Annotated in this window: 49 protein-coding genes (1 of these 49 running past the window's edge); 30 read left to right on the forward strand and 19 right to left on the reverse strand. The window is 69.3% G+C overall.

Features of this window, described 5'->3' with window-relative positions:
- Positions 1-510 carry the 5' portion of an AfsR/SARP family transcriptional regulator gene (locus tag ACLJOK_RS06335; protein ID WP_410816770.1) on the reverse strand. 2,319 nt of this gene lie to the left of the window's left edge, so only the first 510 of its 2,829 coding nucleotides appear in the window; the start codon lies at positions 508-510; the stop codon falls past the left edge of the window.
- A 184-nt stretch (positions 511-694) separates the two neighbouring features.
- Between ACLJOK_RS06335 and wrbA the strand changes: the two genes are divergently transcribed.
- Complete coding sequence (gene wrbA, locus ACLJOK_RS06340; protein WP_238680773.1) at positions 695-1,303, forward strand: NAD(P)H:quinone oxidoreductase; 609 nt, start codon at positions 695-697, stop codon at positions 1,301-1,303.
- Positions 1,304-1,394: 91 nt separating this feature from the next.
- Here wrbA and ACLJOK_RS06345 read toward each other — a convergent pair whose 3' ends face one another.
- The gene (locus tag ACLJOK_RS06345; protein WP_410816772.1) at positions 1,395-1,997 is read right to left on the reverse strand and encodes a class I SAM-dependent DNA methyltransferase; all 603 of its coding nucleotides are present in this window, start codon (positions 1,995-1,997) and stop codon (positions 1,395-1,397) included.
- Positions 1,998-2,050: 53 nt separating this feature from the next.
- On the opposite strand from ACLJOK_RS06345, the gene ACLJOK_RS06350 reads away from it, so the two are divergent.
- From ACLJOK_RS06350 to ACLJOK_RS06370, 5 genes are all read left to right on the forward strand, one after another.
- Entirely contained in the window at positions 2,051-2,833 is a 783-nt protein-coding gene (locus ACLJOK_RS06350; protein ID WP_410816774.1) for a hypothetical protein, read from the forward strand.
- A 76-nt stretch (positions 2,834-2,909) separates the two neighbouring features.
- Positions 2,910-3,746 (forward strand): alpha/beta fold hydrolase, encoded by an 837-nt coding sequence (locus ACLJOK_RS06355; RefSeq protein WP_410816776.1) that lies wholly within the window; start codon positions 2,910-2,912, stop codon positions 3,744-3,746.
- On the forward strand, positions 3,739-4,329 hold the full coding sequence (locus ACLJOK_RS06360) for a TetR/AcrR family transcriptional regulator (protein WP_410816778.1): 591 nt from the start codon (positions 3,739-3,741) through the stop codon (positions 4,327-4,329). The genes ACLJOK_RS06355 and ACLJOK_RS06360 overlap by 8 nt, the downstream gene beginning before the upstream one ends.
- A gap of 97 nt (positions 4,330-4,426) precedes the next feature.
- Positions 4,427-5,314: a helix-turn-helix transcriptional regulator gene (locus ACLJOK_RS06365; RefSeq protein WP_410816780.1), complete on the forward strand. Its 888-nt coding sequence runs from the start codon at positions 4,427-4,429 to the stop codon at positions 5,312-5,314.
- Positions 5,315-5,471: 157 nt separating this feature from the next.
- Positions 5,472-6,419: a hypothetical protein gene (locus ACLJOK_RS06370; RefSeq protein ID WP_410816782.1), complete on the forward strand. Its 948-nt coding sequence runs from the start codon at positions 5,472-5,474 to the stop codon at positions 6,417-6,419.
- 137 nt (positions 6,420-6,556) lie between these two features.
- Here the strand turns inward: ACLJOK_RS06370 and ACLJOK_RS06375 are convergent, their stop codons facing one another.
- Positions 6,557-6,958, reverse strand: coding sequence for a hypothetical protein (locus ACLJOK_RS06375; RefSeq protein ID WP_410816784.1), 402 nt, complete (start codon positions 6,956-6,958; stop codon positions 6,557-6,559).
- Positions 6,955-7,383 (reverse strand): hypothetical protein, encoded by a 429-nt coding sequence (locus ACLJOK_RS06380; RefSeq protein WP_410816786.1) that lies wholly within the window; start codon positions 7,381-7,383, stop codon positions 6,955-6,957. The genes ACLJOK_RS06375 and ACLJOK_RS06380 overlap by 4 nt, the downstream gene beginning before the upstream one ends.
- Positions 7,384-7,463: 80 nt before the next feature.
- Between ACLJOK_RS06380 and ACLJOK_RS06385 the strand changes: the two genes are divergently transcribed.
- A complete protein-coding gene (locus tag ACLJOK_RS06385; RefSeq protein WP_410816788.1) occupies positions 7,464-8,081 on the forward strand; it encodes a TetR/AcrR family transcriptional regulator in 618 nt (205 codons plus the stop codon).
- Between the two features lie 34 nt (positions 8,082-8,115).
- The gene (locus tag ACLJOK_RS06390; protein WP_410816790.1) at positions 8,116-8,430 is read left to right on the forward strand and encodes a chorismate mutase; all 315 of its coding nucleotides are present in this window, start codon (positions 8,116-8,118) and stop codon (positions 8,428-8,430) included.
- 19 nt (positions 8,431-8,449) lie between these two features.
- On the opposite strand, the gene ACLJOK_RS06395 is transcribed toward ACLJOK_RS06390, so the two are convergent.
- Positions 8,450-9,241 (reverse strand): IclR family transcriptional regulator, encoded by a 792-nt coding sequence (locus tag ACLJOK_RS06395; protein ID WP_410816792.1) that lies wholly within the window; start codon positions 9,239-9,241, stop codon positions 8,450-8,452.
- A gap of 162 nt (positions 9,242-9,403) precedes the next feature.
- On the opposite strand from ACLJOK_RS06395, the gene ACLJOK_RS06400 reads away from it, so the two are divergent.
- The 7 genes from ACLJOK_RS06400 to ACLJOK_RS06430 all read left to right on the forward strand — a co-directional run bounded on the left by ACLJOK_RS06400 (position 9,404) and on the right by ACLJOK_RS06430 (position 17,690).
- Positions 9,404-10,651, forward strand: a complete 1,248-nt coding sequence (locus tag ACLJOK_RS06400; protein WP_410816794.1) for an ABC transporter substrate-binding protein — start codon at positions 9,404-9,406, stop codon at positions 10,649-10,651.
- A gap of 76 nt (positions 10,652-10,727) precedes the next feature.
- The gene (locus ACLJOK_RS06405) at positions 10,728-11,681 is read left to right on the forward strand and encodes a carbohydrate ABC transporter permease (protein WP_410816796.1); all 954 of its coding nucleotides are present in this window, start codon (positions 10,728-10,730) and stop codon (positions 11,679-11,681) included.
- A complete protein-coding gene (locus tag ACLJOK_RS06410) occupies positions 11,678-12,508 on the forward strand; it encodes a carbohydrate ABC transporter permease (protein WP_410816798.1) in 831 nt (276 codons plus the stop codon). The genes ACLJOK_RS06405 and ACLJOK_RS06410 overlap by 4 nt, the downstream gene beginning before the upstream one ends.
- Positions 12,509-12,516: 8 nt before the next feature.
- Entirely contained in the window at positions 12,517-13,698 is a 1,182-nt protein-coding gene (locus ACLJOK_RS06415) for a mandelate racemase/muconate lactonizing enzyme family protein (RefSeq protein WP_410816800.1), read from the forward strand.
- Entirely contained in the window at positions 13,695-14,903 is a 1,209-nt protein-coding gene (locus ACLJOK_RS06420) for a fumarylacetoacetate hydrolase family protein (RefSeq protein WP_410816802.1), read from the forward strand. Before ACLJOK_RS06415 ends, ACLJOK_RS06420 begins: the two co-directional genes overlap by 4 nt.
- On the forward strand, positions 14,900-16,417 hold the full coding sequence (locus tag ACLJOK_RS06425; protein WP_410816804.1) for an aldehyde dehydrogenase family protein: 1,518 nt from the start codon (positions 14,900-14,902) through the stop codon (positions 16,415-16,417). Before ACLJOK_RS06420 ends, ACLJOK_RS06425 begins: the two co-directional genes overlap by 4 nt.
- Before the next feature lie 520 nt (positions 16,418-16,937).
- On the forward strand, positions 16,938-17,690 hold the full coding sequence (locus ACLJOK_RS06430; RefSeq protein ID WP_410816806.1) for an RNA-guided endonuclease InsQ/TnpB family protein: 753 nt from the start codon (positions 16,938-16,940) through the stop codon (positions 17,688-17,690).
- A gap of 109 nt (positions 17,691-17,799) precedes the next feature.
- Here ACLJOK_RS06430 and ACLJOK_RS06435 read toward each other — a convergent pair whose 3' ends face one another.
- Positions 17,800-19,323 carry an alpha-N-arabinofuranosidase gene (locus ACLJOK_RS06435; protein ID WP_410816807.1) on the reverse strand — a complete coding sequence of 508 codons (1,524 nt, stop codon included), beginning with the start codon at positions 19,321-19,323 and terminating at the stop codon, positions 17,800-17,802.
- A gap of 285 nt (positions 19,324-19,608) precedes the next feature.
- Between ACLJOK_RS06435 and ACLJOK_RS06440 the strand changes: the two genes are divergently transcribed.
- From ACLJOK_RS06440 to ACLJOK_RS06480, 9 genes are all read left to right on the forward strand, one after another.
- Entirely contained in the window at positions 19,609-21,981 is a 2,373-nt protein-coding gene (locus ACLJOK_RS06440; RefSeq protein WP_410816808.1) for a glycoside hydrolase family 3 N-terminal domain-containing protein, read from the forward strand.
- Between the two features lie 288 nt (positions 21,982-22,269).
- The gene (locus ACLJOK_RS06445) at positions 22,270-23,292 is read left to right on the forward strand and encodes a LacI family DNA-binding transcriptional regulator (protein WP_410816809.1); all 1,023 of its coding nucleotides are present in this window, start codon (positions 22,270-22,272) and stop codon (positions 23,290-23,292) included.
- Between the two features lie 172 nt (positions 23,293-23,464).
- Positions 23,465-25,648: an alpha/beta hydrolase gene (locus ACLJOK_RS06450; protein ID WP_410816810.1), complete on the forward strand. Its 2,184-nt coding sequence runs from the start codon at positions 23,465-23,467 to the stop codon at positions 25,646-25,648.
- A gap of 104 nt (positions 25,649-25,752) precedes the next feature.
- On the forward strand, positions 25,753-27,093 hold the full coding sequence (locus ACLJOK_RS06455; RefSeq protein WP_410816812.1) for an ABC transporter substrate-binding protein: 1,341 nt from the start codon (positions 25,753-25,755) through the stop codon (positions 27,091-27,093).
- Positions 27,094-27,169: 76 nt separating this feature from the next.
- Positions 27,170-28,111, forward strand: coding sequence for a carbohydrate ABC transporter permease (locus tag ACLJOK_RS06460; RefSeq protein WP_410816814.1), 942 nt, complete (start codon positions 27,170-27,172; stop codon positions 28,109-28,111).
- Entirely contained in the window at positions 28,111-28,995 is an 885-nt protein-coding gene (locus ACLJOK_RS06465; RefSeq protein ID WP_410816815.1) for a carbohydrate ABC transporter permease, read from the forward strand. The genes ACLJOK_RS06460 and ACLJOK_RS06465 overlap by 1 nt, the downstream gene beginning before the upstream one ends.
- An 87-nt stretch (positions 28,996-29,082) precedes the next feature.
- Positions 29,083-30,810, forward strand: coding sequence for an IlvD/Edd family dehydratase (locus tag ACLJOK_RS06470; protein WP_410816816.1), 1,728 nt, complete (start codon positions 29,083-29,085; stop codon positions 30,808-30,810).
- Between the two features lie 112 nt (positions 30,811-30,922).
- Entirely contained in the window at positions 30,923-31,933 is a 1,011-nt protein-coding gene (locus tag ACLJOK_RS06475; protein WP_410819276.1) for a LacI family DNA-binding transcriptional regulator, read from the forward strand.
- A gap of 105 nt (positions 31,934-32,038) precedes the next feature.
- Positions 32,039-33,331: a phosphodiester glycosidase family protein gene (locus ACLJOK_RS06480; RefSeq protein WP_410816818.1), complete on the forward strand. Its 1,293-nt coding sequence runs from the start codon at positions 32,039-32,041 to the stop codon at positions 33,329-33,331.
- A gap of 151 nt (positions 33,332-33,482) precedes the next feature.
- Here ACLJOK_RS06480 and ACLJOK_RS06485 read toward each other — a convergent pair whose 3' ends face one another.
- The 5 genes from ACLJOK_RS06485 to ACLJOK_RS06505 are packed head-to-tail and all read right to left on the reverse strand — an operon-like array spanning position 33,483 to position 39,301.
- Positions 33,483-35,003 (reverse strand): bifunctional 3-(3-hydroxy-phenyl)propionate/3-hydroxycinnamic acid hydroxylase, encoded by a 1,521-nt coding sequence (locus ACLJOK_RS06485; RefSeq protein WP_410816820.1) that lies wholly within the window; start codon positions 35,001-35,003, stop codon positions 33,483-33,485.
- Positions 35,000-35,356, reverse strand: a complete 357-nt coding sequence (locus ACLJOK_RS06490) for a DoxX family protein (RefSeq protein WP_410816822.1) — start codon at positions 35,354-35,356, stop codon at positions 35,000-35,002. The genes ACLJOK_RS06485 and ACLJOK_RS06490 overlap by 4 nt, the downstream gene beginning before the upstream one ends.
- The gene (locus ACLJOK_RS06495; RefSeq protein ID WP_410816824.1) at positions 35,353-37,236 is read right to left on the reverse strand and encodes an acyl-CoA synthetase; all 1,884 of its coding nucleotides are present in this window, start codon (positions 37,234-37,236) and stop codon (positions 35,353-35,355) included. Before ACLJOK_RS06495 ends, ACLJOK_RS06490 begins: the two co-directional genes overlap by 4 nt.
- Complete coding sequence (locus tag ACLJOK_RS06500; protein ID WP_410816826.1) at positions 37,233-38,171, reverse strand: fumarylacetoacetate hydrolase family protein; 939 nt, start codon at positions 38,169-38,171, stop codon at positions 37,233-37,235. Before ACLJOK_RS06500 ends, ACLJOK_RS06495 begins: the two co-directional genes overlap by 4 nt.
- Positions 38,168-39,301, reverse strand: coding sequence for a VOC family protein (locus ACLJOK_RS06505; protein WP_410816828.1), 1,134 nt, complete (start codon positions 39,299-39,301; stop codon positions 38,168-38,170). The genes ACLJOK_RS06500 and ACLJOK_RS06505 overlap by 4 nt, the downstream gene beginning before the upstream one ends.
- 137 nt (positions 39,302-39,438) lie before the next feature.
- Here ACLJOK_RS06505 and ACLJOK_RS06510 point away from each other — a divergent pair, with 137 nt between their 5' ends.
- Positions 39,439-40,095, forward strand: coding sequence for a TetR/AcrR family transcriptional regulator (locus ACLJOK_RS06510; RefSeq protein WP_410816830.1), 657 nt, complete (start codon positions 39,439-39,441; stop codon positions 40,093-40,095).
- Between the two features lie 21 nt (positions 40,096-40,116).
- Here ACLJOK_RS06510 and ACLJOK_RS06515 read toward each other — a convergent pair whose 3' ends face one another.
- From ACLJOK_RS06515 to ACLJOK_RS06525, 3 genes are all read right to left on the reverse strand, one after another.
- Entirely contained in the window at positions 40,117-41,178 is a 1,062-nt protein-coding gene (locus ACLJOK_RS06515; protein WP_410816832.1) for an FUSC family protein, read from the reverse strand.
- A gap of 335 nt (positions 41,179-41,513) precedes the next feature.
- Complete coding sequence (locus tag ACLJOK_RS06520) at positions 41,514-43,202, reverse strand: cellulose binding domain-containing protein (RefSeq protein WP_410816833.1); 1,689 nt, start codon at positions 43,200-43,202, stop codon at positions 41,514-41,516.
- Between the two features lie 175 nt (positions 43,203-43,377).
- On the reverse strand, positions 43,378-44,313 hold the full coding sequence (locus ACLJOK_RS06525) for a hypothetical protein (protein WP_410816834.1): 936 nt from the start codon (positions 44,311-44,313) through the stop codon (positions 43,378-43,380).
- Positions 44,314-44,559: 246 nt separating this feature from the next.
- Between ACLJOK_RS06525 and ACLJOK_RS06530 the strand changes: the two genes are divergently transcribed.
- Positions 44,560-45,387: an SAM-dependent methyltransferase gene (locus tag ACLJOK_RS06530; RefSeq protein WP_410819278.1), complete on the forward strand. Its 828-nt coding sequence runs from the start codon at positions 44,560-44,562 to the stop codon at positions 45,385-45,387.
- A gap of 22 nt (positions 45,388-45,409) precedes the next feature.
- Here the strand turns inward: ACLJOK_RS06530 and ACLJOK_RS06535 are convergent, their stop codons facing one another.
- On the reverse strand, positions 45,410-45,934 hold the full coding sequence (locus tag ACLJOK_RS06535; protein WP_410816836.1) for a MarR family winged helix-turn-helix transcriptional regulator: 525 nt from the start codon (positions 45,932-45,934) through the stop codon (positions 45,410-45,412).
- A gap of 143 nt (positions 45,935-46,077) precedes the next feature.
- On the opposite strand from ACLJOK_RS06535, the gene ACLJOK_RS06540 reads away from it, so the two are divergent.
- Positions 46,078-48,357 (forward strand): LLM class flavin-dependent oxidoreductase, encoded by a 2,280-nt coding sequence (locus ACLJOK_RS06540; RefSeq protein WP_410816838.1) that lies wholly within the window; start codon positions 46,078-46,080, stop codon positions 48,355-48,357.
- Here the strand turns inward: ACLJOK_RS06540 and ACLJOK_RS06545 are convergent.
- Genes ACLJOK_RS06545 through ACLJOK_RS06560 form a run of 4 tightly spaced genes read right to left on the reverse strand, consistent with a single transcriptional unit; the run spans position 48,352 to position 53,609 of the window.
- Positions 48,352-49,062: a DNA alkylation repair protein gene (locus ACLJOK_RS06545; RefSeq protein ID WP_410816839.1), complete on the reverse strand. Its 711-nt coding sequence runs from the start codon at positions 49,060-49,062 to the stop codon at positions 48,352-48,354. The two genes, ACLJOK_RS06540 and ACLJOK_RS06545, sit on opposite strands and share 6 nt — an antisense overlap.
- 21 nt (positions 49,063-49,083) lie before the next feature.
- Positions 49,084-50,076 (reverse strand): alpha/beta hydrolase, encoded by a 993-nt coding sequence (locus ACLJOK_RS06550; protein ID WP_410816840.1) that lies wholly within the window; start codon positions 50,074-50,076, stop codon positions 49,084-49,086.
- 16 nt (positions 50,077-50,092) lie between these two features.
- The gene (locus ACLJOK_RS06555; RefSeq protein ID WP_410816841.1) at positions 50,093-52,147 is read right to left on the reverse strand and encodes an N-acetylmuramoyl-L-alanine amidase; all 2,055 of its coding nucleotides are present in this window, start codon (positions 52,145-52,147) and stop codon (positions 50,093-50,095) included.
- A gap of 19 nt (positions 52,148-52,166) precedes the next feature.
- Complete coding sequence (locus tag ACLJOK_RS06560; protein WP_410816842.1) at positions 52,167-53,609, reverse strand: FG-GAP repeat domain-containing protein; 1,443 nt, start codon at positions 53,607-53,609, stop codon at positions 52,167-52,169.
- Positions 53,610-53,854: 245 nt separating this feature from the next.
- On the opposite strand from ACLJOK_RS06560, the gene ACLJOK_RS06565 reads away from it, so the two are divergent.
- The 3 genes from ACLJOK_RS06565 to ACLJOK_RS06575 all read left to right on the forward strand — a co-directional run bounded on the left by ACLJOK_RS06565 (position 53,855) and on the right by ACLJOK_RS06575 (position 56,566).
- Positions 53,855-54,982: a DUF4185 domain-containing protein gene (locus ACLJOK_RS06565; RefSeq protein WP_410816844.1), complete on the forward strand. Its 1,128-nt coding sequence runs from the start codon at positions 53,855-53,857 to the stop codon at positions 54,980-54,982.
- Between the two features lie 99 nt (positions 54,983-55,081).
- Positions 55,082-55,615 (forward strand): hypothetical protein, encoded by a 534-nt coding sequence (locus ACLJOK_RS06570; RefSeq protein WP_410816846.1) that lies wholly within the window; start codon positions 55,082-55,084, stop codon positions 55,613-55,615.
- A 66-nt stretch (positions 55,616-55,681) separates the two neighbouring features.
- Positions 55,682-56,566: a D-cysteine desulfhydrase family protein gene (locus tag ACLJOK_RS06575; RefSeq protein WP_410816847.1), complete on the forward strand. Its 885-nt coding sequence runs from the start codon at positions 55,682-55,684 to the stop codon at positions 56,564-56,566.
- Positions 56,567-56,572: the final 6 nt, after the last annotated feature.

Here is a 56,572-nt window from a genome sequence, read left to right on the forward strand (position 1 = left end):
TGACCGCTGCTCCTGGAGCCGCGCTCGGACGGAGAGCAACACACCCCAGGCGGGGAGGCCCGCGAACGGCTCCCCACGCCAGAGTGCGAGCGCGGCCTCGAACGACTCCTGGGCGGCTGACCAGTGACCCTGCCGCAGCGCGGAATATCCGCGCTGGGCCAGATCGTCGAAGGCCACGCTGTCCACCGTCGGCCCGTCGAGGGCGAGGCGGTAGCCGGTGGGCCCGGCGAGGATGGCGGGGTCGGGGAAGCCCGGGGAGCGTAGTGCCCGGCGCAGCGCCCAGACGTAGGTCTTCACGTTGCCGGCTGCGGTCTTCGGTGGGCGCCCCTGCCACAGCTCGTCGACGAGTTGGTCGATGGACCAGCCGGTGCCCGGCTGTGCCATCAGCACGGCCAGGAGGCGCACCTGCATCGGCGTGCCGAGGGCCAGCCGTTCCCCGCAGGCCGACCGCACCTCGACCGGCCCGAGTAGTTGGTACCGCGTCGCCGGCGGCGCCCCAGCGGGGTCCATCGCCTCATCGTAGGGGCCCGAACCATTCCGCCTCATCGGCTGGACGGCCGCAGCCCGCGCCCGTCTGCTGGTGTGCTCCGTCACGCCGGTGGGCATGGTCAGGACGTTGGGGTGCCGCGAGGTGGCTGCTACAGTCGAGATTGTTGCGGCCGCAAATTTATCAGCGGCAAATACTTTGGGAAGGATGCCTCCGATGACCAAGCTCTCCGTCATCTACTACTCGTCCACCGGTACCCTCCACGCCATGGCCAAGCGCCTCGCCGAGGCCGGCGAGAAGGCGGGCGCCGAGGTGCGGCTGCGTCAGGTTCCGGAGCTCGCCCCGGCGGAGGCCATCGCCTCCAACGCCGCCTGGAGCCAGCACTTCGACGCCACGAAGGACGAGCCGAAGGCGACCGCCGACGACGTCGTCTGGGCGGACGCGGTGCTGTTCGGCACGCCCACCCGTTACGGCAACGTCGCCAGCCAGCTCAAGCAGTTCATCGACACCCTCGGCCCGCAGTGGGCGCAGGGGCTGCTCGCCGACAAGGTGTACGCCGGCTTCACCGCATCCATGACCGCGCACGGCGGCCAGGAGTCGACCCTTCTCGCGCTCTACAACACCGTCCACCACTTCGGCGGCCTGGTCGTCGCCCCGGGTTACACCGACCCGCTGAAGTTCGCCGACGGCAACCCGTACGGCGTCTCGCACGTCACCGGCGGAAGCAACGACGCCCCGCTGGGCGACGCCCAGTTCGCCGCCCTCGACCACATGGCCGAGCGGGTCGTCAAGATCGCCGGGAAGCTCAGCGCCTGAGCGCTGCCGCCGTACCGGACGCCCGCGTCGACGCGGGTGCTCAGTTGGGCGAGGGCCGGCCTCCCACGATGGGAGGCCGGCCCTCGGCGCCTCACACGGCGATCGCCGCGATTGCGGCAAGCGGCCGATGCTCGTCCGTGCCGGGCCGCCGGAGGCGTTCGACCTCCCGGAAGCCGGCCCGGCCGAGTCGCTCGGAGATCTCGTCGACCGGCCAGCGGTAGGCGGTCAGGACCTTGTGGTCGAAGGCACCGACCTCCTCGGCGTCGAAGACGCCCAGGACCAACCGCCCGGCCGGGACCAACACTCGCCGGAACTCCTCGAGCATGCCGTCGAGTTCTGCCGGCGGAAGATGGATCAACGAGTACCAGGCCAGGATGCCGTCGATGGAGTCCTCGGCGACGTCGAGGCGTTCCATCGAACCGAGGTGGAACTCGACGTCCGGGTGAGACGCCCGCGCATGCGCGATGAACTCGGGGACCAGGTCGATCCCCATTGCGTCCACGCCCAGCTCGCGAAGGTAGCCGGTGAGGTGGCCAGGCCCGCACCCCAGATCGAGCACCCGGCCGGGCCGGCTGCCCAGGTGCCGTCTGATGAGGGCGAGGTCGTCGGTGTCCACCTGCTGGCTCGTGCCGAACAGCTCGATGTAGAGCTCCGCGACGGACGTGTAAGCCTGCCGTACCGTGTCCGTTTCCATCGTGGAACCATACGGGTCACCAGACCTTGCCGAGGCGGCCTACCGTGATGGCCATGACACGTCGAGCCACACTGGCCGGCATTTCTGCGGGCCTGCTCCTGCTGGGTTGCACGGTTGGCGCGCCGACGGAGAGCGAACCCAAACGTCGATCCGCCCCGGTGTCGGGCCCCAGCGCCGATGCCACCACGACGGCCGAGGCGATCGGTCTGCTGCGGGCGGGCACGGCGTTCGTCGATCAGACGAGTTTTCGCAGCGACGTCGACATCGCCAGTCAGGTCGCGGCGCTGTCGCACAGCGACAACGTCCACAAGCGCTCGATCGGCACCATTTCGACGCCGGGTGGGGGCATCGAGATCCGGATGATCGACGACGAGGTCTACATGAAGATCGGTCTACCCATGCGCGGTGTCGGCGACGGATGGATGGTCCTGGACCCGGCCCGGGTGCCGTCGGACTTCGCCCTGAGCTTCGCGCCGGGCAGGAACGACTTCGGCGGCTCCGGCCGCCTGATCGACGCGATCGTCACCGCACGAGCGAACGGGTCCCAGATCACCGGGACGATCGACGCGACCCGGATTGGCGCCGGCAACGGGATCAGCTTCCAACCCCCTCCGGGTGGCGCCCTTCCGGACGGCGCGCGCAGCCACGCGTTCCGGGCGACGCTGGACACCGAGGGTCGGCTGGTCAGCTTCCTGATCCCGGAGGCGAGCGGATTGCCGAACGCCTCCCTGCGCTACAGCGATTTCGGTATGACAGTCACTGTCGCTCGGCCGCCCGGGGCGGTCGCCGCCCCCGACGCCCTCTACCCCCAGCTCGGCCTGGGCGGAGGCAGGTAGCGGAGATCGACGTTTGCCAGCTCCGGCTAATGCGGTTAGCCTATAGCTAATTACGTTAGCTTCAGTTGGAGGCGTCATGATCGAAAACCTGGACATTGCCGGCAACACCATCGCCTACGAGGTCACCGGGCAGGGCCCACTGGTCGTCCTGGCGCACGGTATGGGCGACAGCCGGCACTCCTACCGATTCGTCGCCCCGGCCCTGGCCGCGGCCGGCTACCGGGTCGCCAACGTCGACATCCGTGGCTGCGGCGACTCCAGCCTCGGCTGGGACGGCTACAGCCGCACCGACATCGCGGGGGATCTCATCGCCGTCGTCCGCCACCTCGGCGGACCAGCCGTGATCATCGGCCAGTCGATCAGCGGCGGTGCCGCGACCATCGCGGCCGCCACCGCGCCCGAGCTGATCGTCGGCGCCATCGAACTGGCGCCGTTCACCCGCGCACAGTCCTTCGACCTTGGCGGGTTGGTGCGGGTGAAGCGCTTCCGGGCCGGCTACCTCCAACTGGCGCAGGTGCTCGCGCGGGGCAGCCTCGCGAGCTGGCGCAAGTACCTCGACGTGGCGATCCCCACCAAACCCGCCGACTGGCACAGCGAGCTGGCGCGCATCGAGGCCAAGATGAGTGAGCCAGGCCGGATGAAGACCCTCCAGGCCATGGCCAAGAGCAGCCCGGGCGACGCCGGTCGGCAGCTGCCCAACGTCACCTGCCCGGTCCTGGTGATCCAGGGCAGCGCCGACCCCGACTGGGCCGACCCGCGGGCCGAGGGCGAGCGAATCGTGGCCGACCTGCCGCGAGGGCTCGGCGAGTTGGCGGTCATCGAGGGCGCGGGCCACTACCCGCACGTCCAGACGCCCGACGAGGTCGTCGCCCTGGCCCTGCCCTTCCTCGCCCGGACGCTGACCAGTGCCTAAGGCCCGGCTCACCCCGGCATCGGTCACCGAAGCCGCAGCCGCGCTGGTCGACGAGGTCGGCTTCGACAACCTCAGCATGGGCCTGCTCGCCGAACGGCTCGGAATCAAGACCCCGTCGCTCTACAAGCACGTCACCAGCCAGGCCGAGCTGGCGCACCGGATCGCCGTCCTGGCCATGACCGAGGCCGGCGACGCCATCCGCGACGCCATTCAGGGCCGCTCCGGCAGCGATGCCCTCGCCGCGGGCGCGCAGGCGATGCGGGCGTACGTGCGGGAACACCCCGGCCGGTACGCGGCCGCCAACGCCACCCGCCCGACCGGCCCCGACGACCCGTTCATCCCGGCCAGCGAGCGGGTGCTCGCCTCCTGGGCGGCCATGCTGAGCGGGTACGACCTGGACCCCGGCCAGGAGATCCACGCCATGCGGACGCTGCGCAGCGTCCTGCACGGGTTCGCCACCCTGGAGGCGGCCGGTGGGTTCCAGATCGACGCGTCCGTCGACGAGAGCTTCACCTGGTTGGTCACGTTCATCGATCAGGGCCTTCGCGCCGGCGCCGCCAGCGGCGGCTACATCGCCCGCTGACACCGGGTCGCCTCGACCTGTACGGCTGCCTCGCCCCGCGCTGCCTACCCCTGGCAGGGAGTGGTTGAGGCCGGCAGGGCTCGCAATACTTCGAGTCATGAACGCGAGAGGACAGCTCGGCGATTTCCTCCAGGCCCGGCGCTCCCAGCTGCGGCCGGAGGACACCGGCGTGGCGACGTACGGTGAGCGGCGCCGGGTTCGAGGGCTACGCCGGGAGGAGTTGGCCCTGCTGGCCGGGGTGAGCGTTTCGTACTACTCCCGGTTGGAGCAGGGCCAGGCAGTGAACGCCTCACCCGAGGTGCTCGACGCGCTTGCCCGGGCACTGCGACTCGACGACGCGGAACGCCGCCATCTGGGCGAGCTGGCGGCCGGGACCCGCCGTCGGCCCGCCGTACGTCGCCCGGCCCCGGAGCGAGTGAGCCCGGCGGTACGCCAGCTCGTCGCGACGCTTGGTGACGTACCAGCGGTGGTGCTCGGTCGCCGCGCCGACGTGCTGGCCTGGAACACCGCCGGTCATGCCCTGTTCGCCGGCCACCTGAATCCGGAGATCCCGGAACGGCCGAACCAGCACCCGAACATGGCACGGCTGGTGTTCCTGGACGCGCACACCCGCGACCTGTACGCGGACTGGCCCACAAAGGCCCGCGCGGTGGTGGCGACGCTGCGGATGGTTTCCGGGCAGCACCCGGACGACCCGCTGATGGCCGCGCTGGTCGGTGAGTTGACGGTGCGGAGTCCGGAGTTCGCCGCCATGTGGGCCGACCACCGGGTGAAGGCCGGCGGCGACACCGTCTACCGGATGCGTCACCCGCTGGTCGGCGCGATGGACGTGACACAGCAGACCCTGCGTACCGAGGACGGCCAGAGCGTTGTCGTCGCCACCACCGAACCCGGCTCGGCATCTCACGCTGCGATGACGTTGCTCGTGCACGGCGCCGTCACCACCCGTTCCGGTGCTCCGCAGCCGCTCGTCAGGCGCGAATAGCGCCATCCCCATCGGCTCGACATCAGGTGCTCTGCCAGGAGCGCCGGACCCGTCGTGCCCTCTCCACGCCCAACAACAACACACTGAGTGAGGACAAGATATGCGCAAGAGAACGATGACAGTCGCAGTCGCTGTCGCAGCAGCGGGGATCGGCGTCGTGACGGTAGTACCGTCGAGCGCCGCCCCGGCCGCCACCGCACCGGCCCGCACCGTCGAGACGTCCCGATCGTCGGCCGCGCCGGTGCCGTCGCGGATCGCTGTCCACTTCGACCTGGCGAAGGGGCAGCTGCCGGAGAACGTCGCGCTCGGCGCGGACGGCACCGCCTACGTCACCTTCGCGGCCGCCCGACAGGTCGCCGCGGTCACTCCGTCCGGCGGAACGCGGATCCTGGCGACCCTGCCGGCCCCCGCCGATGGCGGCGTCAACACGCCGGTGCTCGCGTTCGCGCTGACCACCGGCATTGTCCGAATGGCTGACGGGACCATCTATTTCCTCTACGCGAGCGGCGATGCCGCCAGCACGGGGCTGTACCGACTGCGCCCCGGCCGGGCGCCGCACCGTATCGCGGCCCTGCCGGCCGACGGGCTCCCCAACGGCCTGGCGTTCGACGCGGGGACGAAGAGGTTCTACCTCACCGACTCGGTGCTCGGCACGATCTCGACAGTTCCCCTGGAAGGTGGTCGTGCCGACGTCTGGTCCTCGGCGCCAGAGCTCGCCGCAGCGGGGTTTCTCGGCGCCAACGGCATCAAGGTACGCGGGGATGCGATCTGGGCGACCAACCTCGACCACGGCACATTGCTGCGGATTCCGTTGCGGCACGGCCGACCCGGGCCGGTCCGGGTGGCGGCGACCGGCCTGGTCGGCATTGACGACTTCGCCTTCGTGGGCGCCGGTGACCAACAGGTCATCGCCACGCTGAACGGACCGAACACGGTGGTCAGCATCGACGCGGCCGGCCGTTCACGAACGCTGATGAGCGCGGCCGACGGGTTGCAGAACCCGACGTCGGTGGCCGTGCGCGGCCGTACCGTCTACGTGCTCAGCGCCGCGTACAGCACCGGGATCGACCCCAACCTGGCGCTGGCCACCCTGCCGCTTCGCTGACCCGTCACCCGCCAGGAGATCCCGACCGATCAGTGGGCCGGTTTCCTCGATACTGAGCGCTCGGATCGCCCGCCACCGTCCGATGACGGCGACGGGCGATCCGACGCTTCCGCCCGGGCGGGGGAGGAGCGGATCGGTCACGGCGCGGCCCGGAAGTACGGCCGCTCGCTCGACGATCCGTCGGCCCCGCTCGAACGCCGACGGCCGAGGTGGTAGGCAGCTGCCGCGGCCAGCGCGACCACGACGATCAGTGCGGCTGAGGCCGGGTGCATGTCTTTGGACAGGCTCGGGGCGCGGTCGGGCCCGATGGCCCAGAGGATCAGCGGGGTCGCGTAGGCGGTGGCGAGAGCGATGGTCCAGCGGCGTAGTCCGCGGAGGTGGGCGTGCCGCAGGCTGACGGTCAGCGCGAGAACGACCGGGACGATGGCCAGCATGGCGAACTGGCCGACGACCAGGACCGGGACGGCCCAGATCGAGATGATGACGGTCCGGTCGACGCGCCGCGAAGGCGAGGCTGAGGGCATGGTCGTCTGCGTCATCGGGTCGGGTTGGTGGTCGCCCGACGCCACGCCAGCCAGCCGCGGCACAGCACGTAGGCAGCCGCGACGACGGCGACGAGCCCGAAGTCGATGATGGCCGACACGCGTGCCTCGGGGACGTCTCCGATCAGCGCGCCGAACACGACGAGCGCGGCCTTGCCGACGAGCACGATCTCCCAGACGCCGGCCGCTTGACGGGGCCTGACCGCGAGCAGGGCGAAGAGCGCGGCGAAGATGCCGAAGCTGGAGACTCGCCAGCCTTCGATGAACAGACGGTCGTCGTTGGCGTTCAAGGTCATTAGGACGCCGTTGACGAACGCGACGCCGGTGGCGAGGGACGCCAGGGCCGCCAGCCCGCGGCCGACGAGGTCTGCGCGGTGGGTGGGGGAGGCGATGTCGATTCGGGGAGCAGTCGCGGCGGTCATAAGGGGCTCCATCTCTGAAAACGAATGTGAACTTACAGTCGTTAACTTACGCGCTCGCCTAACGTCTGTAAAGTCATGGCGTGACCACACCGAGAATGCGGGCCCGCAACAAGCGCGGCGAAGGAGCCCAGCTGCGCGACGAGATCGTCGACGCCGCGATGGCGCTCCTGGAGGACGGCACGCCGCAGAACGTGACCCTGCGGGGGATCGCCCGGCAGGCCGGCATCTCCGCGCCGTCGATCTATCCGCACTTTCCGGACCTGGACTCGATCCTGCTCGCGGTCGCGCAACGCGCGTTCGACATCCTGGAGCAGGAGCTGGGCGCACTGGATGACGCGGACCCGGTCGAGCGCCTGCGCGCGATCTGCGCGGCCTACCTGACCTTCGCCGAACGCCGGCCCCATCAGTACCGGGTGATGTTCGGTGCCGTCTGGGATGCCGGGCAGGCCCTTGAACGGGCCCCGGCCATGGCGGACGAGCTCGCCGTACTCGGCATGGGAGCCTTCGAGGTCTTCCGGCGTACGCTCGCCGACTGCGTCGCGGCGGGACGATCGACCAGCACGGACCCCTTCGGCGACGCGACGGCGCTCTGGGTCGGGCTGCACGGATTCGCCCAGCTCCAGGTGGCGGCGCCGTTGTTCCCCTGGCCACCGGGGCTGCGCGACTCCATCATCGACCGGATGGCGCTGCTGCGCTGAGCGATCGGGTCGCCGTCGTGCGACGATTTCCGGCGTGGCAGAGACTGCGGCGACGTTGACCGAGATCCGTGCTCGGATCGACGAGCTGGATCGGGAGTTGGTCGGGTTGCTCGCCCGGCGGGAGGCGCTGGTCCGGCTGGCCGCCCCGCTCAAGAGCGACGCTCAGGCGGTCCGTGCGCCGGACCGGGTGGCGCAGGTGGTGGCCCGGGTCCGCACGTTGGCCGGCGAGGCCGGTGCCGAGCCGGATCTGATCGAACGGATCTACCGGGGCATGATCCAGGCCTTCATCGACATGGAGACCGACGAGCACCACCGCGTCACCGGCGAGTCGGCGCCGACGAGGCAGTGATCGCCCGGGGCGGGCGCGGTCAGGTCGCGGAGCGGCTCTCACCGTCAGGGCTCGCCACGGAGGGCGGCGCGTAGCCGAGCTCGTACGAGATCTTGTTGGCGGTCTCCAGGAGCAGCGGAAGGTTGCTCTTGAGCTGGTCGAGGCTTGCGATGACCTCGATCGCCGTGATCGAGGCGGCGGCGATGACCTGCCCCCGCGAATCCCTGATCGGCGCGGCCACGCACATCACGTAGGCGTCGTGCTCGCCGTTGTCCATGGCCCAGCCGCAGTCGTGGATGCGGGCGAGTTCGGCTTCCAGGGCGTCGTGGTCGGTGAAGGTGGTGTCGGTGAATTTCTCGAAGACGACGTGGGAGAGAAGGCGGTCGCGTTCCTGCCGGGGGAGGTAGGCCAGGATCGTCTTGCCCACAGCGCTCGCGTAGATGGACACCGCGCGGCCGATCCGCGACGGCAGCTTGACGGCGTCGAACGCCGGGCTGTCCACCTTGTCGATATAGATGATCTCGTCGCCGGTCAGTTGCGCCAGGTGTACGGTGTGGCCGGTCTCGCGTTGCAGCGCACGTAGGTGTGCGGCCGCGGGCTGGCGGAGGTCCATCGAGCCGAGCGCGAGCTCGGACAACTCGATCAGGCCGCTGCCGAGGACGTAGGTGCCCGCGCCGGTCCGGCGGACGAAGCGCGCGGACTCCAGCGTCTGCAGGATGCGCAGGGCTGTGGACTTGTGGACGCCGAGCACGTCCGCAGCCTCCGTAAGGGACAGCGGGTGCTCCGCGGATCGACGGATGAGGTCGATCGCGCGGCGAATCGATTGCGCCAAGGCTGTTTCTCCCCTCGCGCGACGGGCAGCGCCGTCGCTGTCATTGCATATTATGCAATATAGATGACGCGATGCGCAATCGCCACTTGACACCGTTGCACATGACGCTACGATCGTTGCAATTTCATCGGCTTGACGCCAACTCGTAACAGTGGAGTAACGATGGGTAATAAGCGCGCTCATTTCGGCATCGCCAGGGCGACATGTGCCCTCGGCCTGGTCGCCACCCTCTTGACCGGTTGCGGCTCGGACGGCGATTCCGGCGACGGCGTCACCAAGCTGACCTTCGCCGCCTCGACCTTCGGCGACCCGGGCCGCGGGCCCCTGTTGACGAAGTGGCTCGACGAGTTCAATTCGAGCCAGAGCAAGGTCCAGGTCTCCGCCGCCGCGGTGCCGTACCCGACCTTCGGCCAGACCGTGCTCACCCAGATGGGCAGCGGCAAGGGCCCCGACCTGGTCCGCTTCGACATGCCCGAGTTCGAGGCGGCCTCCGACGCCGGCCTCATCGCGCCGCTGGACAAGGTGATCGACGCCAGCAAGTACGACCTGCTCAAGCAGCCGGACCAGTTCATGGTCCACGACGGTGTCCGGCACGGCGTCATCTTCGAGGCGTCGAACTACGCGATGTTCTACAACGCGGACCTGATCCCGACGCCGCCGACCACCTACGAGCAGTTCACCTCCACCGCGAAGTCGCTGACCAAGGGTGACGTCTTCGGCTTGGCGTTCCGCCAGACGGAGGCCGAGGAGGCCGGTGTCTGGCAGGACATCTTCAACTACGTCTACGGCTTCGGCGGCGCGTGGTCCGACGGCAAGAACCTGACGATCAACTCGCCGGAGAACCTCAAGGGCCTGCAGGCGTTCAAGGACCTGTACGACGCGAACGTGATCCCGCGCGGCGCGGACGCGGCCACCTTCCGGCGGATGTTCGCCGAGGGCAAGGTCGGGATGGAGCTCAACAACGGTGGCTACGTGACCGCCACCCGCGGCCAGAACGCCAAGCTGAACTTCAACGTCGCGCCCGTCCCGTTCCCGGTCCGCAAGCAGGGCGCCATCCTCGCCCCAATCGTGATCAACGAGGCGAGCGAGGGCAAGGACGAGGCCGGCACCTTCATCAAGTGGGCGCTGGAGCCGCAGAACCAGGTCAAGCTGCAGGAGATCCTCGGCGCGAGCAGCGTCGCCACCACCACGCAGCGCAGTGCGGACGCGCTCAAGGCGACCCCGTTCCTCCCCGTCTTCGACGGGCTCACCGAGACCAGCCTGCCGCAGATCGTGCTGGGGTTCGAGGCCAAGACGCCGGACATCCGCAAGGTGGTCGTGCAGAACGTGGTCGCGGCACTGCAGGGCAAGGCCGACCTCAAGTCGGCACTGGACCGCGCCCAGCAGCAGGCGAGCGAACTGGTCCGCTGACCGCTCGACACGGCGACGCTGCCGGCGCAACGATCCGTGCGCCGGCAGCGTCCTTCCCCCAGAAGGATCGAACCCGATGACTGTGGTCGAGCAGACCGGAGCACCGAAGACAACACCCCCAGGCCGGCCCCGGCGTCGGCCCAGCCCGTTGGGCAGCAAGTGGACGCCGTACCTGTTCCTGGCACCCGCCGCCCTGTTCATCCTCGTCTTCCAGGCGGTACCCCTCGTTCAGGAGGTGTACCTCAGCTTCACCAGGACGAGGCTGCTCAACCCCACCCGCAGCGAGTGGGTCGGGCTCGACAACTTCAACCGGATCTTCGGCGACCCCGAATTCCACCGGACCCTGCTGATCACCTTCGTCTACGTGATCACCTGTGTGATCGTCGCGATCGGCGCCGGGCTCGCCGTCGCGCTCCTGCTCAACAGGAAGTTCCCCGGCCGTGGCGTGGCACGGGCGCTGGTGACCGTCCCCTGGGCAGCCCCGGGCATCGCGGTCGCGCTCATCGCCACCTGGATGCTCAACGCTCAGTACGGCATCGTGAACCGCTTCCTCGACGCCGTAGGACTCGGTGTGCCCGGCGGCGCGATCCTGGACAGCTCGCGCTACGCGCTCCCGGCGGTGCTCGCCACGACGATCTGGCAGTTGTTCCCGTTCACCTCCGTGGTGCTGCTCTCCGCGCTCCAGTCCGTTCCGCAGGACCTCAACGAGGCCGCGACAGTGGACGGCGCCGGGCGATGGGCCACCTTCCGCGCGGTCACCTGGCAGGTCATCAAGCCGACAGTGGGTCTGCTGGCCCTGCTGATGACGATCTGGTCGCTGCGGCGGTTCGAGCTGATCTGGCTGATGACCAAGGGCGGGCCGGTCGGAGCCACCGAGACGCTCGTCATCGACCTCTACTCGCAGGCGTTCGACTCGAAGGAACTCGGATCGGCGGCGGCCATCGGAATGGTCGGCGTCGTCATCTCGCTCATCGTCATCATCGGCAGCCGCCTGGTCGCCCGTGCCGTGGAGAAGGGGGACGTCCGATGAGGCGCTTCCGATTCGGTGTCACCGCACGGATCGTCGCCGTGCTCGTCGTGCTGGGCGTCGCGGTGTTCCCGCTGTACTGGATGTTCGTCACGGCGCTGTCCAGCAACAGCGACCTCTTCGCCGATCAGCCCCGGCTCACGCCCGACCTCGGCCAGTTCGGGGTCTTCGTGGACGCGCTCGCCGAGGGCAAGGCGGCCGGGTGGCTGCTCAACAGCCTGATCATCGCCGTCGGCACGATGGTTCTCTCCGTCGGTCTGGGCATCCCGCTCGGCTACGCGCTGTCCCGGTTCTCGTTCTGGGGCAAGGCCGTGCTGACCGTCGTGCTGTTGTTCACGCAGATGCTCCCCGAGGCGCTCATGGTCGTCCCGCTGTTCGCGCTGTTCCGCCGCTTCGAACTGCTCGACTCGCTGACCGGCCTCGTCCTGGTGAACTCCGCCTTCGTCCTGCCGATCGTCGCGCTGATCCTCAAGGGCGCCATCGATGGCATCCCGAAGGAACTGGAGGAGGCCGCGCGTGCCGACGGCGCCCGGCCCTTCACCACACTGACCCGCATCAACGTGCCGCTCATCGCGCCGTCGATCGCGGCCACAGCGGTCATCGCCTTCTTCCACGCCTGGAACGAGTACGTGTTCGCTGTGACGTTCATCTTCAACCCCGAGCTGCAACCCGCCTCCGTCGGCATCGCGAACTTCATCGGCGAACTGGGTACACCGATCCAGACGGTGATGGCCGTCGCCTTCCTGTTCACGCTGCCTGCCGTCGCCTTCTACCTGTTGGTCCAGAAGTACGTGGTGTCGGGCATGACCGCCGGTGCGGTGAAGGGTTGAGCCGAAAAATGAAGATCGTCTCTGTCGACACACTGGTCGTCGACTTCTACCGTACGAACCTCGTCATCGTGCGCGTCCACACCGACGAGGGGATCATCGGGCTCGGTGAGGCCACCCTGGAGGGCAAGGAACGTGCCGTCCAGGGCGCCATCGCCGAGCTGGCCGAGGCGGTGGTGGGCCTGGATCCCACAAGCATCTCGAAGATCCTCTACGAGACCGCGCGGGACTGGTACTGGCGCGGCGGACCGGTCATCATGACGGCGTTGAGCTCGCTGGAGATGGCCCTGTGGGACATCTCGGCGCGCGAGCTCGGGGTGCCGGTCTCCCGGCTTCTCGGCGGCGCGACCCGCGATCGGGTCCGCGCGTACGCGAATGGTTGGTTCTCCGGCGCCGTCACGCCGGAGGACTACGCGGCCGCCGCGCGCCGGACGGTGGAGTCGGGCTTCCGGGGCCTCAAGTGGGACCCGTTCGAGAACTACGACCTGACCATCACCACCGCGCAGCTGGACCGGGTGCTCGCCCAGATCGACGCCGTCCGTCAGGCGGTGGGCCGCGAGGTGGAACTGTTCGTCGAGGGGCACGGGCGCTTCGACGTCCGCCACGCCATCAAGGTGGCGAAGGAGATCGCCCAGTTCGACCCGGTGTGGTTCGAGGAGCCCTGCCCACCGGACAACCTCGACGCGCTCGTCGACATCCGTCGCGCGTCACCGGTGCCGATCGCCGCGGGGGAGCGGTGGTACGGGCGCCAGGGCTTCGCGCCGGCGCTGGCCCGTCAGGCGGTCGACTTCGTCCAGCCCGACGTGACGCACGCCGGCGGGATCGCCGAGCTGGCCTTCATCTCCACGCTCGCCGCGACCAGCTACGTGGGCTTCGCACCGCACAACCCGAGTGGTCCACTGAGCACGGCCGCGACGCTGCAACTCGGGGCGACGTTGCCGAACTTCCGGTACCTGGAAATCATGGCGACCGACGTGCCGTGGCGTCCCGAGATCACCAACGAGCGACTGGTGTTGACCGACGACGGCGACATCCTCATCCCGACCGGGGTCGGCCTGGGCATCGAGGTGGATCTCACAGCGATCGAGCAGCATCCGTTCACACCGCACCCGCTGCGGATGTTCCAGGACGCCGTCTTCGACATCCGTCCCCGCGACGAGCGGTCCTTCTTCAACCTGGAGAGCGACTCATGACGCTGCCACGGCCCCGGGGGTCGGCCGCAGGCGCGGACTGGGTGGGTACCGCCGCCGAGGCGTTGCCGGACGATGCCGACGGCGTCCTCATCGGCCGGATCTGGGACCCGTCCGGCGACGGCCCCTCGCCGGTGACCGTCCGCGACGGCGAGGTCATCGACATCAGCCACCGGTTCCCGACCGTCCGCGACATCTGCGAGCTGCCTGATCCCGCCGCGACGGTGGCCGGGCTCGACGGGCCGAGGGTGGGCGACTTCGGGGAGATACTGGCCAACACGGGGGCCGCGACCCGAGACCGTGACCGGCCGTGGTTGCTCGCCCCGGTCGACCTCCAGGCGCTCAAGGCCGCCGGGGTGACCTTCCCGATCTCCATGATCGAGCGGGTGATCGAGGAACGGGCGCGGGGAGACCTGGCGCTGGCGGCGGACATCCGGCACCGCATGCTCGCCGACGTCGGTGTCGACCTGCACAGCCTGGAGGCGGGCTCGCCGGAGGCGGATCGGCTCAAGAGCCTGCTGGTCGCCGAGGGCATGTGGAGTCAGTACCTGGAGGTGGGCATCGGCCCGGACGCCGAGATCTTCACCAAGGGGCAGATCCTCTCCGCCGTCGGCACCGCCGTTCCGGTCGGCGTGCTCGCCGCGTCGACGTGGAACAACCCGGAACCCGAGGTCACGCTCATCGTCCAGTCCAGTGGCCGGATCGTCGGCGCCACCCTCGGCAACGACGTGAACCTGCGCGACATCGAGGGCCGCTCGGCGCTCCTGCTTCCCCTGGCGAAGGACAACAACGCCTCCTGCGCCCTCGGCCCCCTGATCCGGCTCTTCGACGACCGGTTCGGCATGGATCGGGTACGCGAACTCGAGGTGCGCCTGGAGGTTCGCGGCGAGGACGGCTTCCACCTGGAGGCGGTCTCGGAGATGACCCAGATGTCGCGTGATCCCGAGGAGTTGGTCCGGCAGCTGATCGGGCCGCACCACCACTATCCCGACGGGGCCGCCCTGATGCTCGGCACCATGTTCGCGCCCATCCAGGACCGGGACCGCCCCGGTGAGGGCTTCACCCACAAGGTCGACGACGTGGTACGGATCAGCTGCCCGGCGCTCGGCACCCTGGTCAACCGGGTGCGGCACGCGGAGGAGTGCGAGCCCTGGCACTTCGGCGTCCGCGATCTCATGGGCAATTTGGTAAAGAGAGGACTGCTGTGAACGTGGTCATCACTGTCGATCCGCGCGACGGTCAGCGTCGCGCGACGGATCTCACCGAGACCGACGAATCTCGGCTGGAGGCGATCGCCGGTCAGGCGTCCCCGGCAGCGCAGTGGCTGGCCGAGCGCGGGAGGCTCGGCCGCGCGGAGTTGCTGGACGCGATCGCCGCGTCGCTGGAGTCCCGTCGAGCGGATCTGGTCGCTGCCGCCGAGGCGGAGACCGGGCTGAGCCACGCGCGACTCGACCAGGAACTCACCCGGGCGGCGCTTCAGTTCCGGATGTTCGGCGAGGTGCTGCGCGACGGGGCGTACGTCGAGGCCACCATCGACCACGCCGCCGACACACCACTCGGTCGAGGCCCGGACCTGCGGCGGATGCTGGTACCCCTCGGGCCGGTCGCCGTCTTCGGGGCCAGCAACTTCCCGTTCGCCTTCTCTGTCGCCGGCGGGGACACGGCCGCCGCGCTCGCCGCCGGGTGCCCGACGATCCTGAAGGCCCACCCGTCCCACCCGCTGACCTCGCACGCCTCGGCCGCCGCGATCGAGTCGGCCGTCCGTGACCTCGGCGGGCCCGAGGGTGTCGTCGCGACCGTGTACGGGGAGCAGGCCGGCCGTTTGCTGGTACGTCACCCGGCGATCCGCGCGGCCGCCCTGACCGGCTCGGTCAACGCCGCCCGCGCCATCCAGGCGGCCATCGACGAACGGCCCGACCCCATTCCCCTGTACGCCGAGCTGGGAAGCGTGAACCCGATCGTCGTCCTGACCGACGCGGCTGCCGCCCGGGGAGAGCAGATCGCCGAGGGGCTGTTCGGCTCCTTCACGAACTCGGGCGGTCAGCTGTGCACCAAGCCCGGCCTGGCGTTCATTCCGTCCGATCCGGGCGGTGACCGCCTGGTCGACGCGCTGCGCGCCAGGGTCGACGCGTCGGGTGGCGCCGTCCTGCTCAACGAGCGCATCCGGGACGCGTACGAGAAGCGGGCCACGGAGTTCGAGCGGGCCGGCGCTCGGGTCTCGGCGCGGCCCGCTGTCGATCCGGGCGCGGGCTTCACAGTGGCACCGACCCTCCTGGAGGTCGGCCTCGCCGGCCTGACCGCCGAGATCGCCGACGAGTGCTTCGGCCCGCTCCTGGTCGTGGTCCGGTACGACGACGCCGCCGACCTCGACGCCGCGCTGGCCACCGTCCCGCCGTCGCTGACCGGTTCGCTTCACCGCGGGCCGGGCGACGACGCCGACGTGGTACGCCGACTGGTCGACGTGCTCGCCGCCCGCGCGGGTCGCATCGTCTTCGACGGCTACCCCACCGGTGTCCGGGTGTCGTGGGCCCAGCACCACGGTGGACCGTGGCCGTCGACAAACGCCGTGCACACGTCGGTGGGCGCCACGTCGATCCGACGGTTCCTCCGTCCGCTGGCGTGGCAGGACGCCCCGACCTGGGTGCTCCCCGAGGAGTTGCGCGACGAGTACACCGCCATTTCCCGGCGAGTCGACGGGAGGTTGCAGCCAGCGGCCGAATAAACCGCGTCCGCCGGTCGCTTCTGGGTGCGTTTCCAGGCCACCTCGACTGGCGCGCGAATTCCTTGACGACATTGACCAGACAGAGAATTCGCGCGCCAGTTGTCCTGGCGTTGCTGAAGCGCGCCCACATTGTTTCGGCGCGATCCTCCGCTCCGATTTCCGTCTTGACCGTCAATGCAATTCATGGTTCTGTTTTCGACAGGGAACGATGTTAGCGCTCGCATAGCTGCATCGCTCGTTACTGGTATCCCTTCACCTCACCATCGAATGGTCGGTCGGCCGCTCGGTGCGGTCTGACCACACGCCGAAGAGGGAGCAGGAACATGCCCGTCGCACCTCCCCGTCCCCCGATGCCGGCACCGACACGCCGGCTGATGCTCGCGCTGCTCGCCGCCGTCACCGCCCCGCCCGCCTCGGCCGCACCCCCCGCCTCGGCCGCACCCCCCGCGCTCCTGCGCCCGACCGTCTACCAGTGCGGACGTCTCCGAGATCAGCCATAGACCAACGCTAGAATCGACGCGTGCAGCTTCGGTACAACTACCGGCTCTACCCGGATGGCGCCCAGCGTGAGGCGCTGGCGAAGGCGTTCGGGTGCGCGCGGGTGGTGTTCAACGACGGGCTGCGCGTGCGGCAGGAAGCACACGAGGCTGGCCTGCCGTATCCGACGGACGCCGAGTTGTCCAAGCGGGTTACCGTGGCCAAGTTGACCCCGGAGCGTGCGTGGTTGGGTGAGGTGTCGTCGGTGGTGTTGCAGCAGGCTCTCGCGGACCTGAACAAGGCCTACCGCAACTTCTTCGCCTCGCTGTCGGGCAAGCGCAAGGGTCGCAAGGTCGCCGCTCCCCGGTTCCGGTCCCGTAAGGACAGCCGGCAGGCGGTCCGGTTCACCGCCAACGCCCGGTTCAAGGTCCTTGACAACGGTCGACTGCGGCTGCCGAAGATCGGCGATCTGGAAGTCCGTTGGTCGCGGGAGCTGCCGGCTGCGCCGACGTCGGTGACGGTGCTCCGAGACGCCGCCGGTCGGCACTTCGCCTCGTTCGTGGTGCAGACCGCCGACCAGCCGTTGCCCGAGCTGGACTCGGAGGTCGGCATCGACCTGGGGTTGACGCACTTCGCCGTGATGTCCGACGGGACGAAGGTGACCGCGCCGAAGTTCCTGCGCCGTGCAGCCCGCAAGCTGCGCCGGTTGCAGCAGGGCTTGGCGCCGGTGGTCGCCCGCTACCGGGGCGACAAGCTCTTCAAGGACTCTCGCAGCGATCCGGTCGACGCCCGATAACAACGGGCTCGACCCCGTACTCCCTGTGGTGGGGGAGTCCCGGCCGCGCACCCCTGGTGAAGCCAGGGTGTGCGCGGCCGGGGCACGTCCGGGACCGTTCGTCAGCCGATCACGGGGTCGTGTCGGTGGCGCGCAGGCGCAGCATCGTCCAGGACGCGGGCGGAAGGGTCAGCTGGACGCTGGCGTCGGCGCCGCGTGCCGTGTCGTTGGGGCGCGGCGTGGCGTGGTCCGGACCGTCGGCCGTGTTCTTGGCGTGCAGGTCGGTGCCGCCGACGGTGACGCACTCGATGATGTCGCTGACCTGGGCGCCGGCGACGTCGATGGTCACCTCGGCCGGGGTGTCGAGGGCGCGGTTGACGAGGAAGACGGCCATCTCCCCGGTGGTGTCGTCCCAGGTCGAGACGGCGTCGACCGCACCGATCTCACCGTAGCGGTCGGTGGTCGTCGTGCTGCCCTCGCGCAGCACGTCCAACACGGTGCCCTGGGCGTGCCGGGCGGTGCGGGCGAAGGGGTGGAAGATGGTCTGGCGCCAGGCCGAGCCGCCCACCTCGGTCATGATCGGTGCGATGACGTTTACCAGTTGGGCCTGGCAGGCCGCGCTCACCCGGTCGCTGTGCCGCAGCAGGCTGATGAGAAGGCCGCCGACGACGACCGCGTCGGCCACGCTGTAGTGATCCTCCAGCAGGGGCGGCGCGACCGGCCAGTCCTCGCCGCTCGGGGGCGTGGACGGGGCGGCGGACTGGTACCAGACGTTCCACTCGTCGAACGCGATCATGATCTTCTTGGTCGACCGACGGATCGCTCCGACCGAGTCGGCGATGGCGGTGACAGCGTCGATGTACCTGTCCATGTCCTCGGCCGAGGCGAGGAAGCTGGCCAGATCGTCGTCGACCGGCTGGTAGTAGGCGTGCAGCGAGATCAGGTCCACGTCGTCGTACGCCTCGGTCAGCACGTCACGCTCCCAGCTGCCGAAGGTCGGCATACCGAGGTGCGAGGAGCCGCAGGCGACCAGTTCGAGATCGGGATCGAAGCGGCGCATGGCCTTCGCGGTCTGCGCCGCGAGCCGCCCGTACTCGGTCGCGCTGCGCTGACCCACCTGCCACGGGCCGTCCATCTCGTTGCCCAGGCACCACAGCTTGATCCCGTACGGATCGACAGCGCCGTTGTCGCGGCGCTGGTCGGCGAGGTGACTCCCACCGCGGTGATTGGCGTACTCGAGCAGGTCGACGGCCTCGGCGGTGCCACGGGTGCCGAGGTTGACCGCCATGATCGGGTCCACGTCGGCCTTGCCAACCCAGCGCATGAACTCGTCCAGCCCGAAAGCGTTGGTCTCCAGGCTGTGCCAGGCGAGGTCGAGCCTCGCCGGTCGTTTGTCGACCGGGCCGACGCCGTCCTCCCAGCGGTAGGAGGAGACGAAGTTGCCGCCGGGATAGCGGACCGTGGTGACGCCCAGCTCGCGCACCAGCGCGAGGACGTCGCCCCGGAAGCCGTCGGCGTCGGCCGTCGGGTGCTCCGGCTCGTAGATTCCGGTGTAGACGCAGCGGCCCAGGTGCTCGACGAACGAGCCGAAGAGCCGACGCGGCACCGGTGCGACGCGTCGGCGGGGGTCCAGGGTCAGGCGGGCCGTGTTCACGCCGTTCTCCGGCGCGCTGTCGGGGTGGGTGTTCAGGGCTGGCTCCCTTCGTGCGGGTCCGACGCCGGCAGCACTGCCCGAGCGCCGGGACCGAGGGGTGGTGGAGGCACTGTGAGCTCTGGACAACGTGATCGACTTCGATTACGTTCTCGATCTATGTAAACGTTACCGATTACGTTTACGTAAGGGAACACGACGCCTGGATCAATGTCTGGCCGGCATCCCCCCGCGGGTCCTGCCGCCCCGGCCGGAAGACCAGCTTGTCGCGGTGATTGGGGTGACCGGGTGACCACTGTTGAGCCGGAGATCGAGGCGACCTACGCCGATGCGACAGCGCCCGTCGACGAACGGGTGTCGGATCTGTTGGCCCGGATGACCCGCGAGGAGAAGCTCGCGCAGCTGGGCAGCACGTGGGCGTTCACAGTGCTGGAGGGCGGGCGGTTCGCGGCGGAGCGGGCCCGGCCGATCCTTCGACACGGACTGGGGCACGTGACCCGCGTCGCGGGCGCTACCAGCCTGAAGGCGGCGCAGGTGGCGCGGGCCGCCAACGCGATCCAGCGCTTCCTGGTCACCGAGACCCGGCTGGGGATCCCGGCGATCGTGCACGAGGAGGTCTGCTCGGGCGTGATGGCCCGCGAGGCGACCATCTTCCCGCAGGCGATCGGCGTCGCGAGCACCTGGGCGCCGGAGCTCAACCGGCAGCTGGCGGACGCCGTCCGCGCGCAGATGCGCGCCATGGGCAGCCACCAGGGGCTTTCGCCGGTGCTGGACGTGGTGCGCGACCCACGGTGGGGCCGGACGGAGGAGACCTACGGCGAGGACCCGTACCTGGTGTCCCGGATGGGGGTGGCGTTCGTCCGGGGTCTCCAGGGTGCCGACCTGACCGACGGCGTCCTCGCCACCGCCAAGCATTTCGTCGGCTACGGCGCGTCCGAGGGTGGGCTGAACTGGGCGCCGGCCCAGCTGCCGCCGCGTCTGCTGCGTGAGGTGTACCTGTACCCGTTCGAGGCGGCGGTCCGCGACGGCGGGCTCCAGTCGGTGATGGCCGGCTACCACGAGCTCGACGGCGTCCCGTGCCATGCCAACCACGAACTCCTCGCCGACGTCCTGCGTGGGCAGTGGGGCTTCACCGGCAGCGTGGTCTCCGACTACTTCGCCGTCAACGACCTCCACTCGTACCACCACTTCGCGCAGGACAAGCAGCAGGCCGCGACGGTTGGCCTCAGCGCGGGGGTGGACGTCGAGCTTCCGGCGACGGACGCGTACGCGGACGCTCTCACCCGCGCCCTGGACGCGGGCGAGGTCAGCGAGGCCCAGCTCGACGAGGCGGTCGCACGGGTCCTTCGGCACAAGGTCCAGCTCGGGCTCTTCGAGAACCCGTACGTCGACGAGGAGACGGCCGCTACCTCGGCGAACGCCGAGCGGCACCGGGGCGTGGCGCTGGAGATCGCCCGCCGCAGCCTCGTCCTGCTCAAGAACGACGGCGTGCTGCCGCTGCTCGCGGGCGCCGGAACTGTCGCCCTCATCGGTCCGAACGCCGACGATGCCCGACACCTGCTCGGTGACTACTCGTTCGCGGCCCACATCGAGGCGTTGGTCGAGGCGCGCAAGCGGCGCGGCCTGCTCGGCGAGATGATGACGATCCCGGACGATCTGGAGATCGACGAGAGCACCGATGGTTTGCCGACGGTGCGGGACGAACTCGCGGCGCGGCTGGGCGACCGGCTGCGCTTCGCCCAGGGCTGCGACGTGCTCGACCCGTCGACCGAGGGGTTCGCCGAGGCGGTCGCAGCTGCCGCGGCGGCCGACGTCGCGGTGCTGGTCCTGGGTGACCGCTCGGGGCTGACGCCCGGGGCCACCACTGGCGAGTCGCGGGACCGGTCCAGTCTGGACCTGCCGGGCGTGCAGGAAGAGCTGGTCCGTGCCGTCGTCGCCACCGGCACGCCCGTCGTGGCGGTGCTCGTCGCCGGCCGACCGGTGGGCAGCGACTTCCTGCACGAGGAGTGCGCCGCGGTGCTGATGGCCTGGTTGCCGGGGGAGACCGGGGCGCAGGCGATCGCGGAGGTGCTCCTCGGTGAGGTCAGCCCGAGCGGAAAGCTGCCGATCTCGTACCCCCGCGGCGTGGGCCAGATCCCCGTCTTCTACGGCCACAAGGTGTCCGGCGGGCGGTCACACTGGCACGGCGACTACGTGGATTCGCCGGTCGCGCCGCGATACGTCTTCGGCCACGGCCTCGGGTACACCTCGTTCGTGATCGAGGAGGCCACTGTGGCAAGCGCCGAGGTCCGCGCCGGGGACAGCGTCGGTGTCGAGGTCACGATCACCAACACCGGGCACCGGGCGGGGGAGCAGGTCGTACAGCTCTACGTTCGCGATCCGCAGGCCACGATCACCCGGCCGGTGCTGGAGCTGAAGGCCTTCGCCCGCGTCGAGGCCGCCGCCGGCCAGCGGGTGGCGGTGCGGTTCGCGCTCCCCACCGGTCAGCTCGGTTTCTACGACCGGAGCATGGCCTACGCGGTGGAGGCCGGGCAGATCGAGGTGTACGTCGGCTTCTCGGCTGCCGATCACACCCATGCCGGCACCTTTGTCATCAGCGCGGACCCGGACCGGCCGACGTCGAAGGTCTTTACCGGGACCGCCGAAGTTCGGCAGCTGTGAGCGCTCACCCGGGTCGAGGAATGGTTCTTGACGGAGGGTGCCGTCCTGTTGTCAACGGGTAGCACCGGCACAGAAATCGGGCCTTACTTCGATCGCCGCCAGAGGCTGCCGATTGCGTTCTCCGCAACGGCATCGGGGGTCGACCCCGCTCTTGCGATCGTCCAGTTAGGACGTCGTTCTTAGTGGTCGGGTAAGGACGAAGAGGTCTTGTGTTCGTAATCGTTCTCAGTTACGTTGGCAACATCCTGGAAACGTAACCGATAACGATTGCAGTCCAGAGAGAGCGGCATGATTGAAGTCAATGCGCCGGTAACGATGAGTGATGTCGCCCGAGCTGCTGGCGTTTCCACCGCCACCGTCTCGCGCGTCGTCAACGGGCATTACGGCGTCAGCGCTCGCACTGTCGCTCAGGTGCGCTCCGCCATCGAGCAGCTCGGCTACGAGTCGAGTCTGGTGGCCACCAGCCTTCGGCGCAGCCGCACCAACGTGCTGGGCCTCGTGGCGCACAGCTTCCAGTCGTACACGGCGGAGGTGCTCAAGGGCGTGATGAAGGCGCTGAGCCGCTCGGGCTTCGATCTGATCATCTACGCCAACAGCGACCTCTACGGGTCGTATTCGGAGGGTTGGGAGCAGCGGCACCTGACCCGCCTGTCGGGCACCCTCACCGACGGGTGCATCGTCGTCACGCCCTGGGGTGATTTCCGGACCCGGACGCCGGTCGTGGCCATCGACCCGGTGCGGGGCTCGACGGCGCCCTCGGTGATCTCTGACAACCTCGCGGGCGCCACCACAGCGGTCGAGCACCTGCTCGGCCTGGGCCATCGGCGCATCGGGTTCATCGCCGGCCGTGACAGCCTGGCCTCGGCCTGGTCGCGGGAAGAGGGCTACCGGGCCGCGCTGACCACCGCCGGGGTTCCGGTCGATCCGACGCTGATCGGCCGGGGAGACTTCAACCCCGAGTCGGCAACTCCGCTGGCGCGCGTCCTGCTGCAACGACCGGACCCACCATCGGCGATCTTCGCGGCGAGTGACGGGATGGCCCTGAAGGTTCTGGAGGTCGCCAGGGAGCTGGGGTTCTCGGTGCCGGGGGACCTGTCCGTCGTGGGGTTCGACAACATTCCCGAGTCGGCGTTGACCCAGCCGGGTCTGACCACTGTGGACCAGTCGATGTATCAGCTCGGGTACGAAGCCGCGCGGATGCTGAAGTCGCTGGTGACCGGCGAGTGGGACGAGCCGAGCCAGATCGTGCTTCCGACCAGCCTCGTCGTGCGCGACTCGACCGCACCACCGAAGAGCGCGGCACGACCATGACACCAGCCCATGGATGCATGAGCCTGATCGCTCCCGACAGAGCGATCAGGTCAGGTGTGCCCGTGGCAGCAGCCTGAAGGAGGTGCACGCAGCACACACGGCGAGATCCACAGTTGAGTTGAGCCGGTCAGTCGGGTCGCATCCGCTGCCGGCACCTTGAAAGGAGTGGAGTGTGACTACCGAACAGTATCATGGGCGCTTACGCCGTCTGGGCGTACGCCGGCGGCTCTCGGCGGCGTTCACCGCCGGGGTCATCGCCACAGCGGCGGCGCTCATCGCGCCGCAACCGGCTGCCGCGGACACGCCGTGGTTGAACGTTTCCGCGGACCGCTACGCCACCTTCGCCGTCCCGGCGGCGTACGTTCAGGAGAACCTGGGCACCGTCTCGCAGGTCGTCGTCGAGGGAAACTTCGGGCCGTCGGCCAGCTGGGCGGAGTTCGGTCTGACCCGTCGAGGTGACGTGTGGTCGGGTGTTCTCGGCGCGCTGGAGCCCGGGCTCTACAACTACCAGCTCACCGCTGACGACACCTTGACCATCAAAGACCCGACGAACAGCACAGGTGTCGCGTCCAACCCGCTGCTGAGCACCTTCCTCGTCGCGGGTGACTCGGCACGGTGGCTGGTCGACGCGCCGGCCGGCACCGGCGGAAAGATCGATACGCTGACCTATCGGACCAGGAACGCGCAGCGCTCCGCCCTGGTCTGGACGCCACCGGGTTACGCGGCCAAGGGCCCGACGGGGTACCCGGCGCTCTTCCTCCAGTCGGGTGACGGCGTGGCCGCCACCGACTGGCTCGACCTCGGTCGGTCCAAGCAGATCCTCGACAACCTCTCGGCCGTGGGCGCCATCCGGCCGATGGTGGTGGTGATCAACGATGTCGACGGCACGGACGACAAGGGATTGAAGGACCTCCGCAAGGCGGTGGCTGACACGTACCGGGTCCTTCGCGAGCCGGAGCACCAGGCGATCGCGGGGGTGTCCGACGGCGCGACGGACGCGCTGCGGGCCGCGCTCACCAAGCCGGGTCAGTTCGGCTACGTCGGCTCGTTCTCGGGCACGTCGGCGCCGGCGATCGACCGCAAGGACGCCAAGGCGATCAACCGCGGCGTCAAGCTGCTGCGCCTGTACACAGGCAACGTCACCGATCCCGCGTACAACACCACCTACCGGCTGACGAAGGCGTTGGACCGAGCCGACGTGCGGTTCGAGTTCGACGGGGTCAACCCCGACGGCGGCGCGACCTGGACCACCTGGCAGGAGAACCTCGTCGACTTCGCGCCGCGGTTGTTCCGGCACGTGGCCGACCACGGGCCGAGCCCCGGTCACCAGCCGCTCAAGCGGGAGTTCACCCCGCCGCCGGCCGGCACCACCCCGACGCCCTTCGTCACCGAGGACGGGTTCGTCACCTTCGAGACCACCACCGACTTCAAGGACGCCCAGCACGTCACGGTCTGGGCGAACGTCGCGCCGGGCGGCAGCTGGCTGCGACTGCCACTGACCCGCGACGGTGACCGGTGGCGCGCGACAGTGGGCCCACTGAAGCCCTGGTTCTACTACTACCGGCTGATCGTGGACCGGGTCGCGGTCAAGGACGCCTCCAACCCGACGACTGTCACCACCGAGCCGATGTGGAGCACCTTCTTCATCCCCGGGCCGGGTGCCCGACTGCTGTCGGACGTACCCGCCGGTCGTGGCGGGAAGGTCGAGAGCATGACCTATCCCAGCACGGTGGCCGGCCAGGACCGGACCGCGCTGGTATGGACCCCACCCGGGTACGACCCGAACCGGACGCAGCCGTACCCCGTCCTCTACCTCCAGCACGGCGGCGGTCAGAACTACACGGACTGGGTCGAGATGGGCCGCGCCAAGCAGATCCTCGACCATCAGTTCCTCGACGGCGACCTCACGCCGATGGTCGTCGTGATGGGCAACGGCAACTCGTCGAACTTCAACAGCGAGTTGCGGGAGAACATCGTTCCGACGGCCCGTGCCCGCTACAACATCTCCAGCGATCCGTCGCAGCAGGCCCTCGCCGGCCTGTCGATGGGCGGCGGGCAGGCGTTCGGGGTGCTGCGGGCCTACCCGGGCGAGTTCGCCTACGTCGCCGCGTTCTCGGCCGGGTTCGGCAGCGGCACCGGCGTCGACGTGGCGGCGATCAACAACGGCACGAAGATGCTGCGCCTCTACGTCGGTGACCAGACCGACTTCGTGTACCCGAGCTTCATGGCGTCGCTGACCACGTTGAACAACCTCGGTATCCGCTACGAGTTCGACGGGGTCACCCCCGGGCCGCACGGCTGGGACGTGTGGCAGAAGAACCTCATCGACCTGGCGCCCCGTCTGTTCAAGCGCTAGGAGCCTCCGCCGGCGACGCCACCGGAAGCAGGGCTTCCTGCCCCCGGTGGCGCCCGCCAGCGCATGGATGCAGTGCACCGCCATCGCCGAAGGGAACCATCTCAATGAAGAGAAGACGAATACTCGCCACGGTAGCCATGCTCGCGGCGGGGACCGGCCTCGTCGCCTGCTCCTCCGACGAGGGCGGCAGCGACGCGAGCAATTGCACGAACACCATCACCAAGAAGGACCTGCCGGTCGTGACGATGTGGGGCTGGTACCCCAACACGCAACTCGTCGTCGACAACTTCAACAAGCAGCACGACGACGTGCAGGTCTGCTGGACCAACGTCGGCCAGGGCAGCGACGAGTACGACAAGTTCCAGACCGCCATCTCGGCGGGCACCGGCGCGCCTGACGTGATCATGGTCGAGGCGGACCGGATCCCGACCTTCCAGATCCAGGGCGCGCTCGTCGACATCAAGCAGTACGGCTACGACGCGGTCAAGGCCAACTACGGCGAGGGCGCCTGGAAGGACGTGTCGGTCGGCGACAAGGTCTACGGCGTCCCGGTCGACGGCGGACCGGCGGCGATGATCTACCGCAAGGACATCTTCGACAAGTACAAGATCACGCCGCCGAAGACCTGGGCCGAGTACGAGCAGGCCGCCCAGAAGGTCAAGGACGCCGGCGGCCCGCTCTTCGGGGACCTCGGCGCGAACGTCTCGGCGCTCACCATGGCGCTGCAGATCCAGAAGGGCGCCGCGCCCTTCACCTACGACCCGGCGCAGCCGAAGGCGATCGGGGTGAAGCTCAACGACCAGGCGTCCAAGGACGTGCTGGACTACTGGGGCGGCCTCGCCAAGAAGGGCCTTGTCGGTACGCAGGACCAGTTCACCCCGGAGTACATCTCCGGCGTGATCAACGGTAACTACGCGACGTACATCTCGGCGGCCTGGGCGCCCGGCTACCTCACCGGCGCCGGCGTCGGTAAGGGGCAGGACACCGGCAAGTTCGCTGTGGCGCCGCTGCCGCAGTGGGATCCGGCCAACCCGGTGCAGGTCAACTGGGGTGGGTCGGCCTTCTCGGTGACCAAGCAGGCGAAGAAGCCGGAGCTGGCCGCGAAGGTCGCCTACGGGCTCTACGCCGACAAGGAGTCGCTCACCGACGGCTGGACCAACCAGATCATCTTCCCGCTGAACCTCACGGCGCTCAAGGACCCCGCGTTCGTCGACCTGAAGGTGGCGTTCTTCAACGGCCAGCAGGCGAACAAGGAGGTCTACCTTCCCGCCGCCGAGGCCTACAAGGGCGTCGCGTACGCCCCCTTCGGTCAGTACTACCTCGACGCCATGACCAAACAGGTCAGCGAGATCATCAAGGGCTCCGTCACCGGTTCGCAGGCTGCCGACCGGCTCCAGGAGGACGTGGCGAAGTACGCCAAGGAACAAGGCTTCACCGTTCAGTGACCGGATGGGTGGGCCGCGCCGACACTGGCCGGCCGGCCCACCCGCCCCCCTCAGCGTCCACGTCCCGGAGACCAAGATGACACTCCTGACCGAGAAGCGCGCACCGCGTCCTCAGCCCGAGACGCGCAAGATCCGTGGCAAGGTGCACCTCCGCGAACACCTGATGGGGTGGCTCTTCGTCGGGCCGTTCGGGATCGTGTTCCTGGCGTTCCTCATCGCACCGCTGGGGTACGCGCTGTACCTCAGCCTCTTCCAGAAGAAGCTGATCGGCGGCACCAGCTTCGTTCTCTTCGACAACTACGTGAAGGCGTTCACCGACCCGAGCTTCCTGTCCGGGGCGTGGTTCGTCATCCGCTTCTCGCTGGTCTCGATCCCGCTGCAGATCATCATCGCGCTCGCGTTGGCCCTGATCCTGGACTCGGTGACCACCCTGTTCGCTCGCTTCTCCCGCCTCATGATCTTTCTTCCGTACGCGATCCCCACCGTCATCGGGGCCGTGATGTGGGGGTTCCTCTACAGCAAGGGCTTCGGCCCGCTCACCGACATCTTCGGGCTGTTCGGCGCCACCGCACCCGACTTCCTGAGCAGCGACCTGATCTTCTACGGGCTGCTCAACGTCGTGACCTGGCAGTGGGCCGGCTACTACATGATCATTTTGTACGCGGCGTTGCAGGGTGTCGACCCGACGCTCTACGAGGCGGCCCGGATGGACGGCGCCGGCCGGTGGCAGATCGCGACGCGGATCAAGATCCCCCTGATCGCGCCCGCCCTGATCCTCATCCTGGTCTTCTCGCTCATCGGCACCCTGCAGTTCTTCAACGAACCGCAGATCCTGCGATACCTCGCCGCGGGCACGATCGGCTCGGACTTCACCCCGAACATGTACGCGTACCAACAGGCCTTCTCGCTCGCCAACTTCAACTACGGGTCCGCGATCTCCTTCGCCCTCGGCGGGATCGTGTTCATCTGCGTGTACGCCTTCCTGTTCTTCACCCGCAAGCGGAGGAGCTTCCTCTGATGACCGACCACACCAGCGTCCGCGCCGGCGCCCGCCGACCGCAGCGCTTTCTCCCTCTTCAGATCCTCCTCGGCTTCCTGGTGATCTACTTCCTCGTACCGTTCTGGTGGGTCATCGTCAACAGCTCCAAGGACGCGCCGGGCCTGTTCGGCGGCGGCAACACCCTCTGGTTCACCGACCAGATCGACTACCTCGGGAACCTCCGGCAGCTCTTCACCTATGACGGCGGCATCTATCTGCGGTGGATGCTCAACTCCACGCTGTACGCCATCGCCGGCGGAGTCGGCGCCACGGTCCTGGCGGTGATGGCCGGCTACGGATTCGCCAAGTACCGGTTCGCCGCCCGACGCTTCAGCTTCGCCGTCGTGCTCGGCGCGCTGATGGTGCCCGCCACCGCACTGGTCATCCCGACCTTCATCATGTTCTCCCGGCTCGGCCTGACCAACACGGTCTGGGCGGTGATCCTCCCGTCCCTGCTCAACCCGTTCGGCGTCTACCTGATGCACGTGTACGCGCGCGACGCGGTGCCCGACGAACTCCTGGACGCGGCGCGGGTCGACGGCGCGGGGGAGGTGCGGACGTTTCTTCAGATCGCGCTTCCGTTGATGCGTCCCGCTGTGGTCACCGTGCTGCTCCTGTCAGCAGTGGCGTCCTGGAACAACTACTTCCTGCCGTTGGCCATGCTCTCCGACAACCGGCTCTTCCCGGTCACCGTCGGCCTCGGCCTCTGGCAGGGCATCGCGTCCGCGAACAACTCGGGAGGCACGTCGCTGTGGAGCCTCATCATCCTGGGTTCCCTGGTGTCCGTGATCCCACTGATCATCGCGTTCTTCAGCCTCCAACGACACTGGCGCGGCGGCCTCTCCGTCGGAGGTCTGCGGTAGGTCGCGCCGGCGCCACCAGCCAATCCACCACACGCGCATTGATCGCCGCACAGGACGCGGCCGAACGGATGACAGAGAGGTGTGCTGATGTCGACGACGAATCGACCGCTGCGCAGCGGGGAGTGGTTCGGTGCGGAAGGCCGCAACGGGTTCATCCATCGGTCCTGGATGCGCAACCAGGGGTTCGCGGACGACGTCTTCGACGGTCGCCCGGTGATCGGCATCGCCACCACCTGGTCGGAGCTGACACCCTGCAACGCCCACCTGCGCGACCTGGCCGAGTCGGTGAAGCGGGGCGTGTGGGAGAGCGGGGGCCTGCCGCTGGAGTTCCCGGCGATGAGCCTGGGCGAGCCGCTGATGCGGCCCACGACCATGCTCTACCGCAACCTGCTGGCGATGGAGCTGGAGGAGTCGGTCCGCGCCAACCCGCTCGACGGGGTGGTGCTGCTGTCCGGCTGTGACAAGACCACCCCCGGCCTGCTGATGGGAGCGGCGAGCGTCGACCTGCCGACCCTGATGCTGACCGGCGGCCCGATGCTCAACGGCAAGTTCCGCGGCCAGGACATCGGCTCGGGCACCGTCGTCTGGCGCTTCACCGAGGAGATGCGGGCCGGCCGGATGACAGCTGCCGACTGCTCCGAGGCGGAAGTCGGCATGTCCCGCAGCCGCGGCCACTGCATGACAATGGGTACGGCCTCCACGATGGCCTGTGTGACCGAGGCGCTGGGCGTGCAGCTGCCGGGGGCGGCCGCCGTGCCGGCGGTCGACTCCCGGCGGTACGCGCTCGCGCACGCTGCCGGGCGTCGGATCGTCGCCATGGTCGAACAGGACCAACGGCTGTCGTCGGTGCTCACCAGGCAGGCGTTCGAGAACGCCATCCGGGTCAACGCCGCGATCGGCGGCTCCACCAACGCTGTCGTACACCTGCTCGCGATCGCGGGACGCCTCGGCGTCCCCCTGTCGCTGGAGGACTTCGACACTCTCACCGCCGACGTGCCCATGCTCGTCAACCTCATGCCGTCCGGGGCGTACCTGATGGAGGACTTCGCCTACGCGGGCGGCCTGCCGGTGGTGATGAAGGAACTCGGCCCTCTGCTGCACAGGGACCACGTCACCGTCAGCGGCAGGAGCGTGGCGGACAATGTCGACGGCGCCCAGTGCTGGAACCGGGACGTCATCGGCACCATGGAGGAGCCGTTCCAGCCCGTCGGCTCGGGCACCGTGGTGCTGCGCGGCTCGCTCGCGCCGTCCGGGGCGGTGTTGAAGGTCTCCGCCGCCTCCGCCCACCTCCTCACGCACACCGGCCCGGCGCTCGTCTTCGACCGGATCGAGGAGTACGTCGTCGCCGCCGACGACCCGGACCTCGACGTCACCCCCGACACTGTGATCGTCGTCCGCAACGCCGGACCACGGGGCTACCCCGGCTTCCCGGAGGTGGGCAACGTGCCCATGCCACGACGGTTGCTCGCCGACGGCATCACGGACATGGTGCGGATCTCCGACGCGCGGATGAGCGGCACCGGCTACGGCACCTGCATCCTGCACGTGGCACCGGAGGCGTCAGTGGGTGGCCCTCTCGCGCTGGTGCGCACCGGCGACCTGGTCGCCGTCGACGTCTCGACGCGCCGACTGGACCTCCTGGTCGACGATGCGGAACTGGCGCAGCGCCGCACCACCTGGCAGCCTCCGAAGCCGGTGGCCGACCGGGGTTGGGTACGGCTCTACAGCGAGCACGTCCTCCAGGCGGACAGCGGTGCGGACCTCGACTTTCTCGTCGGTGGCAGCGGCAGCGCGGTGCCCCGTCACTCACACTGACGGCCCCGAACGGACGCTGCCCACGAGGAACTGATTCCATGGAAGAACGGACGGCCCGCCAGTGCGAGTTCACGCAAAGTCCGCTGTGACAGCGGCCGACCGGCCACCGGTGATGGCCGACGTCGCTCGCCTGGCGGGCGTGTCACACCAGACGGTGTCCCGGGTCATCAACGGGGCGCCCAGCATCAGGCGCGAGACGCGGGAGCGGGTCCTCGAGGCCATCCGACGACTCGACTACCGCCCCAACACGGCCGCCCGCGCGCTGGTGCGCGGACGGTCCGGGATGATCGGCATCATCGGCACGGCCAGGACGTTGTTCGGTCCGACGAGCATTCATCGCAGCGTCGAGGACGCCGCCCGCGCCGCCGGCTACTTCGCCACCTCGGTGAGCCTGTCCGAGGTGACGGTACGGGCGCTCAGCGACGCCACCGAGCACCTCATGCGCGTCGGGGTGGAGGGCGTCGTGATGATCGCCGGCAACGACGAGGCCCTCGAGGCGGTGCGGATGACGCGCTCGAGTGTCCCCTTCGTCGTCGTGGAGGGCGATCTGTCCCGGGCCAGCGTGACCGTCGGCGTCGACCAGGTGCTCGGCGCCCGGATGGCCACCGACCACCTCCTCGACCTCGGGCATCGAGAGATCGTGCACGTGAGCGGCCCGCTCAACTGGGCGGAGGCCCGCGCCCGCCTCGAAGGTTGGCGTCAGGCGATGATTGCCGCTGGCCTACGCCCGCCGGAGCCGGTCGAGGGCGACTGGAGAGCGCACAGCGGCTACGCCGCCGGGCTGCGGATCGGTGCGATGCGCGGAACCACAGCGGTGTTCGCCGCCAACGACCAGATGGCCATCGGCGTGCTGCGCGCGCTGCATGAGCGTGGGCGGAGGGTGCCACACGACGTCTCCGTCGTCGGCTTCGACGACGTCCCCGAGGCGCCCTTCCTCATCCCGCCGTTGACGACGATCCAGCAGGATTTCGACGCGGTCGGTCGACGGGCCATCACGGCCGTCACCCAGGCCATCGACGACACGGTGCCGCAGCGTCTGCCGCTGGTCATCCCCAAGCTCGTGGTGCGGCAAAGCACGGCGCCGCCGGCGTCGGCCACCAATGCCTCCCCGGGCGCCAGCTGATCCCGCATCCGCCGGTCGGGTGGCCTATAAGTCCTTTCACCGAAATTCGACTAGCTGTCAGGTTCTGTCCGATGCGTGCTTCTCTTCGCTCGCAAGGCTCAGGGCATGACTGTTTCCACTCCTGGCCTGTCCGGATTACGCCGCGCCGGTGCGCTCGCTGCCGCCACGCTGGCCGCGGTGGCGCTTGGCGTCGTTCCGGGTGCCCGCGCCGACGCCGCCAGTGACCTCCTGCCGATCGGCGACGCCGACCTGACGGAGGTCACCACCAGCCGGGTCCTGGCCGACGGCGTGACCCTGACCCACATCGTGCGCGGAACCGAGCCCGCGCCGGCCGACCAGATCAACACCACCGGTCGCGGCCCGTGGGTGGTCAACGTGCTCACCATCGACCCGCGTCGGGCACGCGGGCACCTGAAGGCGACGTACGGCCCGAACCTCGGCCAGGTCGAAAAGACCACCGATCTCGTTCGCGACTCCGGTGCCCTGGCGGGCGTCAATGCCTCGTTCTTCACCTTCACCGCCAGCCCGCTCTACCCCGGTGACCCGGTGGGCCTGGGCTTGTACGGCGGGAAGCTGCTCAGTGAACCCACCACCGAGCCCGGCGAAGTCAACTTCGTCGTCGACGCCAACAACAACCGCGCACTCACCGGAAAGCTGACCTGGTCGGGCAGCGTACGGAACCGGCGGACCCACGCCGTCCTGCCACTGGAGTTCATCAACCACCCACCGGTCGTCCCTGCCGGCTGTACTGCTTCGGCCGACCAGAGCGCGTGCACCGAACCGGGCGACGTTGTCCAGTTCACCCCCGAATTCGACGCGGCCACTCCGGCGGGCGTCGGCGTGGAGGTCGTCCTCAATCGCCTCGGCTGCGTGGTGCGGACCGCGACGACCCGCGGCACCACCCTCGCCGTGGGCCAGACCTCGCTGCAGGCCACCGGACGGGACGCCGGCGCTCTGCTCACGGTGGCCAGTCGGGGATGCCTGGACCTGACCTCGACCTTGACCGACCAGCGGGGGCGGAAGCTCGCCCTGCGGCCCGGACTGTTCGGCGTGAACGGGCGCTACCCGTTGACGGCGAACGGCCAGATCGTCGTGCCTGACGGCGGCTCCGACAGCTTCTTCGCCCGCAACCCCCGTACCATCGCCGGCACCACCCGGGACGGGAAGGTCGTGCTCGCGACCATCGACGGCCGCCAGAGCACCAGCGTTGGCACCACCCTGGACGAGACTGCCGCCGTCGCCCAGGCACTCGGCATGTCTGACGCGGTCAACCTCGATGGGGGCGGCTCTACCGCCATGGCCGCTCAGGGCACGCTGGTCAACCACCCTAGCGGCGCCGAGCGGGCCGTTGGTGACGCGCTCGTCTACGTCGAAGGCCGGTACCACGGCGGGCACTGACCGTCGCCCCTGATCCATTCCTCCTCGACACAGGTTGCGGCCGGCCCGGGACAGTGGGCCGGTCGCAAGCCGGTATACGTCGGCGGGCGAGGCCCACCTGCTCATCCACCCGAGCGGCGTGCTTCGTGGGTGTTCGGCCCGCCGGTGGTGGTCATGGGGCGGGACAGGTTCCCGTGACGCCGGCCAGGACGGTGGGGAACGCGGACAGGTCGCTGCCGGCACTGAGGACGGTGCCGTCCGGGCGGACGATTGCCGCGTGGGCGCGGCCGTCGCTCAGCCATCGATGTAGAGCGCTGCCGGGTCGCGCACTGACGAACACCACTCCGCGCCGTTCGATGTCGGCTCGTAGGGCGGCGGGCGGCTCTGTGCGCGTGACGATCGCGAAGCGCCCCGCGGTCACGTCGTCGAGGCGGCGCTCATCGTCGAGGATGGCGTTCGGGCACAGTCGACCCACGAGGGTGCAGCGCAGACGTGGCCGCAGTACCAGAGCGGACCGGCGCAGCGCGGGTGTCTCACTGTCCGTAGCAAGGGCCGTGAGGCCAGGCACAAGATGCAGCCGTGGCGCCACCGCGCGGCGCACGAGGTCGCCCACTCTGCCGCCGGCCGTCATCGCGGTGCCGATCACCTTCGCCAGCCTGATCATGGCGCGGGTGTGGTGCTTGCGCTCGATCTGGTAGGTGCCGAGCACGGTCTCGGGCAGGGACCCGTCGAGCACGCCAGCGAGTTTCCAGGCGAGGTTCATCGCGTCGCGCAGCCCGGCACCCATGCCCTGGCCGATGAACGGCGGGGTGAGGTGGGCGGCGTCGCCGAGCAGGAACACCCGGCGGTCGCGCCACCGGTCGGCGACCTGCGCGCGGAAGGTGTATTCGGCCGCACGGACGACCTTCAGCTCCCGGGCGGGGGTGTTCCCCGTCCACGGCGAGATCAATGGATGCAGCCGGGTCATGTCGCGGAAGTCGTCGGCGGTCTCGCCGGCCGCTAGCCGGAACTCCCAGCGGTAGCGGGTCTCCCGGACCCGCATGTACGTGCCGGCGCGGGCCGGGTCGGAGAGCTGGTGCACGCCTTCCCACTGGCCGAGTTCGGCCTCGGTGACCACATCGACGACGAGCCAGCGTTGCGTGAACCCCAGGTCCAGCATCCTGGCGCCGATCGCGGCCCTGGTCAGACTGTTGGCGCCGTCGCAACCCAGGACGTACGCCGCGCGGACGACCTGGTGCTCGCCGGTGGACGTGTTGGTGATGTCGAGCCGCACGCCGTCAGCGTCTTGGGTCAGTGCGGTGACCTCGGTACTGCCGCGCAGGGCGGCGCTGCGGTACTTCGTGAGATTCCGGCGAAGGATCTCCTCCAGCTCCGGCTGGTCGAACATGCTCCCCTGGGGGTAGCCGTGCCGGCCCGGCGCGACGTCGCGTTGGAACTCGGCCAGCACCCGCATCCTGCGGTCGATGAGCCGAAGGCCCCGGTGTGGCCTGGCGATGGCGGCGAACTCGTCCCGGAGCCCGAGGCGGCCCAGGATGCGGTTGACCTCGTCGTCGAGGGCGACGGCGCGGGGCAGGGGATAGACCGACTCCCACCTGTCGAGGACCAGGCACTCCACTCCGTGCTGGGCGAGCAGCGTCGCGGCTGTGAGCCCGGTGGGGCCGGCGCCGACGATCACCACCGGAACGACGCTCATTGTGGGGCCAGGACCCGAAGGATGAGGTAGGCGGCGACCAGGACTCCGCAGACGACGGCAGGGCCGTACTTGCGCGGGCCGTCTCCCTTGCGCAGGTGCACGACCAGGGCTCCGCCGAGCAGGAGGAGCAGCGCCGCACCGGCGAGCATGCCGATCAGCGGTTGGAACAGGCCGATGAGCAGCCCGATCACCGCGGCGACCTCGAGCAGGCCGATGCGGCGATAGGCCGCGACCGAAAATCCGGCCTCCGCGGCCAGCGCGCGCATCGGTTGCAGGGCCAGGATCTTGGCCGTGCCGAGGGCAGAGAAGATCAGCGCGAGCAGCACCGCGAGGATGGCCACAGCGAGCGTCATGACACAACCACCAATCGCCATTCAATGGCATACCGACCCAGGATCGCCGTGACGGCCTCTTCCTGGGCAGAGGGGTGAACTTTCACAGTGGCCACGATGGAGCTCCCCTCGATCGCGGCCTCGATGTCCTGAACTCCGGCGATCTGGCCGAGCGCGGCACGGAATTCCGCACGGGCAGCGTCCTTCCGCAGCGCGAGCTTGTACAGCTTGCCCACGGCGGTGACGGGCAGTTCGTCGAGGATCGTCACGGTCTTGGGCGCGGCGGTGCGGTCGGGCACCCGGTCGCCCGTCCAGTCGCGCAGGTCGTCTTCCGTCACGGTGGCGCCGGGCTTGAGGGTGACGTAGGCGACGGGCACCTCGCCGGCGTGGACGTCGGGGCGCCCGACCGCGCTGGCCGCGGTGACCTGCGGGTGGGTCAGCAGCGTGTCCTCGATGATCGCGGGGTCGATGTTGTGGCCGCCGCGGATGATGAGGTCCTTCGCCCGGCCGGCGAGGTAGACGAAGCCGTCCTCGTCGACGCGCGCGAGGTCCCCGGTCTCCAGCCAGCCGTCCACGAGCTTGCCGAGCCCGTCGAGAACGACGCCGTTCTCGTCACGGTTCGTGACGTAGCCGGGGAAGGTTGTCGGGCCGCTGATCGCCAGCACGCCGGTCGAGCCGATGGCTTGGTCTTCCCAGGTGCCGTCGACGGCGACCACTCGCACCCGCTGGTAGGGCAGGCGCTGCCCGACCGAGCCCGGCCGCGAGGCGTCGGGGAAGGTACGTGCGCTCGCGCACGTCGCCTCGGTGAGCCCGTAGCCCTCCACAAGCCTTGTCCCGGTGTGAGCCTGAAAGCTGTCTCGGACCGCAGTGGGCAACGGTGAGGCCCCCACCATCGGATATCGCAGGCTGCTGATGTCGGCGTCGATCGGGACCTGCGCCAGTACGGCGTACACGGTGGGCACCGCGCTCATGGCGGCGATCCGGTAGTGCTCGACGATTTTCCAGAAATCGCCGATCAGTGCGGGGTCGCGGTAGCCCGATGGACCGGCCCACACCACGGTCTGTCCCTTGAACAGCGGTGCCAGCAGGGTGACTACGAGGGCGTTCACGTGGAACAGGGGGAGGGCCGCCAAGACCACCCTCCGTTCGTCGAACAGGGAACTGGCAGCCAGCATCCACGCGTCGGCGACCTCGTTCGCCTGCGTATGCGCGGCCAGCTTCGGCGCGCCAGTGGTGCCACCGGTGTGGAACATCGCGGCAAGGTCGGCTGATCGGGGCAGCTCACCGCCGAAGGCGGACGGGTCCTTCCCTGCGGCAAGCTCGCCAAGGTAGCCGACCCGCACGCCACCGAGGGCCGGCAGCGGGTGGGGAGTGCCCGCAGCCCGGGTGGGCCGCAGCACGAGGATCGCGTCGAGCAGGCCGTCGTGGGCGAGCGCCTGTGCGGTGTCCCACGTGTCCGACGCGAGCTCGGGCCCGGCGGTGACCAGAACGCGGGCACCGGAACACCGGAGGAGTTCGCCGAGGTGCTGTCGTGACAGTCCGCTGCTCAGGGGCGCCGCGATCCCGGAGAGCTGTGCGCCCAGCGTCGCGCTGACCAGCTCGGCGCAGTTGGGCGACATCAGGGCGACCGCGTCATTCCGCCGCACCCCGAGGTCGTGGAACAGGTTCGCAACCCGGTGGACGTCGGCCAGGAGCTCGGCGAAGGTCCGGCGAAGCGGCTCCCGCCAGCGGGCAGCGTCCGGCAGGACGGTGATGGCCGCGCGGTCCGGCCAGAGTGTCGCCGCCCGCGACAGCAACGCGTACGTCGATTCGGGCAGCCCTCGCGCCTCCAGCGGCACGGCTTCGATCGCGGCCAGGTCGGCGGGTGTGGCGTAGTCCGGCCACAGCAGGGGTCCGGTCATCTGGCGTGCCTAACGACCGTGCGCTGCCGACCCAGATCGATCGCTCCGTCGTCAGTGGCAACGGTCGCCTCGACGACGTCGCCGTCCTTGAGGTACCTGAGGTTCCGGGCCTGGCCCTTGAAGAACAACTTCCACTTCACTGCGGGCGGCAGCAGCGAGGCGATGATCTCGACCGGCTTCGGCGGTGCGCTCAGAGCTGTTCCGGCGGGCGTGCCGGTCAGCAGCACATCGCCGGGGTCGAGTCGCTGAAAGCGGGTCAGGGCCTGTAGTGCCTGGACCGGCTGGTAGATCATGTCGGCCGCCGTCATGTTCTGCCGGAGCTCTCCGTTGACCCACAGCTTCAGTCGAAGGTCGGTGAACCGCTTGAGCTCGTCGGCGTCGAGCAGCACCAGCGCGGGGCCGACCGGCGTGAACGTCGGATAGGACTTGGCCTCGTAGAACTGGGTCTTCGGCAGCTGGACGTCCCGTGCGGAGATGTCGTTGGTGACCACGAGGCCCGCGACGAAGTCGGCGAGGGTGTCCTCGGTGACGGTCGTGCCGACGGGCATTGCGCTGCCGATGACCAGCCCGATCTCCACCTCGTAGTCCAGCAGCTTCACGTGAGCGGGACGGATCACGTCGGCGAAGGGACCGCTGATCGAGCCCGACGTCTTGCGAAAAAAGGTCAGTGGGACGGTTTCGGGATTGCCGTTGGTGTCCGTGACGTGCGAGGCGAAATTCGTCATCTGGGCGACGACGCGGCAGGGCGTTGTCACGGGAGAGAGCAGGGCAAGGTCGTCCACCGGAACGGTGTCGCTGCTCGTCGCGGCCGCGATGATCGCCTGCCGATCGGCCAGCAGTTCTGCGGTGGTGATGGCGCTGGTGTGCACCTTGCTGGCGCCGGTGGTAGTGAGCACCCACCAGGCGTCGGCGGTGCGCAGGACGGAGGTGTTCATGAGGTGAACGCTTTCATCAGGCCGCGCAGGCGGCGGAGGTCGAATTCGTTGTCCTCGCGCAGCGCGCCGACGACAGCGCGCAGCTCGCGAAGCGATTCCCGGCCGGGTCTCATGCCGAGGAAATCCTTTGTGGCGGGCGGACCCCACTGGGCCAGCCCGGAGGCGTTCATCGGTGCCCAGCCCGGCTCGAGCGTGCAGTCGAACAGGTCGCCGTCGGTGAAGTGCTCGACCAGGAAGTCGTCCGGGTCGCGCCAGTAGTCGAAGATCTGGCTGCCCTGGATGTGTCGGCCGATGCCCCAGGACCGCTGGTAACCCCGGTCGAGTAGGTGCTCCCCGCCGGCGGCCAGGGAGTCGAGGTCGGGGACCTGGTAGGCCGAGTGCACATAACGGTTGGCCGGGCCAAGCGTCATGGCGAGCGTGTGGTGGTCGGTGGCCGTGCTGCCACGGTCGCAGCGGATGAAGCTCATCACCGGGCCACGCTCACGCTGCCCCGGGTGGTAGAGGAAGTCGCTGACGATCAGGCCCAGGTGCTCCAGATACCAGTTGAGCGTCTCCAGGTATCGGGTCGTCTGCAGCACGACGTGACCGAGCCGCTGCACCCTGGCCGGCTCCCGCGGTGGCCGCTGGGTGGCGTTCACCCGCGCCACGCCGTGTCCGACGTTGACGGTCTGCGGCTGCTGCGCGGGCAGCGCAGGAAGCTCGTGCGTGTCCGCGACCACGCGTACCCGCGTGCCGCTCGGGTCGACCAGGCCCACCGCCACCCCGCCCAGGCTCTCCGGCAGGGAGCTGATCGTCCTGCCGGTCGCCTCCGCGAGTCGCAGCACATCCTGCGGAGCGGCGGCCCGGAACGCGGGGCCGTTGAACCGCGATCGCGGGCCCCGGCGGATGAGCACGCAGGGCGAGCCGGGGTCGGTGCCCCGCAGGTGCACCTCGTTCTCGGTACGCAGTGCCGTGGTGAAGCCGAAGGCGCGGGCGAACAACTCAGCCCGCTCAAGATCAGGCTTCTCGAACTCCAGCCAGGCGAGGTCGTGCACCTTCACGACCGGGTTTCGGGCCCTGCCGGGGTGCTCGCCCGGCAGCGCGCCCTGCTCGCTGTGCAGACCGGTGTGCGGGTCGTGGTGCTCGATCATTTCCCGCTCCCTTCAAGTTGACGAAATCGTCACTTACGAGAGTAGCGGCAGTCAAGGCTGAGTGACGATTTCGTCAACGCTGAGTTCCGTCTGGGTTAAGGTGGTCTCAGGCGGACCCGGGAGAGGAGCACGCAGGCATGGCGCAGCAGACCAGGCACGCCCCCAACCGCCTGGAGCGGCGGAAGGCGCACACCCGATCGGCGCTCATCCGCGCCGCCCAGACCTTCATCGCGGCGGGCAAGCCGAACGTTCCGATCCTCGAGCTCACCCAGGCCGCCGACGTGGGGATGGGGTCGTTCTACAACCACTTCGACAGCCGAGAGCAGCTCATCGGGGCGGCGGTCGAGGACGCCCTCGATCGCTACGGCGCCCTGCTCGACGAGTTGACTGTGGGCCTGGACGACCCGGCCCACGTGTTCGCGCAGAGCTTCCGGCTGACTGGACGTCTTCACCGTCGACAACCCGAGCTGAGCAAGGTCCTGCTCAACACCGGCCTGACCCTGGTCGGATCGCATAAGGGCCTGGCGCCGCGAGCCCGTCGTGACATCGAAGACGGCGTACGTGCGGGGCGGTTCAGCGTGCGCGACCCGGAACTGGCGATGGTGACCGTGGCCGGCGCCGCGCTGTGCCTTGGGCAACTGCTGCACGACCACCCCGAGCGTGACGACGCCTCGGCCACCGACCAGGTCACCGAGGACGTGCTGCGGATGCTTGGTCTTTCGCGCGAGGAGGCCCGCGAGATCTGTCAGCGTCCGCTGCCCCCGGTTCGACAGCCATCGTCCGTAGCCCAGTAGGCACACCGCCCGTCGGACGATCTATACCGTGCTGGCCTCGCGCACGATCCGGTTCGCAGTCTCCGGCTCGGAGCCCGTCGCGCGGAGCAGGTCGCTGGCCATCGTGCGTAGCTGGATCACCATGGCGTCGGAGAACGGCTTCTTGCCCTTGCGATAGGCCCGGCCGGCCAGTCGCGCGCCGTCCACCACCGCCGCGTACGTCTCGTCGAAGGGTCGACCCGCCCGAGCCTCCCGCCTGAGCAGGTGCACCGCCTCGGCGAACTTCTCCAGGGCTGCCGGGAGTTCCTTCGGCACCGGTTCGTCGTACTCCAGCGTGGTGACCGCCCACCGGGCCAGCTCGCGGGCTTCAAGACTCACCCGATCGATGTGCGGGATGCCGGCCCGGTAGTGCTCGACATCGTGACGGCGTTGCCAGCGCGCTGGCGCAATCACCGTGACCTCCTCGGCACCGCCAAGGGCCTCGTGCATACGATCCAGGTCAGGATCCATGGCACTCAGCTGATCCAGTGCGCGCGTCGCCCGGCCCCGGTCACGCTCGGCCAGTGCGTAGGCAACCTCCCGCAGTTGCGTGCAGAGGGTCGCGACGACCGGTGCGGTGGCGCGTTCGAGGATGCGCATCGGATTGATGGGTAGCAGGATCGCGACCACCACCAATGCGATGATGCCCCCGACGGCGGCGTCGACGATCCGCGCCCACTGGAGGCCCTGTTCGGCCTGGGCGAACGTGGCGATCAGCACGGCGGTGCCGCCGGCCTGGGCAACCAGCGCTCCGCTGTGCCCGCTCGCCAGCAGGGCGACGGTGATGGCCAGCGCAACCACGAGGCCGATCTGCCAGAGCCCGAAGCCGATGACACGCACCAGGACTTCACTGACCGCCAGACCGACCCCCACGCCGAGCATCAGTTCGGCAGTACGTCGAGCGCGCTGTCCAAGGGCGGCGACGATCGTCCCGACGGCCGCGCTGGGCGCGAAGATCGGCAGGGGGCGGTCGAGGACGTGGTGCGCCACACCCCAGGAGAGGGCCGCGGCGAGCCCGCACTGAGTGGCGACGAGCAGGATGACGGAGAACAGCCGCAGCCGCAACCGTCCCGCCTCGCCAGCGCGACGCCGAACCTTCGTTGCTACGCCCCTGGCGGACCCGGAAGCGGCGTTGGGGCGGGAGACGTCCCCCGGGTCAGAGGCCATGGCGAGAATTACCCCGCCGGGCCGACATAAACCGGCGGCTCGTTCGTCATTGACGCCGTCGAAGCGATCGTTGGCCCGGTAAACACCTACGGGCTGATGGACACGCTCCGGTCCCGGCTGTGCACCGTCGCGGCGGGCGGCGGGCGGCGGGCGGCGGCGTCAGGCAGGCGGGTGCCCCAGCGTGTGGCTGGGGCACCCGCCACGCCAACCGGGCCCAAGGCCGAGCAGGCCGTTCAGAGGGTGAAGACGAGCGTGGAGATGCTGCGGGCGCCGACGTTGATGGTGGCCTGACCGCCGTTCACGCTGGTCGGCTGGCTGGCCGCGTTGGCGTTCTGCGAGGTGAGATAGTGCTCGGCCCGGCTGACGTTCTGCGGGGCCTGGATCACAGCGTTGTTGACCGCGCTGTTCGAGCGGTTGAGGATCACCAGGGTGATCTTCCCGTCCCCCTGGTAGGCCGTCACCTCCAGCGGCGAGGCCTTCGAGCTCTTCGACAGGGCGACCCGCTGGTAGCCGGGGCGGACGTACTTCGCGTACTGCGAGAAGGCGTACCCGCGCTTGAGCGGAGCGCCCGCGACGGTGCCGAACGCCGACTCGCCGTCACCGATGAAGGAGTAGTAGCGCTTGCCATACCACCAGATGTAGGCGTTCCAGTTGGCCTCCATCGACTTGTGCACTGTGCGCATGATGTCATCGAGGGTCTCGTTCCAGACCGTCGCGTTGGCGGGGTTGCCCCAGATGTTGGAGCCGCCGCCGTCGGCGGCGTGCAGGTTCCACTCGGTCATCCACACCGGCTTGTTGTGCTGCTCGGCCAGGGAGTACGGCCGCAGCCGCCCCGACTCCTCGGTGCCGTAGAGGTGTCCGCCGACGTAGCCGATGTTGTTGCGGGCGGTCGCGTCGTTGAGGGTCGGGTCGGTGTAGCCGTAGTTCATGTTCACCGCCTCGGCCACCATCAGCTTGGTGCTCTGCACCTTGGTGCCCTGGTCGCGGACGAAGGTGCGCAGCTCGGTGCCGCTCCAGTCCATCGAGTCGTAGTCCGGGTGCCAGTCGGGCTCGTTCTGCACCGAGGTGACGTCGATCGGTACGCCCTGGCCACGCATGTACTGCACGTAGCTGTTCAGATGGTTGGCGTAGTCGTCGTAGTAGTCGGTCTTCAGCTTGCCGCCGTTGACCCGGCTGTTGTTGGTCTTCCACGCGGCCGGCGCGGTCCAGGGCGAGGCGAGGATCTTCACGTTGGACCCGTACGACTTCGCCGTCTTCAACGAGTTCACGTGCGTCGCCCACTCGCTGGATTCCGGCGACAGGCCGGTCCGCACGATTGACAGCCCCAACTGGTTGGCGCCCAGCCCGACCAACGTCTGCGTGTCCGTCGTCGACCAGGCGCTGCCCCAGATCGACTGCGCGGCCCCGAACCCGTCGACCGTCTGGTACCTGGTCGCGCTGTTGACCGTGATGTCCGCCGGCCCGTTCGGCGGCGGGGTGGTGGTGGGGGGCGGGTCGGTCGGCTCGGTGCCACCGGTGCAGCCCACCCCGTTCAACGCGAACGTCGTCGGATCGGGGTTGCTGCCGGTCCACGAGCCGTTGAAACCGAATGAGGCAGTCCCGTTGGTGGCGATGGCCCCGTTGTAGCTGACGTTCTTGGCGGTGACGGCGGTGCCGCTCTGCGTCAACGTCGTGTTCCACGCCTGCGTGACGGTCTGACCGGCGTTGTAGTTCCAGGTCAGCGTCCAACTCGTCACCGCGTCACCGAGATTGGTGATGGTGACGTTGGCGCCGAAGCCGCCCTGCCACTGCGACGACACGCCGTACTTCACCGAACAGCCGGCGGCTGCGGCCCCCGCCGGCATCGCCACGGCGACCGCCGCCGACGCCAGCAGGACAGCGCCGGCCGACACCATGGCAGCGTTTGTCACTCTTTTTTTCATGAAACTCCTCCTGAAGTGGTGGTGGCTTCCACGCCTCGGGAGGGCTCGTCTGCGGCGAGTTCAGCGATGGTGTGAGCGGCGGAAGGATTGGGAGCGCTCCCAGGTGTTGATGCCAGAAAGCTAATTCGTCCAACGAATCCTGTCAATGCGACAGGTCCACAACCAGTGGGTGCCGTCACCGGTCGCAGGTGCCGCACTGCCTGCGAGTGCGCAGGTGGTAGTCGGTGGACGTGATGACCAGGCCCACCCCCATGACGAGGTACGCCGACATCGCCACCCACAGGAACGCGTCGGAGAACTCGCTGTGCGAGCCCGACGACACCTGCACTATCCCCATGCCGAAGTAGGCCACGATGCCCGCGCCGAGCCCGAAGCCGGGCACCAGCAGCAGCAGGCGAGGAATCGTGCGGCCGGCGAGCAGCGGAACCCACCCCGGCCAGACCTCACCCCAGTGGTACACCAGCGCCAGTGGCAACAGCACTCCGGCCAGCACCAGGCCGATCTCCAACCCGAGCAGGGAGGCGCTCTGGTCGACGCGGTCGAATCCCACCACGAACTGAGCCGCGAAGCGGGTCACGAGACCACCCACAGCGGCGTACGCGGCCCAGCGCGCCCACCGCGCGGGTGCCGAGCGTCGCGCGCCCGGTCGGACCGTCCGGCAGCAGTCTGGGCACTCGCCCCGGGTACGCCGCTGATAGCGCGCGGTGGCCAGAGCGAGCAGGGCCGCTCCGGTGACACAGCAGAGCCGGCTGGCGAACGCCAGCGGGTCGAAGAACGGGCCGACGGTGAACAGCAGGAAGCCCACCAGCTCCGGCAGCAGGATCGCGGCTGCCGCGACCAGCGCTCCGGCGACCGTCCAGGCGAGCCCCGCAAGGGCCGGCCGCCAGGTCGTCACCCGGTCCAGGGCAACCGCCAGCCCGCCGGCGGCCGCGCACAACGCCACCGACCACCAGCCGGTGAAGCCGAGCAGGTCCAGCCCGAGCCGGCCGAACTCCGGAGCCTCGCCGACCGTCCAGGCCAGACGCACGCCCCCGTATGCCACGGCCCAGCCGAGCACTGCGTACGTCAGGCCGTGGACGGTCCGACCGACGATCCGTGTCGATGTCGTCATGCGCCGATCCTGCCGGCGTCCGGCAGTGCGGGGACCCCGCTGACAGGGGACGTCACTCCCTCGCGCGAGGGACGGTTCCAGCATGGCGAGCGAGTCAAGCAGTCTCAGTCTTCTGTGGAATTGCCGCGGGTGGTGTGAATCCTCGGCCTTCTATACCGTGGCACGGTCACGGGTGGCCACTTCCTCGACCGGGCCGTCCCGCGACGACGTCGCTTACGCGTTCGACATGGGGGGTTCGCCGTGACCATGGAATCGCCGACGACCGGCCGGCCCGAGGCTGGTGAGGCTGACGTGCAGCAGAAGATCGACACGTCGGTGCCGCATTCGGCGCGGATCTGGAACTACTGGCTCGGTGGCAAGGACAACTTCGCTGTCGACCGCGAGGCCGGGGACCAGTACCGCCAGGTCTTCCCCGGCGTCGTCGACGTGGCCCGGGCCTCCCGGCAGTTTCTGGTCCGCTCGATCATGTTCCTCGCTGCCGACGCGGGCATCCGCCAGTTCCTCGACGTCGGCACCGGGCTGCCGACTGCCAACAACACCCACGAGGTGGCCCAGCGGATCGCGCCGGACGCGCGGATCGTCTACGTCGACAGCGACCCGCTGGTGTTGGTGCACGCGCGCGCGTTGCTGGTGGGCACGGCCGAGGGCAGGACCGCTTACATCGACGGCGATCTGCACGACCCGGCCGCTGTCATCGCCGAGGCCGGCAAGACGCTGGACTTCGCGCAGCCGATCGGTCTCATTCTCAGTGGCGTCATGGGTCACGTGCCCGACTACGAGGCGGCCCGCTCGGTCACCCGGCAGTTGGTGGCGGCGCTGCCGAGCGGCAGCTACCTCTCGCTCAACGACGGCACGAGCCTGATCAGCGCCGAGATGCAGCAGGCGCAGGACGACTACAACGACAGCGGGGCGACCCCGTACACCCTGCGCTCTCCCGACGAGATCGCCGGCTTCTTCGACGGCCTGGAGTTGGTCGAGCCCGGCGTCGTGCCGTGCCCGCAGTGGCGGCCGGACGACGCGGTCGACACGCCTGCCGACATCGACGCCTTCGGCGGGGTGGGCCGCAAGCGCTGACGCCGCCGTCCGGTGAGGACGGTCAGCCGGTCTGGTTGGCTGGCGGAAGGACGCTCTGCACCGCCACGCAGGGGTCCGTGGCGGGTGCGGCGGCGTGGATCGCTTCGGCGGCCTGGGCGGCGAGGTCGCGAAAGACCTCGCGTTGCTCCTCGGGTAACCCGCCCAGTACGTGGTCCTCGGCGTGGGCGACCCGCCGCTCGGCCTCGGCGAGCGTCTGACGTCCGCGTTCGGTGGCCACGACCCGTCGGGCCCGCCGGTCCTGGGGGTCGGGCCTGCGCTCGATGAGACCGGCGTTCGCCAGGTCGTCGATGACGTAGGTCAGTACGCTGCGGTCGATGGCCAGGCGGGCGGCCAGGGCACCCTGCGTGGGCACCTCCTCGTGCACGACGACGGCCAGGATGTGGTAACCCCGGCTGCCGTGCGGCAGGTCCTTCAGCAGCTCCTCGACGCGCTCGTGCCAGCGGCGCAGCACCATGCCCAGAGACCAGCCGAAGTTCGAACCGCGCTTGCGGTCGGCCGGCAGCTCGCAGGGATCGCTCGCGGACATGTTCCGATGCTAGTGGCCGGCAGGTTGATCATCATCCGACATCGCGGCAGCCCGGAATGATTTGCTGCAAAGATAAGTTGTCTGACAAACGATAGGTAAAAAACTTGATATGTTGATCAAACGATTGCGTGGATGGTGAAGCGATGTCCGACTACGGGCACGAACTCCGGTTCGGGTCGTTCCTGACACCCAGCGTGCACGACCCGGATCAGGTGGTGGCGCTGGCCGAGCTGACCGAGGCGGCGGGGCTGGACCTGGTCACCTTCCAGGACCACCCGTACAACGCGGAGTTCCTCGACACCTGGACCCTGCTGAGTTGGGTCGCCGCCCGCACGGAGCGGCTCCGGATCTCCGGGAACGTCCTCAGCCTGCCGCTACGCCCGCCGGCCGTGCTGGCCCGGGCCGCAGCGAGCCTGGACCGGTTGTCGCACGGCCGTTTCGACCTGGGCCTCGGCGCCGGCGCGTTCTGGGACGGGATCGAGGGCATGGGCGCACGTCGGCTGACCGCGGGGCAGGGGGTCATGGCCCTGCGCGAGGCGATCGACGTCCTGCGCGGCGTCTGGGACGACACCGCCACCGGGCCGCTGCGGCTGGACGGGCAGTACTACCCCGTACCCGGCATGCAGCGCGGCCCGAAGCCGGCACATGACATCGCCATCTGGCTCGGCGCGTACCAGCCGAAAATGCTGGCTCTGACCGGCCAGAAGGCCAACGGCTGGCTGCCGACGCTGGAATACCTGCGATCTCCGGACCGGGTGACCGCCAATCGGCTCATCGACGAGGCGGCCACCGCCGCGGGTCGCGAGCCCCGAGAGATCCGACGGCTGCTCAACCTATTCACTGTCGACGTCTCGTCGCGCAGCCGCGGCTTCCTCCAGGGGCCCGTCGAGCAGTGGGTCGACCAACTGCTCCCGCTGGTCCTCGAGGAGGGGTTCAGCACCTTCCTGATCGGCCGCGACGACCCACGCCTGATCCAGACCCTCGGGCAGGAGATCGCCCCCGCGCTGCGGGAGGCGGTCACCAAGGAGCGCGCCGGAGGTGAGATCGGCGCCGGGCCGGTCCGCACGAGCGTCGCGCTGGCCGAGCGGCACCCCGGCCTCGACTACGACGCGCTGCCGCCGTCGCTGGCCACCAGGTCAGTCGAGCCCGGTGACCCGGAGTACGAGCGGGTGCGCCACACCTACAGCCGGCACGGATCGCCGGCCCTGGTGATCCGCCCGCAGAAAGCCGCCGAGGTGGTCGACGCCGTGGCGTACGCCCGGACGCAGGATGTCCCGCTGTCGGTGCGCAGCGGCGGGCACGGCATCAGCGGCCGGTCGACAAACGACGGGGGAGTCGTCATCGACATGTCGAGGATGAAGAACGTCGAGGTGCTCGACCGGGCGACCCGTCGGGTGCGGCTGGAGCCGGGTGCCCGGTGGGGCGACGTGGCCCAGGCACTCGCCCCGTACGGCCTGGCCATGAGCTCGGGCGACTACGGAGACGTGGGCGTCGGTGGTCTCGCCACCACCGGCGGCGTCGGATACCTCGCGCGCAAGCACGGCCTGACCATCGACCACGTCGTCGCCGCCGAGATCGTCACCGCGGATGGCCGCCTGCTCCGCGTCGACGACGAGCATCACCCCGACCTGTTCTGGGCCGTCCGCGGCGCCGGTGGAAACTTCGGTGTGGTCACCGCGCTCGAGCTGGAGGCGTACGAGGTCGACAACGTCGTCTACGCCCAGCTCGTCGCGGACGCGACCGACGCCGCGCCACTGCTGCGCCGGTGGGGTCAACTCGTCGAGGACGCGCCGCGGGAGTTGACGAGCTTCCTCTCCCTCTTCCCCGGTCGCCGTGGCAACCCGCCGGCTGCCCAGGTCACCCTCGTCTACGCCGGTGACGACGTCGAGGCGGCGCAAGCCGCCCTGAGCCCGTTCCTGGAGATCGGGCCGATCCTCGACCAGCAGGCGCAGCTCGTGCCGTACCCGGCGATCGTCGTGCCGCCGGGCAACCAGCATCGGGGGCAGGGGCTGGAGGACACCCGCAGCGGTCTGTTGCACCACGTCACACAGCAGGCGGCCGACCTCATGGAGCACATGATCCATTCCGGCGATGTGATGATCATGCAGTTGCGGTCCGTCGGTGGGGCGGTCAACGACGTCGCCCGCGACGCGACCGCCTACCCGCACCGGGAGCAGAACTTCTCGGTACTCGCCGCCACGGTCCCGGACCGCCGGCCCCAACTCGACAAGCTGTGGGCCGAGTTGTACGCGCACCTCGACGGCCTGTATCTCAGCTTCGAGAGCGACACCGATCCGGCTCGACTGCTGGACGCCTGGCCCGAGCCCACCCTCGGCCGGCTGCGCGACATCAAGGCCAGCTACGACCCGGACAACGTCTTCAACCGGAACTTCCCCATCCCACCGGCTGAGCAGGCCCTATAGGGCACCGGACAGGTAGTCGCGGCGACGCTGCGGTTCGAACTTCTCGATCGCGTACCGCAGCATGACCCGTGGCATGACCCGGTAGCGGCGGGCGAGGAACTCCTCCTCCGCCGCTCTGTCCCGGTTGCCCACCTCACGCAGCATCCAGCCCACCGCCTTCCGCACGAGGTCGTGCGGGTCGTGCAGGAGCCGGTCGGCGAGTCGGAAGGTCCACTCGAAGTCGCCGGCCTTGATGAAGGCGAAGGTCGCCATGATGGCGACGCGCCGCTCCCACACGAGGCCCGACTCGGCCAACCGATCCAGCACGCTCCGGTCCCTGTCGATCAGCCAGGGGCCGATGATGTACGGCGCGGACGAGTCCACCAGGTCCCAGTTGTTGATCCGGTCGGTGTTGGCCATGACGATGTCGAAGATCTGACCCCGCTCCTGCTCGTCGCCCTTGGCGAACTTGCGCACCAGGATGAACAGCGCTGTCAACCGTTCCTCGTGCGCGCCTCCGGTGAGCAGCTTCGTCGTCTCGGCCAGCGGAAGGTCGCGCCAGAACCGGGCGGCCACCGTGCGCTGGTCGGGCACTGAGACACCGAGGGCCCGGTCGCCCTCGCCGTAGCCACCGGGGGCCATCTGGAGGAACCGGCTCGACGCCTCGGCCCGATGTGGGTCGGCGAGGCTGGCGAGTTCCCGAGACACGTCGACGCTGGTGGCCATGACCGTCGACGCTACCGGGGGTCAGCCGGCGCGGCGTAGGCGTCCGAGCATTCCGTCGAGGTCCTGAACGAACAGGTCGTGGCGGAAGAAGTGCCCACCCGGCACCTCGTGCCACTCGTGCGGGATGCCGGCTCGGGCGAGTGCCCCGCGGAACTCGCGCTGACCGGCAAGCACCTGGGTCTCGTTGGCGGTGTCGAACCAGTTGATCGGGTCGGGTGAGGTCCCGGCCGCCAGGAAGATCCGCTTGTTCTGGAAACTCGGAATGCGCTGGACCGGGTTGTCGGCGTTGACCCGGGCCTCGTCCCAGAACGGGACCCCGTAGACGGTGCCTCCACCGAGGTCGAGCGCGGCGGAGGTGGCGTTCGCCCAGTGCACTACCAGTCCGAAGTCTCGGCGGAGACTGGCTGGCCCGGAGTGCGAGCTGACCGAGCAGAAGTGGCCGTAGTACTTGGCCGCGTACTTCAGCGCGCCGAAGCCGCCCATCGAGAAGCCGGCCACCGCGCGCCCGTTGTACTCGGCGAAGGTACGGAAGTTCGCGTCGATCCACGGCAGCAGTTGGGCGATGTGGAAGGTTTCCCAGTTGCGGGGCCCGACGAAGCTGGTCACCGGATTGCAGTACCAGCCGGTCGACGCGTCGGGCATGACGACGATGACCTCCCGGCCGGCGGTCAGACCGACGACGTTGTCCTGTAGGTGGAAGGAGCGGAAGTCGGCGTTGCCACCATGCAGCAGGTACAACACGGGATACCGCTTGCCGTTGGTGTGGTAGCCGTCGGGTAGCAGCACGTTCACGCCCGGATCCCACTCGATGGCATCGGTGGCGAAGCGGTAGTACTGGAGCCGGCCGCCGTTCTCGTTACGGTCGACGATGCGCAGGCCGTACCCGTCACCGGCGGCCTGGGCGGCGGACGACCCGGCGAGGGCGCCGCCGAGCACTCCGGCGGCGGCCGCCGCCGCGGAACCGCCGATCAGCCGGCGTCGGCTGATCGACGCGGACGGGGGTACGTCGAACATCGCGGTCTCCCTGGGGTCAGAGGGTGGTCTCGTTGGGCAGCCCGAAGAAGTCGTGCCACTTCGCGCCGCCGAGGAAGCTGGTGCCGGTGGAGAGGCCGACGTAGACGTCGTTGAGGGTGCCCCTGGTGAAGGCGATGACGTCGTCCCGGCCGTCACCGTTGTAGTCGCCCAGGTAGGGAAACTCGCCGGGCAGGCAGAAGAAGTCGTTCCACTTGACTGTGGTGCCGACGAACGAGGTGCCGGTGGAGACGGCCGCGTAGACGTCGGCATCGACGTTGCAGGTGAACGTGACGATGTCGTCGCGGCCATCGCCGTTGATGTCCCCGACACGCGGCAGCTCCGTGCCGACCGCGAAGACGTCGTGCCAGGTCTGCGCCGCCCCGAACGCGGTTCCGGTGGACAGGGCGACGATGACGTCCGACGCAGCGACCGGCCCCTGGGTGAAGGTGATGATGTCGTCCCGGCCGTCGCCGTTGACGTCGCCGAGGGCCGGGTACTCGCCGGCGATCGAGAAGTACTCGTGCCACTTGAGTGCCGTCCCGGTGAACGACGAACCGGAGGACAACGCGACGTACACGTCCCCGGCGCCGTCATGGGTGAAGGCGATGATGTCGTCGCGGCCGTCGCCGTTGACGTCCCCCACCGCGGCGACCTCGGCGTTCGGCGCGAACCAGTCGTGCCACTTGGTGGCGCCGGCGAACGACGACCCGTTCGACAGCGCCACGTAGACGTCGGCGAGCGAGCCGTGGGTGAACGCCACGACGTCGTCGCGCCCGTCGCCGTTGAAGTCCCCGGACAGCAGCGTCTCGTCGTTGAGCCCGAAGAAGTCGTTCCACTTCACCGACGTCCCGGCGAACGAGGAGCCGGTGGACGCCGACACGTACACGTCGTTGAGCGAGCCACGGGTGAACGCGACGATGTCGTCGCGCCCGTCGCCGGTGAAGTCAGTCGGTGAACCCGCCAGGTACCGGCCCCCCGAGCCGCCGGCGTTGACCAGGGAGATGTAGTAGTTCCAGTTCCAGTTCGGCCCGGGGTCGGTGTGGTCGTTGCCGGGCATCTCGTTGTGGCCCCTGATCGACGCACGGGTCTTCGGCAGCCCGTACTTGTCGCAGAGGTAGCGGGTCAGCGCGGCGGACGACCGGTACATGGCGTCGGTGAACCAGGCCGGGTTGTCCACGAACCCCTCGTGCTCGATGCCCACCGCGTACGGATTGGCCGAGCGTGCGTGGTAGGCCGTGTCGCCCTCGCGCACCATCTGGGTGATCTCGCCGTTGCTCGATTTCACCACGTAGTGCGCGCTAACTCCCGCCGAAGGGTTCTGGAACCAGCTCACCGTGCCGGCGTAGGACCCCTGGGTCACGTGCACCACCACAGTGGTTATCCGCGCCGATCGGCCGGCCTGGTAGTTGCCGCCGTAGGCGGACACCCACCGGGCCGGCAGGTACTCCGGGACGGCCGCCGCGACGTTCGCACCGGCAGCGCCCGCGGGGGTGATCCCCGCGTAGCGGCCGAGTTCGGGTCGCTGCGGGCGCGGCGCGACCCGTACCGGTCCGGCGGCGATGCCGGTACGCAGCAGGTCGTAGACGTGGTCGGCGTAGAGCCGGGCGGTCGACGCGTCGACGGCGGCGCTGTAGCGCGCCACCACCGGATACCAGGCGGATAGCCGGTCGCGTGCCCCGCCGGTCAGCCCCTCGTCGTCGGCCAGGTCGCGGAGCACCGCCGCGCCGCCCCGGATGTTGGCGGAGGTGACCGAGCGCAGGCGGTCCACCGGTTCGCCGGTGAGCGTGGCCGCCCGCTCCAGGCTGTGCTGGGTGGGGTTGCTGACCAGGTGCATGACCCCGTACCCGTTGGCCTGGCTGGGCAGGCCGCCGTGCCCGTTCAGCCGGGACTCGCCGTAGGCGACGGCGATCAGCAGGTCCCGGGGCACGTCGAACTCGGCGGCGGCCCGGGCGAAGTCAGCGGTGAGCGAGCCGGACGCCGCGGGTTCGGCCGCGTCGGCCGGCCCGGCCGCTACCTGACCGGCCAGCGCCGCCGCCAGGAAGAGGGCGCACGTGCGCCTGGTCAGTCGCATGGGGTCTCCAATCCGCTGATCACAGCGTCGTCTCGCCGTTGAGGCCGAAGAAGTCGTGCCATCTGGTGGCGCCGAGGAAGCCGGTGCCGGTGGACAGCGCGACGTGGACATCGTTTGTGGCGCCCTTGGTGAAGACGATGAGGTCGTCAGTGCCATCCCCGTTGGCGTCGCCGAGGTAGGGGAACTCGCCGGCCAGGCAGAAGAAGTCGTGCCACTTCACAGTGGTTCCGGCGAAGCCGGTGCCGGTGGAGGTGGCGGCGTACACGTCGGCGTTGGGATCGCAGGTGAAGGTGACGATGTCGTCTCTGCCGTCGCCGTTGACGTCACCGACCCGGGGCAGTTCGGCGCCGACGGCGAACAGGTCGTGCCACTTCTGCGCGGCGCCGAAGGAACTGCCGTTCGACAGGGCGACGATGACGTCGCTGGCGGTGGCCGGGCCCTGGGTGAACGTGATGAGGTCGTCCCGGCCGTCGCCGTTGACGTCACCGAGGGCGGGGAACTCGCCGAACGGGCTGAAGAACTCGTGCCACTTGAGGCCGGCGCCGAAGCCGGTGCCGGTGGAGAGCGCGACGTACACGTCACCGGCGGGGTTGTGGGTGAACGCCACGATGTCGTCGCGCCCGTCGCCGTTGACGTCGCCGACCGCGCCGATCTCCGCACCGGGGGCGAACCAGTCGTGCCACTTCAGGCCGGCACCGAACGAGGTGCCGGTGGACAGCGCGACGTACACGTCGCCGGTGTTGCTGTGCGCGAAGGTGACGAGGTCGTCCCGACCGTCGCCGTTGACGTCGCCGGTGGAGGCGGTCTCGCCACCGAGGGAGAAGAAGTCGTTCCACTTCGCCGAGGTGCCGGTGTATGAGCTGCCGGTGGACGTGCCCACGTAGACGTCGGCGAGGGTGTTCTGGGTGAAGGTGACGATGTCGTCCCGGCCGTCGCCGGTGACGTCGGTGGGGGATCCACCGGCGATGGCGTGGGTGCGGGCCGCCTCGTTGAGCTGGGCGCGGGCGGTCGCGGCCACCTGGTCGTAGCGGTCCGGGAAGCCGGACCGTTGGACGCACTGGGCGACCTGGCCCGCGCTGTAGCCGGGGTTGTCGCGGTCGCAGACGATGGCTCGGGTGACGTACTGGGTGCTGGCGTAAACCGGGTCCATGATCTGCTCCGGAGTGCCCCACCCGTAGTCCCAGCGCTGCTGGAACACCCCGAGCGACGACTTGTCGCCACACGGCAGGTTGTTCATGTGTGACTCGACCCAGCCCGCCTCGAACGCCGACAGCGTCACCTTGTCGGTGGCGTTGTGGGCCCGGGCGACCCGGTAGACGACAAGGGTCACCGCCGGGTCGCGGTTGGCGGGGATGGAGGGGCAGGCCAGGATGCCGACCGGGTCCGCGTTCGCCGGCGTGGCAGGGACCGTCGTGCCGGCGATGCCGAGAGCGACCAGCAGGGCCAGGAGAGTACGTCTCACGCTGCTCCTCGTCGGGTCGGGGTTTGTCGACTGATGGCGTCACGAGACCGCCACCGACCGGAGACCGATTGCTGAGAGTTTCTTCAGGGTGCTGATGCCTGTCAATGTTCTATGAAGAATTCCTTCAATGCATCGTTCGGGGCGGGCAGGTATTGACAGCGACGATTGTCGGCGGGTTTACTCGCCCGCAACCGCTGTCCCACCAAAGCGGCACGGCCATGACGAGTGCGACAGGAGGGGCAGCCATGGGGGTACGTCGTCGATCGTTGCTTGGCCGCGCCGCAGCGATCGGGGCCGCCAGTGCGGTCGGTTCCATTGGCGCGATCCTGACCACGACCGCTCCGGCCCAGGCCGCGGTCTGGAAGAAGCGGCTTACCGGCGCGGACCTGGACACCAACAGCCGATGGCGGGTGGCCGGCACCGATCTGGGCATCCCCTACGTGCTGGAGAACGGGTCGATCGGCTACCTCTTCGGCGACACCTTCGACACGCCGTGGCCCGAGGGCCCACCAGTGCCGAACGACTGGCGGTCGCCGGTCATGTTGCGCTCCGCCGTCCACCCCGGCGCGCCGGGCGGAGTCGTCTTCGACAGTGCCGCACGCGTCGCCGGCAACGGACGGGCCCCGGAGTTGATGCACAACGGCCACCACGGCATCGGCATCGACGGTCTTCCCGAGGTGACAGTCATCCCCAACGACGGCATCAGCTTTCCGGAGACCGGTCGGCAGCTCATCTCCTACATGAGCATCGAGAACTGGAACTCCGCCGGCCCGGCCGGGCCGCAGTGGAAGTCCCGCTACGCGGGGCTGGCCTTCTCCGACAACGGCAACGACTTCATCCGTACGCCGCTGAAGTGGTGGAACAGCCCGGACAACAAGGACCCGTTCCAGATGTGGACCATGCAGCGCGACGGCGAGTACGTCTACGTCTTCTCGGTCCGCTCCGGGCGGCAGGACGGTCCGATGATGCTGCGACGCGTCCGGTGGGACCGGTTGTTCTACCCCGAGTCGTACGAGGGTTGGGGCTGGAACGGCACCAACTGGGGCTGGGGGAGACCCTGCACACCCATCCTCACCGGCCGCTTCGGCGAACCATCGGTGCGCCGGCTGGCCGACGGGACCTGGGTCATGTCCTACCTCAACTGCCAGAACGGGTGTCTGGTGACCCGGACCGCGTCCGGACCCGACCGGGCCTGGACGGGGGAGAAGATTCAGCTGACGAGCTGGCAGGAGCCGGCGCTCTACGGTGGGTTCATCCACCCCTGGTCCAGCCGGAACCTCGACGACCTGCACCTGATGGTCTCAAAATGGACCCGCACCCCGGACGGCCGCAGCACCGCCTACCACGTCAGCCAGTTCACCGGCTCGGTGTGACAACGCCACTGACCGACCTCGTCGTGGCCCGACTCGGCGGCGTGTGAGTGGATGACGAGTCGCGGGTGTGGGTGCCTGAGCGGTGGGTAGGGCTGGGCCATGCTGAAGCGAGCGGTGTGGCAGGGACTGGTGGCGGGCCTGGCCGGGGCGGCGGTGATGACTGCCGCCGAGAAGATCGAACAGCGGGTGACCGGTCGGCCCGACTCCTACGTGCCCGCCCTGGTGCTGGCCAGGCTGACCGGCCTGCCGGAAACCTCCGGGCAGCAGCCCCGGTGGCAGAACCTGGCGATGCACTACGGCCAGGGCGCGTTCGTCGGCGTGCTGCGCAGCGTCATGGCGCAGGCCGGGCTGCGCGGCGCCTGGGCCTCGACGATGTTCACGGCGGTGCGCCTGACGAACGACCAGATCCTGGAGAACGCCACCGGCGTGGGGGCGCCCCCACTGACCTGGCCCCGCCCCGAACTCGCCATCGACGTGTTGCACAAGTCCGTCTACGCGTTCGCCACCGGGGCGGTGGCCGACGCGCTCGCCGCCCGCGACGGGGCGGGACCCGGGCAGCGGCACGCGGCGCTCCGTCCCGGTCGCCACTCAGACGTCGGTCCGCTGCCCCGGGCAGCAGCACGTCGGGCATAGCCGCCAAAAGAACACACCCACGGCCAGGAAGCTGCGGGCGCGGCCGGGGAGTGTTTAGCTGCACGGATGATCACACCCGTTGCCCTCGGTACCTGGCCGACGCCGTTGGAGGCCGCACCCCGGCTCGCCGCCCGGCTGGGGCTGGCCGAGCTCTGGTTCAAGCGTGACGATCTCACCGGCCTCGGCGGGGGCGGCAACAAGATCCGCAAGCTCCGGTACACCTGCGCGCAAGCGATCGCCGCAGGCGCCACCACTCTGATCACCTCGGGGGCGCCGCAGAGCAACCACGCCCGGCTCACCGCCGCTGCGGCAGTGCGGCTCGGCCTTTCCTGCGTGCTGGTGCTCGCCGGCCCGCCCCCGGAGCGTCGACGAGGCAACCTGCTGCTCGACGGACTCGCCGGCGCGGAGATCGTCTGGAGCGGGGACCGTCCGCTCGCCGAGGTGGTGGCGGCCGAGGCGGAGCGACGATCGGCGTACATCATCCCGTTCGGCGGCACCGCTCCCGCGTCGGTCCAGGGTTATGTGGACTGTGGTCGGGAGCTGCGGGCCCAGGTGCCGGACGCCGACGCTGTCGAGGTCGTGGTGGCGCTCGGCTCCGGCGGGACGATGGCCGGCCTGGTGCGGGAGTTGGGCGCGCAGCGGGTGATCGGCGTGGATGTCGGCGCCGTGCCGGACCCGCGGGCGACCGTCGCCGGGCTGCTCGTGGACGAGGTCGAGCCGGACGCGCTGCGAATCGACGGTAGCCAGGTGGGCGCGGGTTACCGCACGCTGACTGACGCCGTCCGGACGGCGCTGGAGGTGACCGCGCGTACGGAGGGTGTCTTCCTGGACCCGACGTACACCGGTCGGGCGATGGCGGGGCTGCTGGCCGGCAGCTTCCCGCACGGCGACCGCGTCGTCTTTCTGCACAGCGGCGGGCTGCCGGGACTCTTCGGTCACCCCGAGCTGTAGGGGTGG

This window comes from Micromonospora sp. 050-3, from assembly GCF_046549335.1.
GTDB lineage: Bacteria > Actinomycetota > Actinomycetes > Mycobacteriales > Micromonosporaceae > Micromonospora > Micromonospora trifolii.

What these genes read in the sequence shown, in the direction of transcription:
- ACLJOK_RS06490 (WP_410816822.1), bottom strand. Translation starts at nt 35,356, where the DNA reads ATGACGCTCGCTGTGGCCATCCTCGCGGTGCTGCTCGCGCTGATCTTC.
- ACLJOK_RS06455 (WP_410816812.1), top strand. Translation starts at nt 25,753, where the DNA reads ATGAAGAGAAGACGAATACTCGCCACGGTAGCCATGCTCGCGGCGGGG.
- ACLJOK_RS06525 (WP_410816834.1), bottom strand. Translation starts at nt 44,313, where the DNA reads ATGACGACATCGACACGGATCGTCGGTCGGACCGTCCACGGCCTGACG.
- ACLJOK_RS06460 (WP_410816814.1), top strand. Translation starts at nt 27,170, where the DNA reads ATGACACTCCTGACCGAGAAGCGCGCACCGCGTCCTCAGCCCGAGACG.
- ACLJOK_RS06565 (WP_410816844.1), top strand. Translation starts at nt 53,855, where the DNA reads ATGGGGGTACGTCGTCGATCGTTGCTTGGCCGCGCCGCAGCGATCGGG.
- ACLJOK_RS06535 (WP_410816836.1), bottom strand. Translation starts at nt 45,934, where the DNA reads ATGTCCGCGAGCGATCCCTGCGAGCTGCCGGCCGACCGCAAGCGCGGT.
- ACLJOK_RS06530 (WP_410819278.1), top strand. Translation starts at nt 44,560, where the DNA reads ATGGAATCGCCGACGACCGGCCGGCCCGAGGCTGGTGAGGCTGACGTG.
- ACLJOK_RS06485 (WP_410816820.1), bottom strand. Translation starts at nt 35,003, where the DNA reads ATGAGCGTCGTTCCGGTGGTGATCGTCGGCGCCGGCCCCACCGGGCTC.
- ACLJOK_RS06365 (WP_410816780.1), top strand. Translation starts at nt 4,427, where the DNA reads ATGAACGCGAGAGGACAGCTCGGCGATTTCCTCCAGGCCCGGCGCTCC.
- ACLJOK_RS06495 (WP_410816824.1), bottom strand. Translation starts at nt 37,236, where the DNA reads ATGACCGGACCCCTGCTGTGGCCGGACTACGCCACACCCGCCGACCTG.
- ACLJOK_RS06400 (WP_410816794.1), top strand. Translation starts at nt 9,404, where the DNA reads ATGGGTAATAAGCGCGCTCATTTCGGCATCGCCAGGGCGACATGTGCC.
- ACLJOK_RS06415 (WP_410816800.1), top strand. Translation starts at nt 12,517, where the DNA reads ATGAAGATCGTCTCTGTCGACACACTGGTCGTCGACTTCTACCGTACG.
- ACLJOK_RS06445 (WP_410816809.1), top strand. Translation starts at nt 22,270, where the DNA reads ATGATTGAAGTCAATGCGCCGGTAACGATGAGTGATGTCGCCCGAGCT.
- ACLJOK_RS06345 (WP_410816772.1), bottom strand. Translation starts at nt 1,997, where the DNA reads ATGGAAACGGACACGGTACGGCAGGCTTACACGTCCGTCGCGGAGCTC.
- ACLJOK_RS06575 (WP_410816847.1), top strand. Translation starts at nt 55,682, where the DNA reads ATGATCACACCCGTTGCCCTCGGTACCTGGCCGACGCCGTTGGAGGCC.
- ACLJOK_RS06540 (WP_410816838.1), top strand. Translation starts at nt 46,078, where the DNA reads ATGTCCGACTACGGGCACGAACTCCGGTTCGGGTCGTTCCTGACACCC.
- ACLJOK_RS06510 (WP_410816830.1), top strand. Translation starts at nt 39,439, where the DNA reads ATGGCGCAGCAGACCAGGCACGCCCCCAACCGCCTGGAGCGGCGGAAG.
- ACLJOK_RS06480 (WP_410816818.1), top strand. Translation starts at nt 32,039, where the DNA reads ATGACTGTTTCCACTCCTGGCCTGTCCGGATTACGCCGCGCCGGTGCG.
- ACLJOK_RS06545 (WP_410816839.1), bottom strand. Translation starts at nt 49,062, where the DNA reads ATGGCCACCAGCGTCGACGTGTCTCGGGAACTCGCCAGCCTCGCCGAC.
- ACLJOK_RS06355 (WP_410816776.1), top strand. Translation starts at nt 2,910, where the DNA reads ATGATCGAAAACCTGGACATTGCCGGCAACACCATCGCCTACGAGGTC.
- ACLJOK_RS06375 (WP_410816784.1), bottom strand. Translation starts at nt 6,958, where the DNA reads ATGACGCAGACGACCATGCCCTCAGCCTCGCCTTCGCGGCGCGTCGAC.
- ACLJOK_RS06500 (WP_410816826.1), bottom strand. Translation starts at nt 38,171, where the DNA reads ATGAACACCTCCGTCCTGCGCACCGCCGACGCCTGGTGGGTGCTCACT.
- ACLJOK_RS06420 (WP_410816802.1), top strand. Translation starts at nt 13,695, where the DNA reads ATGACGCTGCCACGGCCCCGGGGGTCGGCCGCAGGCGCGGACTGGGTG.
- ACLJOK_RS06465 (WP_410816815.1), top strand. Translation starts at nt 28,111, where the DNA reads ATGACCGACCACACCAGCGTCCGCGCCGGCGCCCGCCGACCGCAGCGC.
- ACLJOK_RS06475 (WP_410819276.1), top strand. Translation starts at nt 30,923, where the DNA reads ATGGCCGACGTCGCTCGCCTGGCGGGCGTGTCACACCAGACGGTGTCC.
- ACLJOK_RS06555 (WP_410816841.1), bottom strand. Translation starts at nt 52,147, where the DNA reads ATGCGACTGACCAGGCGCACGTGCGCCCTCTTCCTGGCGGCGGCGCTG.
- wrbA (WP_238680773.1), top strand. Translation starts at nt 695, where the DNA reads ATGCCTCCGATGACCAAGCTCTCCGTCATCTACTACTCGTCCACCGGT.
- ACLJOK_RS06470 (WP_410816816.1), top strand. Translation starts at nt 29,083, where the DNA reads ATGTCGACGACGAATCGACCGCTGCGCAGCGGGGAGTGGTTCGGTGCG.
- ACLJOK_RS06570 (WP_410816846.1), top strand. Translation starts at nt 55,082, where the DNA reads ATGCTGAAGCGAGCGGTGTGGCAGGGACTGGTGGCGGGCCTGGCCGGG.
- ACLJOK_RS06410 (WP_410816798.1), top strand. Translation starts at nt 11,678, where the DNA reads ATGAGGCGCTTCCGATTCGGTGTCACCGCACGGATCGTCGCCGTGCTC.
- ACLJOK_RS06350 (WP_410816774.1), top strand. Translation starts at nt 2,051, where the DNA reads ATGACACGTCGAGCCACACTGGCCGGCATTTCTGCGGGCCTGCTCCTG.
- ACLJOK_RS06505 (WP_410816828.1), bottom strand. Translation starts at nt 39,301, where the DNA reads ATGATCGAGCACCACGACCCGCACACCGGTCTGCACAGCGAGCAGGGC.
- ACLJOK_RS06550 (WP_410816840.1), bottom strand. Translation starts at nt 50,076, where the DNA reads ATGTTCGACGTACCCCCGTCCGCGTCGATCAGCCGACGCCGGCTGATC.
- ACLJOK_RS06405 (WP_410816796.1), top strand. Translation starts at nt 10,728, where the DNA reads ATGACTGTGGTCGAGCAGACCGGAGCACCGAAGACAACACCCCCAGGC.
- ACLJOK_RS06520 (WP_410816833.1), bottom strand. Translation starts at nt 43,202, where the DNA reads ATGAAAAAAAGAGTGACAAACGCTGCCATGGTGTCGGCCGGCGCTGTC.
- ACLJOK_RS06380 (WP_410816786.1), bottom strand. Translation starts at nt 7,383, where the DNA reads ATGACCGCCGCGACTGCTCCCCGAATCGACATCGCCTCCCCCACCCAC.